The organism is Micromonospora sp. NPDC023644, assembly GCF_040640115.1.
Classification (GTDB): domain Bacteria; phylum Actinomycetota; class Actinomycetes; order Mycobacteriales; family Micromonosporaceae; genus Micromonospora.
Window position 1 is genome coordinate 1 of sequence record NZ_JBFABA010000029.1, and the last position, 55,729, is coordinate 55,729.

Consider the following 55,729-nt stretch of genomic DNA (forward strand, 5'->3'; position numbering starts at 1 on the left):
CCAGCGCCGCGCCGGGGGGGTGGGCCCCCCCCCCCCCCCCCGGCGGCGGGACCCCGGCCACACGGTCCGTTACCGACGGGACGCCATCAGTGATCGTCAGCGGGCGGTCAGTGCGTACTCCCCGTAGTTGGCGACGCGGGTGAAGCCCAGCCGCCCGTAGAGCCGCAACGCCGCCGCGTTGTCGGCCTTCACGTTGAGCGTGACGTGGGTGACGTGCTCGCGCAGCCGCCGGCACAGCGCGGCCACCGTCGCCCCGGCCAGCCCCCGCCCGCGCAGCCGGGGATGGGTGGTCACGTTGCCCAGCGCCGCCACCCGGTACGCCGGGGAGAACACGTGCACCCCGGCGACCGCCACCAGCTCACCGCCGTCGCGCACGCCCACGTACTGACCGGTGTCCAGCATCCGCGGGTCGAACCAGTTGCCCGGGTAGGCGACGTCGTACAGCCGGCGCAGCGCCGGCAGGTCGCCGGCGTGCAGGACCGCGCCCGCCTCGGCCACCGCCGCCAGCCGCGCCGGATCGGTCAGCGCCATCCGGTGGTGCGGGCCGGCCGCGTCCATCCGGAACGCCCCGGCCAGGGCCGGCTCCACGCCGGGGGACAGGTGCGCCCACAGGCGGGCCGGCAGCACCGGCGCCAGCTCGCGCAGCAGCGCCGCCAGCCGGTCCACCCGCGCCGGGGGCGCGAACGCCAGCAGCGTGGGCGGGTCGGCGCCGTGGTAGAGCAGCGCCACCTCCTCGTCGCGGCGGAACCAGGAGGTGTACGGCCAGAAGAAGTCGTCCAGGTCGCCGAGTTGGTACGCGTGCAGCACCGGGTCCCGCCCGAGCAGCGCGGCGAGGACGGCCCGGTCGTGTTCGGCGCGTACCGGCATCCGCCGATGATCACACACCCGGCCCGGCGCGGACCGCGCGCCCTTCGCCACGGCAGGCCGCCGGTGGCCCTCAGCAGCCCGGCGTCGCCGTCGGCTCGGCGGGAAGGTTCTCGTGCGCCCAGCGGCCCAACGCGTCGAGCACCGGCAGCAGCGCGGCACCCGGCCCGGTGAGCTCGTAGCTCACCCCCACCGGGGGACCCTGCCGGACCGTCCGGCTGACCAGCCCGACGCGCACGAGCTCGCCCAGCCGGTCGGAGAGCACCGACTCGCTGATGCCGGGCAGGGCGCGGGTCAGCTCGGCGAAGCCGGCCGGCCCGTCGGCGAGGGTGCTCAGCAGCATGCCGTTCCACCGCTTGCCGAGGAACGCGAAGGCCCGGGCGATGCCCCCGTCACACGTGCGGGGCGTGTCGCCCACCTCCGGCCTGACCGTCATGCTCCCAGGATACGGCGGGCCTCCGCCGAACGAGGGGCTACTAAAAAGCTAGCTGCTACCGTTACCGAAGCAAGTCAGCCGACGACCTGGAGACGACCCGATGACCGACGTCCACCCGCCCCTGATCCACCTGGCCCCCGAGGCCCAGGCGCTGCTGTTCACCGACGCCCGCACCGCCAACACCTTCACCGACGAACCGGTCACCGACGAACAGCTCCGGGCCATCCACGAACTCGCCAAGTTCCCGCCCACCGCCGCCAACACCCAGCCCCTGCGCATCCTCTACGTCCGCCCCGGCGACGCCCGCACCCGCCTGGTCGCCCACATGAGCGAAGGCAACCAGGCCAAGACCGCCAGCGCCCCCATGGTCGCCGTGCTCGCCGCCGACACCGACTTCCACGAGTTCATCCCGCAGGTCTTCCCCATCCGACCCCAGATGCGCGACGACCTCGCCGGCAACCCCGACGCACGCGAGCGCATGGCCCGCTTCAACGCCACTCTCCAGATCGGCTACTACCTGCTCGCCGTGCGCGCAGCCGGCCTCGCCGCCGGCCCCATGGCCGGCTTCGACGCCGCCGCCGTCGACCGCGAGTTCTTCGCCGACAGCACCTGGAAGACCCTGCTCGTGGTCAACATCGGCCGCCCCGGCGAGAACGCCTGGTTCCCGCGCCTGCCCCGCCTCGACTACACCGACGTCGTCCGGCACGCCTGACCCACCGGCACACCCGCGACGACCAGTGGGTGGCGACCGGTCAGGCCGCCACCCACTGGTCGAAGCCCAACTTGCCGACCAACGCCACCACCACCACCAACAGCACCACCCGCACGAAACCCGAACCGCGCCGCAACGCCATCCGCGCCCCCAACGCCGCCCCGGCGACGTTGCACACCGCCATCGCCGCCCCCAGCAGCCACCACACGTGCCCCGTCGCCGCGAACACCGCCAGCGCCCCCAGGTTCGTGCCCACGTTCACGACCTTCGCCATCGCCGAACCGTGCACGAAGTCCGCACCCACCAGCACCGTGAACGCCACCACCAGGAACGTCCCCGTACCCGGACCCACCAACCCGTCGTACAGGGCGATACCCACCCCCGCCACCGCGACCGCCACACCCACCCGCACCCGCGTGCGCCGGTGCGGCTGCGCCACCACCCCCAACCGCGGACGCAACACCACGAACGCCGCCACCGCCACCAACACCACCAGCACCACCGGCCGGTACGCCGACGCCGGCACCGCCCCCGCCAACGCCGCACCCACCCCGGCGCAGCACATCGCCAACCCCGCCGACGGCCCCGCCACCGCCCAGTCGATCTTCGTACGGCGCGCGTACGTCACCGCCGCCGTCGCCGTACCCGCGATCGCCGTCAACTTGTTCGTGCCCAACGCCGACGCCACCGGCATCCCCGGCGCCGCCACCAGCAACGCCGGCAACAACAGCAACCCACCACCACCCACCACCGCGTCGATCCAACCGGCCATCGCGGCCGCGGCGAGCAGAGTCGTCAGCGACAGGGGATCCAGATCCACGGGCAGCCATTCTTCCCACCGCCACCCGCCCCACGACGCCCCCTGTGGGCAGCCTCACCAGCGCCCCCGCTCACCGACCCCGCGCCCGACGCAGCCACACCCCGACCGCCCCCAACGCCACGAACAACAGCACCGAACAGAACAACACCTTCAACACCCGGCAACCCTCCCACGGCCACGTAGGGTGCAAGCGTGCGCCTGGCCACCTTCAACCTGCTGCACGGCCGGTCCCTCGCCGACGGACTCGTCGACCCCGACCGGCTCACCGCCGCCGTCACCGCCCTCGACGCCGACGTCCTCGCCCTGCAGGAGGTCGACCGCGACCAGAGCCGCAGCGGCAAACTCGACCTCACCGCCATCGCCGCCCGCGCCCTCGACGCCGGCGAACACCGCTTCGCCGCCGCCGTCGTCGGCACCCCCGGCGAACAGTTCCGCCCCCTGACCCACGACGACGACGGACACGGCGAACCCTGCTACGGCGTCGGCCTCGTCACCCGCCACCGCGTCCACACCTGGCAGGTCACCCGACTGCGCCCCGCACCCGTACGCTCACCCGTCTACGTGCCCGGCCCCCGCGGCGGACTCATCCTCCTACGCGACGAACCCCGCGTCGTCCTCGCCGCCGTCCTCGACACCCCACACGGCCGGCTCACCGTCGCCGCCACCCACCTGTCCTTCGTCCCCGGCTGGAACGCCCACCAACTCCGCCAGACCGTGCGCGCCCTACGCACCCTGCCCGCCCCGCGCATCCTCCTCGGCGACCTGAACCTGCCCGCCGGCCCCGCCCGACTCCTCACCGGCTGGCGCCCCCTCGGCCGCCGCCCCACCTACCCCGCCGGGCAGCCCCGCGTCCAACTCGACCACATCCTCGCCGACCGCCACGGCCTCGACCAGCTGCCACCCGTCACCGCCGTGCACACCCCCCTGTCCACCATCTCCGACCACCGCCCCCTCCTGGTCGACCTCGGCTGACCACCGGGCGCGCTGCACCCCGCCAGCGGGGGAGAGGACCACCACCCCCACCAGCAGTCGCGTGACGATCACCGTACCCAGCGTTGACACCACCCCGCCACATCGGCGAAGGTCTCTGGCGTGACGGCACCCACCCCCGGCCCGACGAGCCACCGCTACGTGATCATCGGAGCCGGACCAGCCGGCCTCCAACTCAGCTACTACCTCCAACAGGCCGGCTGCGACTACGTCACCCTCGAACGCGCCCCCGCACCCGCCGAGTTCTTCCGCCACTTCCCCCGCCACCGCCGGCTCATCTCCCTCAACAAGGTCCACACCACCAGCACCGACCCCGAGATCCGGCTGCGCTGGGACTGGAACTCCCTGCTGCACGAACCCGCCGACCTGCCCTTCGCCAAGTACAGCAGCGAATACTTCCCCCACGCCGACGACATGGTCCGCTACCTCACCGACTTCCAACACCACCACCAACTCGCCGTACGCTTCGACACCCCCGTCGACCGGATCGAACGCCTCGACGACGACTTCCTCGTCCACACCCCCGAGCACGTCATCCGCGCACGCTGCGTCATCGTCGCCACCGGCTGGGGCCGACCCCACATCCCCGACATCCGCGGCATCGAACACGCCACCGGCTACGAGGACATGCACACCGACCCCGCCGCCTACGCCGGCCAACGCGTCCTCATCCTCGGCAAGGGCAACTCCGCGTTCGAAACCGCCTCCGCGATCCTCGGCCACGCCGCCATGATCCACCTCGCCAGCCCCCGCCCCCTGCGCCTGGCCTGGAACACCAAACACCCCGGAGACGTCCGCGGCCACCACGGCGCCGTCCTCGACAGCTACCAGTTCAAGACCCTGCACTCCGTCCTCGACTGCGTCGTCGACGAGATCCGCCCCCTCGACAACCGCTACCAGGTGCACCTCACCTACACCCACGCCGACGGCGAAACCGCCGTCATGGAGTACGAATCCGTCCTGCGCTGCACCGGCTTCGCCATGGACACCAGCCCGTTCGACCCCACCTGCCGACCCGACATGGTCCCCAGCGGCCGCCTGCCCACCACCACCGGCGACTGGCAGTCCACCAACATCGACGGCCTCTACTTCGCCGGCACCCTCGCCCAGGACCGCGACTTCAAGAAAGCCAGCTCCGCCTTCATCGACGGCTTCCGGTACAACCTGCGCACCCTCACCGCCCTGCTCCTCGAACGCTACGAGGGCGTCGAACTGCCACACCGCCACGTCGACCCCGACGCCGACACCCTCACCACCCTCGTCCTCGACCGGGTCAACTGGAGCTCCGCCCTGTGGACCCAGTTCGAATTCCTCTGCGACGCCCTCGTCGTCGACCCCGACGGGCGGCTACGCCACTACACCGACCTGCCCGAGGACCACGTCCGCGCCCGCTTCCACGACCACCCGCACTACTACACCGTCAGCCTGCGCTGGGGCCGCGACGACTACGGCGACGTCTTCGCCATCGAACGCCACCCCCAACCCGACCGGGCCGCCGAGAGCGCCTTCATCCACCCCGTCATCCGCCGCTACCACGGCGACACCCTCGTCGACGAACTGCACCTGCTCGAAGACCTCCTCGCCGAATGGCGCCGCCCCGACCGCCACGTGACACCCCTGCGCGACTACTTCACCCGGCAACTGCACCGCCACCGCTGACCCCCACCGGGGCACACCGCGCCCGCACGCCCGCCACCCGCACCGGCCCGCCCCCGCACGCCAACCCGCGGCCACCAGGCCAACCCGCGGCCACCACCCGCCTACGCCGGCTGCCGCTCGTCCACCACCGTCTGCGCGACGAGGAAATCCACCACGTCCGCCAGCCGACCCCGACGACCCGCCGCCGCCCGCTGCCGCACCGCACCACTGCCCACCACCAGCAACCGCTCCAACCAGCCCCGCACCAGATCCTCGTCCCCACACGCCCGCAACACCGGCGCCAACCACTCCACCACCTCACCCAGCACCTCACGCGCCGGACGCAACCGCCCCGTACCCGCCTCCAGCAACGCACCCTCCAGCCCATCGCGCGCCGCCCGCCAATACGCCGCCCGCAACCACTCCCCGGCAACCTCCGGACCGTGGTCACCCCGATCCACCGCCTCCAACCCCCGCACCACCAACGCCCGCACCAACGCCGCCACCAACGCCGACTCCTGCGCCGACACCGGCACATCCGCCACCCGCACCTCCAACGTCGGATGCGTCACCGACGGCCGCACATCCCAGAACAACGTCCCCGGATCCACGATCGCCCCCGCCGCCGACAACATCTCCACCACCCGCTCGTAGTGCGCCAGCGACGTGAAACGCGGCGGCGGCCCCGCCACCGGCCACCGCGGCCAGACCATCGACCGCCAACTCGCGTAACCCGAATCCCGCCCCTCCCAGTACGGCGAGTTCGCCGCCAACGCGATCAACAACGGCAGATGCACCCGCAGATGGTTACCGACCAGCAACGCCCGCTCCCGGTCCGGCAACTCCACGTGCACGTGCAACGCGCAGATCGCCAACTCGTCGTGCAACCCCCGAAACGTCGCCGTACCCCGATCCTGCCTCGGCCCCCGAGTCACCGGCGGCGACGTCGCCCCCGCCAGCACCGGCGTACCGGTCGCCACGATCCGCAACCCGTCGACCGCCGCGCACTCCGCCACCACCCGACGCGCCTGCACCAACTGCTCCAACAACAGCCCCACCGACGACGTCGGATCCGTCCTGGTCTCCACGTGCAACGCCGTGATCTCACCCGACACCCGCGAACCCAACCGCGCCGCCGCCCGCTGCACCACCGCGCCCGCCCCCGGCACCACACCCCGACTCACCGGATCGACCAGCAGGAACTCCTCCTCCACCCCCAACCGCGGACCCGCCCCACCATCCCCGCCGACCAGCACCGGCACCATGGCCTCCACTCGCGACACCGCGGGCGAACCGCCCGACCCGACCAGGCCGACAGGGTAGCCCAACCCGTAACGGCCAGGACACCCTCAGTCAACGCCCCACCGCCGGGCCCACCCCGCCCGAACCGCTGTGGCAAGCTGACACCAGACGCGACTGGCGGCCAGAGGATGGACACCAAACCATCGGGGAGCTCCACCGCGCGGAGGTCGACCGCCTGGGCCCCGCCGGCAGAGGAGCAGCATGCCCACCGCCCGACTCCTGCCCGGCACCCCCGTCGCCGAACGCATCCTCACCGACGTCGCCACCGGCGTCACCGCACTGCGCGCCGCCGGCATCACCCCCGGCCTCGCCACCATCCTCGTCGGCGACGACGACGCCAGCGCCGGCTACATCCGCATCAAGCAACGCCAGGCCACCGAACTCGGCTTCACCTCACCCCACGTACACCTGCCCGCCACCGCCACCCAGGCCGACCTGCACCGCGCCATCGCCGACTTCAACACCGCACCCGACGTGCACGGCCTGCTCATCCAGCACCCCATCCCCGCGCACCTCGACTACGACCGGGCCCTGCAGACCATGGACCCCGACCTCGACGTCGACGGCATGCACCCGCTCAACATGGGACGCCTCGCCCTCGGCCTGCCCGGCCCGCTGCCCTGCACCCCCGCCGGCATCGAAGCCCTGCTCGCCTTCCACGACATCCCCGTCGCCGGACGCGACGTCGTCATCCTCGGCCGCGGCGCCACCCTCGGTCGCCCCCTCGCCCTGCTGCTCACCCAGAAACGACCCACCGCCAACGCCGCCGTCACCGTCGTCCACACCGGCGTCCCCGACTGGGCCACCCACACCCGACGCGCCGACATCCTCATCGCCGCCGCCGGCGTCCCCGGCATCATCCAGCCCGAACACGTCCGCCCCGGCGCCGTCGTCATCGGCGGCGGCGTCCGCTACGAGGGCCGACGCCTCCTACCCGACGTCGCCGAAACCTGCGCCGACGTCGCCGGCGCCATCACCCCCCGCGTCGGCGGGGTCGGCCCCACCACCGTCGCCATGCTCTTCCGCAACGCCCTCGACGCAGCCCGCCGCGCCACCGGCCACGCCTGACCCGCCGGTCGGCGGCGACACCCACCCACACCGGTCCGGCGGCGGGGTGTCGCCGCCGGACCGGCCCGACCTACCAGACCCGGCCCGGAACACCGCGACCGCGCGCCGCACCCGCCCTCAGGACCGCGCCTCCCGGTCCACCAACCCCGCCAACGCCCGATTGGTACGGTTGGACCGCACCGCCGCGCGCTGCTGCCCGGCCGTCACCTCGATGTACGTCTGCGACGACGCCAACGACGCGTGACCCAGCAACCGCATGATCTCCGCCGCACTCGCCCCGTCCTCCGCCAACCGCGTCGCGAAGGTGTGCCGCAGCGCGTGCAACCGCGCCCCGCGCGGCACCCGGTCGGTGATGCCCGCCCGCCGGTAGCAGGACTCCACCAGGTACTGCAGCCCACCCCGCCGCAGCGGCTCACCCTGGCGGTCCACCAGCAGCGGCGCGTCCGGCCGCACCGTCCGCGACCCGAACCGGCGGACCCGACTGTCCAGGTAGCCCACCAGCACCCCGTCCAGTTCCGGCTCGATCGGCACCACCCGCGGCCGACCGCCCTTGCCGGCCACGTCGACCCGCCGCTCGCCCGCCCGGCCCGTCAACGACCCCACCCGCAGCGCCAGCAGCTCCGACAGCCGCAGCCCAGCGCAGAGCGCCAACGCCAGCACCGCCAGGTCGCGCTCCGGCCACGGGTCGCGCTGCCGGCCCTCCTGCCGGGCCACCGAGGCGAGCAGCTGCTCGGGGGTGTCGGCGCCGCGTAGCGGCTTGGGCTGGGGGAGAGGCGCCCGGGGGCGACCGACCGCCGGCATCGGGTTGCCGGCGACCACCCCGTCGGCGACCAGGAAGGAGAAGAAGCTGTTCCAGGTGGACCAGGCCCGGTGCACCGACGCGGCGGCGCGGGGAGCGGCGAACCGGGCGAACGCCGCGCGCATGACGCGGGCGGTGAGGGCGGCGACGGGCAGCGCGTCGAGGGGGAGGGGAGGGGTGGTCTCCTCGGCCGCCAGCGCGGCGACGGCGCGCAGGTCCCGCCGGTACGCCTCCAGCGTGTGGGGGGAGGGCTTGCGGGTGGCGCGGGCCGTCAGGAACTCCTCGATCAGCCGCCGTACCGATTCGTCCTGTTTGTCATGCATAAGCAATATTATGCATGATTTTCGGGTTGGCCGACAGCCGAGGGGGAGGGCATGCGGCGGTACGTGCTGACGGGCGCGCCGGGGGCGGGCAAGACGACGCTCGCCGACGCGCTGCGCCGACGCGGATGGGACGTTGTGGCCGAGGCGGCCACCGAGGTCATCGCGGCACAGCAGGAGCGGGGCGTCGCCGAACCGTGGCAGGAGGAGGGCTTCATTGACGCGGTCGCAGGGCTCCAGCGGGAGCGCCGCGAGGCGCCCAGCGCGTACGGGTCGGTGCAGGTCCACGACCGGTCGCCGCTGTGCACGTTGGCCCTCGCGCGGTACCTGGGGCGCCCGCCGGGCCGCGTGCTCACCGAGGAGTTGCGGCGGGTGCTGCGCGACGGCGTCTACCAGCGGCAGGTGTTCCTGGTCGAGCCGCTGGGCTTCGTGACGCCCAGCGCCGCCCGCCGGATCGGCTACGCCGAGTCGCTGGCGTTCGCCCGCGTGCACGAGGAGGTCTACCGGGCGCACGGCCATCGTCTGATCGCGGTGCCGCCCGCGCCGGTACGCGCACGGGTCGCGCTGGTGGAAGCGCACCTGCGGCACCTCGCCGACCTGCCGTCCGAGCGGGCCGAGGGAGTGCCCGATCCGGATTACTTGACATAATGTATATTATCGAATCAGGAGTTACGGCAGGTGGGGCGGCTTCGGGGACGCGCCGTACCGGGTGGAGGGCCCTGCTGGCGACCGCGCCTCGACGACACCCGGTCGGCCGCCTCCTCGCGGATCCGTGCACCGGACCCGACCCGCGCGCCGAAGGCGTCACCTGCGCTGTACGGGCTCGATCGCGGCCGAACCCCGGCCGGCGCCACCGCCCGGGCCGACGATGCGTGTTCACGGCGGACCCACCTGGATCCGCCGTGAGCACAACCCGGCCCCCTTCGGCGCTCGTCGTGACACCGGCCGTCACCCAGCGACGTGATTCGATCCCCCACCGTCATCGCGAAACGCGAGTGCGTCCCGCGAACTCCTCGTGAGCGCGGGCCGCTCCCCCGGCCGTGACCTCGCCGCGCACGCTGCCGCACCTGCTCAGCGGTCCTCGGCGCGGGGCCAGCGCCCGTCAGGGTCCCCGGTCAGGCGCCGACGTAGGCCGCGAGGTGCTCGCCGGTGAGGGTGGAGCGGGCGGCGACCAGGTCGGCGGGGGTCCCCTCGAACACGATCCGGCCGCCGTCGTGGCCGGCGCCGGGGCCGAGGTCGACGATCCAGTCGGCGTGCGCCATGACGGCCTGGTGGTGCTCGATGACGATGACGGACTTGCCGGAGTCGACGAGGCGGTCGAGCAGGGCGAGCAGTTGCGCGACGTCGGCGAGGTGCAGGCCGGTGGTCGGTTCGTCGAGGACGTAGACGCCGCCCTTCTCGGCCATGTGGGTGGCGAGCTTGAGCCGCTGCCGCTCGCCGCCGGAGAGGGTGGTGAGCGGCTGGCCGAGGCTGAGGTAGCCCAGCCCGACGTCGGCGAGTCGGGTCAGGATCGCGTGGGCGGCCGGGATGCGGGCGTCGCCGGCGCCGAAGAACTCCTCGGCCTCGGCGACCGACAGGGCGAGCACCTCGGCGATGTTCCGGCCGCCCAGCGTGTATTCCAGCACGGACGCCTGGAAGCGCTTGCCGCCGCACTCCTCGCAGGTGGTCTCGACGGTCGCCATGACGCCCAGGTCGGTGTAGATGACGCCGGCGCCGTTGCAGGTGGGGCAGGCGCCCTCGGAGTTCGCGCTGAACAGCGCGGGCTTCACGCCGTTGGCCTTGGCGAAGGCCTTGCGGATCGGGTCGAGCAGGCCGGTGTAGGTGGCCGGGTTGCTGCGTCGTGAGCCGCGGATCGCGCCCTGGTCGATCACGACCACGCCGTCGCGGCCGGCGACCGAGCCGTGGACGAGTGAGCTCTTGCCGGAGCCGGCGACGCCGGTGATGACGCAGAGCACGCCGAGTGGGATGTCGACGTCGACGTCGCGCAGGTTGTGCGCGGTGGCGCCCCGGATCTCCAGCGCGCCGGTGGGGGTGCGCACGGTCGCCTTGAGGGTGGCCCGGTCGTCGAGGTGGCGGCCGGTGACGGTGCCGCTCCCCCGCAGGCCCTCCACGGTGCCTTCGAAGCAGACCGTGCCGCCCTGGGTGCCGGCGCCGGGGCCGAGGTCGACGACGTGGTCGGCGATCGTGATGGTCTCGGGCTTGTGCTCGACGACGAGTACGGTGTTGCCCTTGTTGCGCAGTTGCAGCAGCAGGTTGTTCATCCGCTGGATGTCGTGCGGGTGCAGGCCGATGGTGGGCTCGTCGAAGACGTAGGTGACGTCGGTGAGGGATGAGCCGAGGTGGCGGATCATCTTGGTGCGCTGTGCCTCTCCCCCGGACAGGGTGCCGGCCGGGCGGTCGAGCGAGAGGTAGCCCAGGCCGATCTCCTCGAACGAGTCGAGCAGGTGTTGCAGCCCGGTGAGCAGGGGGGCCACGGACGGTTCGTCGAGTTCGCGTACCCATCCGGCGAGGTCGCTGATCTGCATGGCGCAGACGTCGGCGATGCTCTTGCCGTTGATCTTCGAGGAGCGGGCCTCGGGGCTGAGGCGGGTTCCTTCGCAGTCCGGGCAGGTCTGGAAGGTCACGGCCCGCTCGACGAAGGCCCGGATGTGCGGTTGCAGGGCGTCGACGTCCTTGGAGAGGAACGACTTCTGGATCTGCGGGATGATCCCGGCGTACGTCAGGTTGATGCCGTCGACCTTGATCTTGGTGGGCTCCCGGTGGAGCAGGTCGTGCAGTTCCTTCTTGGTGAACTTGCGGATCGGCTTGTCGGGGTCGAAGTAGCCGCAGCCGCGGAAGATGCGGCCGTACCAGCCGTCCATGCTGTAGCCGGGGATCGTGATGGCGCCCTCGTTGAGCGACTTGTCGGCGTCGTACAGGGCGGTGAGGTCGATGTCGTTGACGGTGCCCATGCCCTCGCAGCGTGGGCACATGCCGCCGAGGCGGTGGAAGGTCGCCTTCTCGGCCTTGGTCTTGTTGCCGCGCTCGACGGTGATCGCGCCGCTGGCTCGCACCGTGGGGATGTTGAAGGAGTACGCGTTGGGCGAGCCGATGTGTGGCTGGCCGAGGCGGCTGAACAGGATGCGCAGCATGGCGTTGGCGTCGGTGGCGGTGCCGACGGTGGAGCGCGGGTTGGCGCCCATCCGCTCCTGGTCGACGATGATCGCCGTGGTCAGCCCGTCGAGCAGGTCGACCTCCGGTCGGGTGAGCGACGGCATGAAGCCCTGCAGGAAGGCGCTGTAGGTCTCGTTGATCATCCGCTGCGATTCCGCGGCGATCGTGCCGAACACCAGCGAGCTCTTGCCCGAACCGGAGACGCCGGTGAACACCGTCAGCCGGCGCTTCGGGATCTCGACGCTGACGTCCTTGAGGTTGTTCACGCGTGCGCCCTGCACGCGGATCAGGTCGTGGCTGTCGGCGACGTGCAGCGCGGGTGTCTGCGTGTCCGTCCTCGTGGCCGTGCTCATCGTGTCTCCATCTGTTGCGGGGTCGCGTTCGGCGCCGCGACCGGTCATCCGTGCGGGGTGTGGCGTCGCCGGACGGGTCAGCGCACCTCGTTGATGCGGATGAGGTTGCCGGTGGGGTCGCGGAAGGCGCAGTCGCGGACGCCGTACGGCTGTGCGGTCGGTTCCTGGACGACGTCGGCGCCGCTGGCCTGCAGTCGGTCGAAGAGGCCGTCGAGGTCGTCGGTGGCCAGGGTGATGGCGGTGTAGCTGCCCTTGGCGATCAGTTCGAGGATGGTCTGGCGCTCGTCGTCGGTGATGCCGGGGTCGGCGGCCGGCGGGTGCAGGACGATGGACGTGCCCGGCTGGTTGGGGGGACCGACGGTGATCCAGCGCATCCCGTCGTATCCGACGTCGTTGCGGACCTCGAAGCCGAGGGTGTCGCGGTAGAAGGTGAGGGCGGCGTCCGCGTCGGTGTGCGGGAGGAAGGCGTAGTGGATGGTGATGTCCATGGCGGTCAGGCTAGTTGCGGCCGCGTGGCCCGTGCTTCTCGATTCCTGATCGGTCTGGTCACCTGTTTCGCGAGGCAGGGTGGCATCTCCGCCGTCGCGTGGGCGCTGCGGGCCCGGTAGGTGCTCGGCGGCACGCCGACGAGTTCGGTGAAGCGCGTGCTGAAGGTGCCCAGGGACGAGCAGCCGACCGCGAAACAGACTTCGGTGACGCTGAGGTCGCCGCGGCGCAGCAGCGCCATGGCGCGCTCGATGCGGCGCGTCATGAGGTAGGCGTACGGCGATTCGCCGTAGGCGAGGCGGAACTGGCGGCTGAGGTGTCCGGCCGACATGTTCACGCCGCGGGCGAGCGCCTCGACGTCCAGCGGCTGTGCGTACTCCCGGTCGATCCGGTCGCGGACGCGGCGTAGTCGGGCGAGGTCGCGCAGGTGCTGGGCTGCGGCGTCTCTGCTGGTCACGTGCAAGATCGTGCCACGCCACGGTGGGGTTGCCCAGCAAGGTCGGCGGCCTGCCGCCGCCGTGTCGCCGGGGCGGGTGTATCGGGTGGTGTCGGGGCGGGTCCGTCTGGAAGGCTTTGCAGCCCGGAGGTGTGGGCGTGGGCGCGGATGCCGAGATCTTCGTGTTCGACTACGGGCGCTACCGCGGCGAGGTCGTGCCGGCGCTGGTGGAGCTGCTGCGCACCGGCGCGGTGGTGCCGTGGCTCGGTGAGGTGTTCCGGTCCGCGGCGTCGATGGGCGGGTACGGCTACGGCGTGCGGTGGCCGCGGTTGGCGGCGCAGCTGCGGGAGCGGCCCACGGATCTCGCGCGGTACTGCACGTGGCTCGGTCGCGACCTGCGCTACGTCGGGACGGACCGGGTGGATCGGGCCGCCGGCGAGCAGCTCACCTGCCGGTCGGGCACGTGTCCGGAGCGGGTGCGGTGCCGGTTTCACCGCGATGGTGGCCGGCACGCCGTCGAGGAGTTGAACGCGTTGCACGAGGCGCTGGTGGCGGTGCGTTGTCTCGGGCCGGCGCAGTTCCTCGGGCGCTCGATCACCCCGGCCTACTACCTGCCGTTGCTGGCGCGTCAGGGCGTGCCCGACGACGATCCGTTGCGGGGCCTGCTCGACGCGCTCGCCACGCGCGGGGCGGCGTGGGGTTACCAGTTCGGCCGCACCGAGGGGATCCACGGTTGGCTGACCGGCGCCGAGACCGCCGAGCTGTCGGCGCGCCTGCACCGACTGGACCTGCCGCGGTACGAGCCGACGTTCGCCGCGATGGCGCGGTGCTCGGAGCGTGCCGGGTCGACGGAGTGCGACTGGCAGGCGGTGAGCCTGTCGTTCGTGCGGACCGTGGCCACGGTCGCTGCCGGGGCCGGTCGGGGGTTGTTGTGGGGCAACGACGTGTGTCCGGATGTCTGGCGCGACGTGTGGGGCCTGTCGTCAGGGTGAGGCCCGCCCGACCACGTCGCCGTCGGGGCGGGTGCGGTGGAGGATCCGAGGTACCGGTACGTCGGCACTACACACGTCCGCGGACGGTGGAGGACGCCACCGAGCTGCCACTGCTCGAAGGTGGAGGTGACGGCGTGCACCTGCTGGGGGAAGGTGGCAGCGTCTGCGTGGGGGCGGTGACGGGTCAGAGGCCGCCGGCGACGCGCAGGACGGTGCCGGTGGTGTAGGTGGCGTCGGGGCCGAGCAGCCAGGCGATGGCGCCGGCGACCTCGTCGGGTTCGCCGGGGCGGCCCAGGGGGATGCGGGCGGCGGCCCGGTCGGGGCGGTCGGGTTGGCCGGAGAGGGCGTGGATGTCGGTGCGGATGATGCCGGGGGCGACGGCGTTGACGCGGATGCCGCGGGGGGCGAGTTCCTTGGCGAGGCCGGTGGTGAGGGTGTCGGTGGCGGCCTTGACGGCGGCGTAGTGGACGTACTCGCCGGGGCTGCCGAGGGTGGCGGCGACGGAGGAGACGTTGACGATGGCGCCGCCGCGGCTCATGCGGCGGGCGGCCTGCTGGGCGCAGAGGACGTAGCCGATGAGGTTGACGTCGACGACGTGGCGCAGGTCGGCGGGGTCGAGGTCGACGAACGCGCCGATGGGGCTGGTGACGCCGGCGTTGTTGACCAGGCCGGTGATCGGGCCGAGGGTGGCGGCGGCGTCGAACAGGGCGGTGACCTGGTCGGGGTCGCGGGTGTCGGCGGGGACGGCGAGGCCGCGTACGCCGGTGGCGTCGAGGTCGGCGAGCACGGCGGTGGCGGCGGTGCGGTCGCGGCGGTAGCTGAAGGCGACGTGGTGGCCGGCGTGGGCGAGGCGGCGGGCGGTGGCGGCGCCGATGCCGCGGCTGCCGCCGGTGATGACGGTGACCGGTTTCAATGTGCCTCTCCCCTGTGGTGGCTGCGGGGCCGACGCTACCGGGGCCGGTTCGTCGGTCGGGGCATAGGCTCGGGCGCGTCGGTGGACGGTGACGTGGAGGTGCGCGGTGGCGGGTGTGGGTGTCGGGGACGTGGTGGCGGACTTCGAGTTGCCCGACGAGACGGGTACGCCGCGGCGGCTGTCGGAGCTGCTGGCCGGCGGGCCGGTGGTGCTGTTCTTCTATCCGGCGGCGATGACGCGGGGATGCACGGCGGAGAGCTGCCACTTCCGGGACCTGGCGGCGGAGTTCGCGGCGGTGGGCGCGACCCGGGTGGGGATCAGCCGGGATCCGGTGGCGAAGCAGGCGGAGTTCTCCCGGCGGCACGGGTTCGACTATCCGTTGCTGTCGGATGCCGACGGTGTGGTGGCGGACCTGTTCGGGGTGCGGCGGCGGCTGCCGTTGGGCGCGCTGAGCACGCGGCGGATGACGTTCGTGATCGGCACCGACCGGCGGGTGGTCGAGGTGATCCACAGTGAGCTGAACATGAACGACCACGCGGACGCGGCGTTGCGGGCGCTGGGGGGTTGATCTTCCGCTTGTCGGGGCGGGCTGGTATCAAGGCAGGCATCTGAACAGGTGTACGAGGGAAGAGGTTGCTGATGGGTGCCGCTGGCCAGGGTTTGTCCACTGACGAGGTGCAGAGCATCCGGGAGGCGTTGGCGGCGGGCCGCAAGCCGAAGGTGGTGTTCACCGCCTCGGCCGGTCAGATAGCCGGGCAGGTGGGTCAGGTGGTGGAGCTGACCGACCCGGCGGTCTCGGACGAGTTCGTGGTGGTCCGGTTCGGTCGCGACGAGTTGCCCTTCTCCCCCGCCGACGTGGCGGTGGCGCCGCGGGGCGCGGGGCGCAAGGCTGCGGAGCCGCAGCCGGAGCCGCAGGAGCAGGTGGAGGCGGCGCCGGCGGAGCCGGAGTTCGTGCTGGACCGGGTGCCGCAGCAGCGGCGGGAGGAGCCGAAGGTGGAGACGGTGGAGGCGAAGCCGGCGGCGCGGCGGCCGGTGAAGGCGGTGAAGCCGAAGGGCCCGGCGGGGCTGACGGTGACGCTGGCGTACGCCGACGGTGAGTGGACGGTCGCGGCGCAGCAGGGCAGCAAGTCGCTGGCGAAGCCGTACGTGGTGAAGCCGGCGGAGGCGCTGCGGATGGTGGCGCTGGTCGACGTGCCGGGCGTGCACGAGGCGGTGGAGCAGATCATGGCCGCCGAGCGGGCCGAGGCGGAGCAGCAGGCGGAGAAGCTGCGCGCGGAGCTGGCGGAGATCGAGGCGCGGCTGGCGGAGTTGCGCGAGGCGCGCTGACGCCGGGGCGGGGTGCGGCCACGGGGCCGACGCGGCAGGGATGTCGCGTCGGCCCCGTGGCCGGTGCGGGTGGCGGCGGGGCCCGCGGCCACCCGGCGGGGGCGGGTCAGTGTCGCGGGATGTGGGCCACGCCGATGCGCTTGCGGAACACCCAGTACGTCCAGCCCTGGTAGGCCAGCACGATCGGGGTGAACACCACCGCCACCCACGTCATGATCTTCAGGGTGTAGGGGGTGGAGGCGGCGTTGGTGGCGGTCAGCGTGCCGGCGGCGTCCGCGGTGGAGGGCAGCACGTTCGGGAACAGCGCCGCGAACAGCGTCGCCACGGCCAGCGCGATCGCCACGGCGGTGCCGGTGAACGCCCAGCCCTCCCGGCGGGCGCGGGCGGCGGCGAGGCCGCCGAGCAGCGCCAGGGCCGCGCCGGCGGCGAACACGACGGCGGCGGCGCTGGAGCGGATGCTCAGCGTCCAGGTCAGGAACGCCACCGCGAGGGCGGCGGCGGCCACGCCCAGGCGCACCGCGAGCGCGCCGGCGCGCTCGCGTACCTCGCCGACGGTCTTGAGGGCGATGAAGACGGCGCCGTGGGTGAGGAACAGCGCCGCCGTGGTCGCGCCGCCGAGCAGGGCGTACGGGTTGAGCAGGTCGAGCAGTCCGCCGACGTACTCGTGCTCGGCGTCGAGCGGCACGCCGCGCAGGATGTTGGCGAACGCGACGCCCCACAGCACGGCGGGCACGACGGAGCCGACGAAGATGGCGGTGTCCCAGCGGCGCTTCCAGGACGCCTCGGGGCGCTTGTGGCGGTATTCGAAGGCGACGCCGCGGATGATCAGGGCCAGCAGGATCAGCAGCAGCGGCAGGTAGAAGCCGGAGAAGAGGGTGGCGTACCACTCGGGGAAGGCGGCGAACATGGCGCCGCCGGCGGTGATGAGCCAGACCTCGTTGCCGTCCCAGACGGGCCCGATGGTGTTGATCAGGACGCGGCGTTCCCGGTCGTCGCGGCCGAGTACGGGCAGCAGCATGCCGACGCCGAAGTCGAATCCCTCGAGGATGAAGTACCCGGTGAACAGGACCGCGACGAGCAGGAACCAGATGGTGGTGAGTTCCACGGTTGTCTCCGGTGATCAGTAGGCGAACGCGAGCGGGCGCTCGGCGTCGTCGTGGCTGTCGTCGATCTCGGGGTTCGGGGTGAGGTCGGGCACGCCGGCCTTGGCGTAGCGCAGCAGCAGCTTGACCTCAACGACGGCGAGGGCGGCGTAGATGAGGGTGAAGGCGGTGAACGAGGTGAGCACCTCGGTCAGCGAGACGCTGCGGGAGACGCCGTCGCGGGTGAGCATCTCGCCGAAGACGATCCAGGGCTGGCGGCCCATCTCGGTGAAGATCCAGCCGAAGGAGTTCGCGGCCAGCGGCAGCAGGGGCATGACCAGGCCGGCGCGTAGCAGCCACTTGCTGGTGGGGGTGCGGCCCTTGCGCTGGCTCCAGAGCACGAGCAGGGCGATGGCGGCGGCGGCCATCCCGAAGCCGATCATGAAGCGGAAGCTCCAGTAGGTGACCGGGATGATCGGGGTGTAGCTGCCGGCGCCGTACTGGGCGGCGTACTGGGCCTGCAGGTCGTTGATGCCCTGCACGGTGCCGTTCGGGTCGCCGGTGCCGAGCCAGGACAGCAGGTGCGGGATCTTGAGGGCGAACAGTTCGCGGCTGCCGTCGAGGCTGCCGACGGTGAGTACGGAGAACGAGGCGGGGCTCTCGGTGGTGTAGAGGCCCTCGGCGGCGGCCATCTTCATCGGCTGCACCTGGGTCATGATCTTGCCCTGGATGTCGCCGGTGATGGCGACGGCGGCGGCGGAGACGAGGGTGACCCAGGAGCCGAACTTCGCGGCGAAGCGGTAGGCGGGGGTGTCGGCGGAGTCGCGGTTGCGCACCAGGTGCCACATGGCGACGGCGACCAGCAGCGAGCCGGCCACCAGGAACGCGCCGGCGATGGTGTGCGGGAAGGTGATCATGGCGACCTTGTTGGTCAGCACGGCCACGAAGTCGGTGAGTTCGGCGCGGCCGGTGTCGGGGTTGATGCGGTAGCCGACCGGGTTCTGCATGAACGAGTTCGCCGCGAGGATGAAGTACGCGCTGAGGTTGCTGCCGATCGCGGCGGCCCAGATGGCGGCCAGGTGCAGCCGCTTGGGCAGCCGGTCCCAGCCGAAGATCCACAGGCCGATGAAGGTCGACTCCAGGAAGAACGCGACCAGCGCCTCGATCGCCAGGGGGGCGCCGAAGATGTCGCCGACGAAGCGGGAGTAGTCGCTCCAGTTCATGCCGAACTGGAACTCCTGCACGATGCCGGTCACCACGCCCATGGCGAAGTTGATCAGGAAGAGCTTGCCGTAGAACTTGGTGAGCTTCAGGTACTTCTCGTCGCCGGTGCGGTGCCACAGCGTCTGGAGGATCGCCACCAGCACGGACAGGCCGATGGTCAGCGGTACGAAGAGAAAGTGGTAGACGGTGGTGACACCGAACTGCCAGCGGGCGACGTCCAACGCGTCCACCAGTAACCCCCAGGCTGTGCATACTACGAGACGTAGTAAATACTACTGCGCGTCGTAGAAAATGCGGCAGGGGCGGGGGTCCCGAAGCGGCCCGGGACCAATGACCCTGATCACCTCTGCCGGACGGCCCGGCGACCGGGGCCCGTTCGTGCCCCGCGCCGCGCGCGCCGGCCGCCGCGTGCGACCATTGCGCGCTGATGGACACCACCCGCCCGACCTGGCAGCCGCCGCTGATCTGGCGCGCCGCGCAGGTGTTCGCCCGCGTCGTCGTCGCCCTGCTGGCCCGCCTGGAGGTCAGCGGCGACGTGCCCGAGGCGCTGCGCCGGGGCCCACTGATCCTGGCCGCCAACCACATCAGCCCGTTCGACCCCGTCGTGCTCGCCGCCGCCTGCCGGTCCCGGGGCGTCGCCCCCCGGATCATGGCCACCGGCGGGCTGTTCCGCACCCCCGTCATCGGCGCCGCGATGCGCCGCGCCGGGCACCTGCGCGTCGACCGGGGCACCGCCGCCGTCGGCCGAGCCCTCGACGACGCCGCGGCGGCGGTCTCCGGCGGCTCCGTGATCCTGGTCTACCCGGAGGGCCGCATCGGCCTGGACCCCGGCATGTGGCCCGAACGCGGCAAGACCGGCACCGCCCGCCTCGCCCTCGCCTGCGGCGCCCCGGTGATCCCGGTCGCCCAGTGGGGCTCGCACGAGGTGGTGCCCTACCGCGCCCCGAAGGGGCTGCTGCGCGGCGTGGCCCGCGCGCTGTGGCGCCGCCCGGTGCTGCGCGTGCACTTCGGCGCGCCCGTCGACCTGGCCGACCTCGCCCAGGGCGCGCCCGGCGCCGCGCGGCGGGCCACCGACCGCATCATCGACGCCGTCACCGACGCCCTCGTGCCGCTGCGCGCCGACGAACCGGAGCGCCCCCGGCACGTCGACCCCGGCCGCCCGACCGACACCAGCCGCTCGCACCGCCGCCACCGCCCGCCCGACTGACCGGCGGCGGCCCCTCGGCGCCGTTCGGCCGGAGGCGTGCCCGCCCGGCCCGGACACCTGCCGGGGGCGTGCCCGCCCCGCCCGGACAGCTCCCCCGCACCGCAGCGCAACGCGATCGCCACCGTCCGGCATGCGCCGGTCGGGCGCCACCGGGCGGTCACCGGGCGGCCACCGGGGCCGGGCATACTCCCCGCGTGACCCACGCCTACCTCGACGGCCCCGCACCGCTGGCGTTCGCCCACCGTGGTGGCGCCGCCGAGGGCGACGAGAACACCGCTGCGGCGTTCGCCCGGGCGATCGGGCTCGGCTACCGCTACGTCGAGACCGACGTGCACGGCACCGCCGACGGCGTCGCGGTGGTCTTCCACGACGCCACGCTGGCCCGGGTCACCGGCGAGCCGGGGCGCATCGCCGACCTGCGCTGGGCCGACCTGGCCTCGGTACGCGTCGGCGGCGCCGCCGTGGTCCCCCGCCTCGACGAGGTCCTCGACGCCTGGCCGCAGGTCCGGTTCAACATCGACGTCAAGGCCGACGGCGGCGTCGAGCCGACCGTGGCCACCGTCTCGCGCGTCAAGGCCGGCGACCGGGTGCTGCTGGCCTCGTTCAGCGACGCCCGGCTGGCCTGGCTGCGCGCCCTCACCCAGGGCCGCGTCGCCAGCAGCCTCGGCATGCGCGGGGTGGCCCGGCTGCGGATGGCCTCCCTGACCGGTCGGGCGCTGCGGCTGCCCCCGTCGGTGGTCGCCGCGCAGGTGCCCGTGCGCTATGGGCGGGTACGCGTGGTGGACCGCCGGTTCCTGCGTCACGCCCACCGACTCGGACTGCAGGTGCACGTCTGGACGATCGACGAACCTGCCGAGATGCACGAGTTACTTGATCTTGGAGTGGATGGCATCATGACCGATCACGTCGGCGTGCTGCGCGACGTCTACCGCAGCCGCGGCCACTGGGCCGCCTGACCCGTCCGAAGGACCCCGATGGCCGAGACCGTCACCCCCGCGGTGGACGACACCCCCACCCCGGCGAGCACCCGCCGCGAACGCAGCGGCTGGTACTTCTACGACTGGGCGATGTCCGCCTTCTCCACCACCGTCATCACCGTGTTCCTCGGCCCGTTCCTGACCACCGTCACCGAACTCGCCGCCGGCTGCGAACTCGGCGCCGACACCTGCTCCGGGTACGTGTACCCGCTGGGCGTCAAGGTCGCCGCCGGCTCGTACTTCCCGTACCTGGTGTCGCTGTCGGTGTTCCTCACCGTGTTCGCGCTGCCGGTCGTGGGCGCCATCGCCGACCGCTCGGCGCACAAGAAGCGGCTGCTCGCCGCCGCGGCCTTCATCGGCGCCGGCGCGACCGTCGGCATGCTCTTCGTCACCGGCGACCGGTACCTGCTCGGCGGGGCGCTGTTCATGATCGCCAACATCGCCTTCGGCGCCGGTGTCGTGGTCTACAACTCGTTCCTGCCGCGGCTCGGCGGCCCCGACGACCGCGACGGCATCTCCAGCCGCGGCTGGGCGCTGGGCTACCTCGGCGGCGGCCTGCTGCTGGCGCTCAACCTCGTCGCGGTCAGCATGCTCGGCGAGAAGGACAACCACCAGCGCACCCTCGACCTGGCCCGCTGGTCGATCGTCTCCGCCGGCGTGTGGTGGGCGGTGTTCACCCTGGTCCCGCTGCGCTGGCTGCGCGAGCACCCCACCGCCGCCGCGCTGGCCGGCGGCAACCCGGTCACCGACGGGTTCCGGCAGCTCGGCCGCACCCTGCGCGAGATCAAGGCGTACCCGCTGACGCTGTTCTTCCTGCTCGCGTTCCTGGTCTACAACGACGGCATCCAGACCGTCATCGCCCTGGCCAGCCAGTACGGCACCAAAGAGCTGAAGCTCGAGCAGGGCACCCTGATCGTCACCATCCTGCTGGTGCAGTTCCTCGCCTTCGGCGGCGCGCTGCTGCTCGGCGCCCTCGCCAAGCGCATCGGCGCCTGGAAGACCGTGCTAATCAGCCTGGTGCTGTGGACCGGGGTGATCCTCGGCGCGTTCCGACTGCCCGCCGAGGCGCCGGTGCCGTTCATGGTCCTCGGCGCCGCCATCGGCCTGGTGCTCGGCGGCAGCCAGGCGCTGAGCCGGTCGCTGTTCAGCCAGCTCATCCCCGCCGGTAAGGAGGGCGAGTACTACGGCTTCTACGAGATCAGCGACAAGGGCACCAGCTGGCTCGGCCCGCTGGCCTTCGGCATCGTGTTCCAGCTCACCAACTCCTACCGGGTGGGCCTGGTCTCCCTGCTGATCTTCTTCGTCGTCGGGTTCCTGCTGCTGCTGGCCGTGCCGATCCGCCGGGCGATCGTCGCCGCCGGCAACACCCCGCCCCGGGTGCTCTGAGGCACGCCCCCGTCCGCGCCGCCGACCGGATCAGGCGACGTCGATCGGCTAGGCTGCCCGACCGTGACCGACCACGCCGCCGCCCCGACCTGCCTGGCGCGCCCGCCGCTGGGCCCCGACGACTCCCCCGCCGGGTGCGCCGCGGCGCGGGGCGTGGACGGGCGCCCGCTGCACGCGGCGGCGTTGAAGTTCTTCTGGGGGCCGATGGACTGCGGCAAGTCCACGATGGCGTTGCAGATGAACCACAACCACTCCCGGCAGGGCCGCCGCGGCCTGGTCACCACCCGCATCGACCGCTCGCTCGGCCCGCAGGTCACCACCCGCATCGGCCTCGCGCACGAGGCCGTCGAGGTCACCGACGAGCTGGACCTGCGCGCCCTCGTGCGCGACACCTGGGCCGAGGGCGTCCGCGTCGACTACCTGATCTGCGACGAGGCGTCGTTCTACAACCTGGAGCACATCGAGCAGATGGCCGAGCTGGTCGACAGCTACGACGTCGACGTGTACGCGTTCGGGCTGGCCACCGACTTCCGCTCGTGTCTGTTCCCGGCCGCGCAGCGGCTGTTCGAACTGGCCGACGAGGTCGCCCGCATCCAGGTCGAGGTGCTCTGCTGGTGCGGCCGGGAAGGGCTGCTCAACGCCCGGGTGGTCGACGGCCGGGTGGTCCGCGAGGGCCTACAGGTCGTCATCGGCGACACCGTGGACAGCGCCGACGTGCGCTACCAGGTACTCTGCCGCCGGCACTACCGCGCGGGCGAGCTCGGCCCCCGCCGCTGAGGCGTCAGTACGGGTCGCCGCACACCCGCCAGTCCCCGTCCTCACGCACCACCGACAGCTTGCGCTCCTCGGTGAGGCCGCTGTCGCGGGTCAGCCGCGCCGTGACCGTGCCGCTCGGGCGGCCACCCCGGGTCGCCACCGACACGTCGACGATCTCGTAGCCGTTGACCACCGGCGGGGTGCGCAGCCAGCTGGTGAACCCGATCGGGCTCCACCGGCTGCGCGCGTCGGCGCAGAGCCGGTCGTACGCGCCGTCGGTGTCGCCCGCCGCCACCGACCGCAGGAACCCGTCGGCGGTCTCCCGCACCGGGCCGCTGGCCTGCGTGACCACCTGCACGTTCCAGGCGCCCAGCCCGGCCACCCCGACGCAGCACAGCAGCACGGTCACGCCCGCGAACACCAACCCGGTACGCACCGGACGGCGTCGACGGGCCGGCCGGCTCCACGGCTGCTCAGCGCCCACCCGTCGACCGTAGAGAACCGGCGGGCCCGCCCGCAGGAAAGTCGGCTCCGTCGCTCGTCGCGCGCACGGCCAGGCCGGCTCGGGGGCGGCGCCGACCAGCGCCCGGACCGGTCCCGGTCACGGCTCGATGAGCCCGGCCCGGATGGCGTAGCGGGTCAGTTCCAGCCGGTCTCTGAGGCCGAGCTTCTGCAGCAGGTTCGCCCGGTGCCGCTCGACGGTCTTGACGCTGATGAACAGCAGGCGGGCGATCTCCTTGGAGGAGTGCCCCTCGGCGACGAGCTTGAGGATCTCCTCCTCGCGTTCGGTGATGGCCCTGGCCGGCAGGCTCTCGCCGCGCGCGCTGCGTTCCAGGTAGGTGCGGATGACGGCGTTGATGGCACCGGGATAGAGGAACGGCTCGTCGCGTACGGCGGCGCGGCAGGCCTCCACCAGGTCACGGTCGGCGACGGACTTGAGCACGTAGCCGTTCGCGCCGACCTTCAGGGCCTCGAAGAAGTACTGCTCGTTGTCGTACATCGTCAGGATGAGGATGCGCAGGCCCGGCTGCTGCCGGGACAGCTCCCGGGCCGCCTGCAGGCCGGTCAGTCGCGGCATGGCGATGTCGAGGATGGCCAGGTCGGGGCGCTCGGTCCGGGCCAGGGCGATGGCCTGCGCGCCGTCGCCGGCCTCGGCCACGACGGTCAGGTCCGGCTCGCTGTCGAGGATGAGCCGGACCCCGCGGCGCACCAGGGCGTGGTCGTCGGCGAGCAGGATGCGGGTGGTCACGACCGGCCCTCCCGGTCGCCGACCGGCACCCGCAGCCGCACCTCGGTGCCGCCGCTCGGGCCGGGTCCCACGCTGAGCTGGGCGCCGATGAGCAGGGCCCGCTCGCGCATGCCGCGCACGCCGGCGCCCTCGGCGGCGTCGCCGACGCCCCGGCCGTCGTCGCGGATCCGCAGCTGCACGTAACCAGGCCGACGGGCCAGCGACAGCTCGACGGCGGCGGCCCGGGCGTGCCGGACGGTGTTGGTGAGGGCCTCCTGCGCCACCCGGTAGATCACCAGCTCGGCCTCGCCGTCGAGGGCGGGCAGGTCCGCGTCGAGGTGCTGGCGCACCGACAGGTCCGTGTGCCCGGTGACCTCCGTGACGAGCGCCTTGAGGGCGCTGGTCAGACCGAGTTCCTCCAGGACGCCGGGGCGCAGCCGCCGCGCGATGCGGCGGATCTCGTCGAGGCTGTCGCGGGTGGTCTCCTGCACCTGGGCGAGCTGGGCGCGCACCGGTTCGGGCGCGTGCCGGGCGACCTGCTTGAGTTCGAGCAGCACCGCGGTCAGGGTCTGGCCGACCTCGTCGTGCAGCTCCTGGGCGACGCGGCGGCGCTCGGCCTCCTGCGCCGACAGGGCGCTGGCGGCGCTGGCGGCCCGCTCCGCCTCCAGCCGGTCGATCATGGCGTTGAAGGCGCGGATCAGGTCCGCGATGCCGGCCTGCCCGGCCGGGACCGGGCGGGGTTCGGGCTGGAGCAGGTCGATGGTGGTCATGGCCCGGGTCAGCCGGTGCAGCGGCGCCAGGCCGACCCGCAGCAGCGCGGCGTTGGCGACCAGCATCGCGGCCAGGCCCACGGTCAGGACGACCGCCTCGGTGAGCAGCACCGGGGTGGAGACCGTGACCGGGCCGAGCAGCAGCAGCGTGGCGGCGACGAGCACGGCGGCGTTGAGCAGGAAGATCCGCCAGAACAGCGGCACGACGGTGCCTCCCCTCCCGGTCCGGGTTCGACGCCGCGCGACGCCGGCGCTCGCCCGCGGGTCGGCACGCGGCGGGTCGGTGATCACCCTCATCGTGGCCAGCCTGACGGCCGGGGCGCGGCCTGTAAATGCGTGCCCGCACCCATTATCCGCCGGGCCCCTCGGCGGGCCGGCGGCAAATGGGTGTCAGCCCCGATGTCGGCTCGCACCGCACCGATGACCATGAACGCGAGCCCGGGGCCGGGAGCCGCTCCGGGCTCCGACGCCTCGTGCCCGGCTCCAGCTGCCGCCGCCCGCGGGGCCGTTTCCCCGCCGTGCCGAAACCTCGGAGGATCCCGTGACCCGTCACCTGACGGTGGTCGAACCCACGCCACCGGAAACCGCCACGCTCACCTGCGCGTACCGGCCCACCAACGCGGAGAACGGCCCGCCGGGCGGATGCCCGTGAGCGCGTGGCCCGCGATCGTCGCCACGGTCGCCTTCGTCTTCACGACGGTCATGACCACGGTGAGCGCCCGGGTGTACGCGTGGCCACGCCACGTCGCGGCATAGCCGGGACCCGTGGGCCAGGGGGCCGCCGTGGACCTCGGTGAGCTGTACGTGACGCTGGCCGTCGGCACCGGCGTGGTCCTGGCCAGCGTCGGCGCGGCCCGGCTGGCCACCCGGCTGGGCATGCCGGTGCTGCTGGCGTACCTGGCCGTCGGCCTGCTGCTCGGCCAGGACGTGGCCGGCTTCCCGTTCGACGACGCGGCCCTCGCCCAGGCCCTCGGCCTCGCCGCGCTGGCGGTCATCCTGGTGGAGGGCGGTCTGACCACCAGGTTCAGCGACGTACGCGAGGTGCTGGCGCCCGCGTCGGTGCTGGCCACCGGCGGCGTCTTCGTCAGCGTCGCCGTCACCGCGGCGGCGGCGCACCTGCTGCTGGACATCGGCTGGCAGACGGCGCTGCTGCTGGGAGCCGTCGTGTCGTCCACCGACGCCGCAGCGGTGTTCTCCGTGCTGCGCGCAGTGCCGTTGCCCCGGCGGCTGACGAGCCTGGTGGAGGCCGAGTCCGGGCTCAACGACGCCCCCACGTTGATCCTGGTGCTCGCCTTCAGCGCCACCACCCTCGATGCCATCGCGCCCCTGCCGCTGATCGCCACGATGGGCTACCAGTTGGTCGCCGGCGGCGCGATCGGCGTGCTGACCGGCGCGACGGGCGTGTGGCTGCTGCGGCGGCTGACCCTGCCGACCTCCGGCCTGTACCCCATCGCGACCGTCGCCTGCGGGGTGCTGGCCTTCGCCGTCGCGGGACTGGCCCAGACCAGCGGCTTCCTGGCCGCGTACCTGGCCGGACTGGTGCTCGGCAATGCCGGCCTGCCGCACCGGCGGGCCACCCACTCGGTCGCCGAAGGGCTGGGCTGGATCGCCCAGATCGGCCTGTTCGTCATGCTCGGCCTGCTGGCGACACCCAGCGAGCTGCCCGCCGCGGTCGTCCCCGCGATCGTGGTCGGCACGGCACTGCTGCTGTTCGCCCGACCCGCCTCCGTGCTGGTGGCGCTGGCCGCCTTCCGTGTCCCGTTGCGCGAACAGGCGTTCCTGTCGTGGGCCGGACTGCGCGGCGCCGTGCCGATCGTACTGGCCACCATCCCGGTCGTCGCCGGGGCGCCGGGCAGCGAGCGGGTCTTCAACATCGTCTTCGTGCTCGTCGTGGTGTTCACCCTCATCCAGGCCCCGACCCTGCCCTGGCTGGCGCGGCGGCTACGCCTGCACTCACACGACCTGGGACCCGAACTCCAGATCGAGCTGGCGCCGCTGGACGCCATGGACGCCGACCTCATCCACGTCACCGTCGAACCCGGCTCCCGCCTGCACGGGGTCTACCTGCCCGAGCTGCGGCTGCCGCCGCCAGCGGCGACCACCCTCGTCGTGCGCGGCGACGACACCTTCGTGCCCGACGAGCACACCCGGCTGCGCGTCGGCGACCAGCTGGTCGTGCTCACCACCCCACCCGTACGCGACGCCACGCAACGGCGTCTGCGGGCCGTCGCCCGCGCCGGCCGGCTGGCCACCTGGTTCGGCGAAGCCGGCCAGATCGCCGCACCTGACGACAGGAGGCAATGATGCAGATAGAACGCGTGCCGCTGCCCGGTATCGGCGTCGGCTACACCCTGCACACCGGCGAGGGACAGGTGATCGGGGTCGTCTGCCACCGCGGCGGCCGACGCGACGTCGTCGTCTACGCGCCCGGTGACCCGGACACCGTGGAGCGGTCCGTGACCCTCACCCCGGCCGAGGCGCAGGAGGTGGCCGAACTGCTGCACCCCATCGCCACCATCGACCACGTCGCGCTGCTGCAACGGCACCGGGAGGCGATCAGCGTCGCCGAGCTGCCCGTCCCGGCCGCGTCGCCCTACGACGGCCGGAGCCTGGCCGAGGCCGTCGCGCGTACCCACGGGCTGAGCGTCGTCGCCGTCGTCCGCGACGGACGCACGATCACCGCGCCGGGGCTCGGGCACGTCCTCGCCCACGGCGACGTCCTGGTCGTCGCCGGAGGCCAGCAGAGCATCGGCGCGCTGAGCCGCGCGCTGGTCCACGCGGACCCGTAGGCCGTACGCGGCGTCCCGCACGCCAGGGCGCCGCGCCGGGCGCGGGGGCCCGGGCCTGACGCGGTGGTCAGGGGCGGGCCCGTGCGCCTCAGCCGCGGCGGCGGGCCCGGGCCGCCCAGATGGCGTACGCGGGATCGCGGTCGAGGTTGTGCCGGTCCCGGTCGTAGCGGCGGGTGGTGCGCGGGTCGGCGTGGCCCATCGCGTCCTGCACGTCCTCCAGGGGCACGCCCTCGGCGCGGGCGGTGGTGGCGAACGCGTGCCGCAACGAGTGCGGCGACAGCCTCGCCCAGGCCGGGATGCCGGCCGTACGGGCCAACCGGCGCACCAGCCGGAACATCGCGTGCCGGTCCAGCCGGGCCCCGCTGGCGGTGACCAGCAGCGGACCGGTCAGCTCGTGCACCGCCACGCCCTGCGCGGCGGCCCGCTGGGCCAGGTACGCGTCGACGGCGTACGCGGTGCCGGGGGTCAGGGCGCGGCGGCGTGACTTGCCGCCCTTGCCGACGAACCGCACGCTGCGGTGACCCCGCTCGGCGCCGAGGTCGGCCAGGTCGAGCGAGACCAGCTCCCCCACGCGCAGCCCGAGGTCGGCCAGCAGCGCGATCGCGGCCCGGTTGCGGGCGGCGGTCGGCCCGGTGTCGGCCTCGGCGGCGGCGAGCAGCGCGTCGACCTCCGCGGGGGTGAGGCCCACGGTGGCGGAGTGGTCCCGGTCGATGCGGGGACGGTCGGCGCCGGCGACCGGGTTGACCTCGACCGCGCGCAGCTTGACCAGGAAGTCGTACCAGCTGGACAGGGCGGAGAGCCGGCGGGCGACGGTGGCCGGGGTCAGCGGCTTGCCGGTGCGTACGCCGAGCGTGGCCTCCAGCGCCCGGGCGTACTCGTTGACGTGCAGGAAGTTCGCCTGCAACGGGTCCAGTTCGCGGGCGGCGCACCAGGCCAGCCAGCCGGCGACGTCGCGCCGGTACGCGTCGCGGGTGTGTTCGGACAGCCGCCGGTTGCGCAGCCACGCCTCGGTGAAGTCGACGGGCCCCCCGGGCAGGGCCAGCGGAAGGGGCCGGCTCGGCCGCGCCGGAGCGTTCGGGGAGAGCATGCGGGAAAGGTTCTCAGCTTCGGGTCGGGAACGGGAGGAGGCGCGCCCTACGCGATCGTGGCCACCGCCGGCTCCTCGACGAGCCGCCGGTCGGCCAGGCGCCAGCGCCGGTGCACACCGACCGCCTCGGCGAACCAGGCGTCGTGGCTGACCATCACCAGGGTGCCCCGGAACTGCCGCAGCGCCTCCTCCACCACGTCGAGGGCGTCGAAGTCGAGGTAGTTCGTCGGCTCGTCGAGCAGCAGCACCCGCGCCGGGCTGTTCACCAGCACCGCGAGCAGCAACCGGCGCAGCTCACCGGCGGAGAGCAGGCGCAGCGGCGCGTCCCACTGCTCCGGGCCGAACAGGTGGGCGTCGAGCAGCCGTTCGGCGTCGTCGACGTACACCGGCACTCGGGAGCGGAAGAAGTCGCGGACGGTGACGTGCGTACGCAGCGCGTCGTGGGTCTGTGGCAGCACGGCGACCTGCTCGGCGGCGACGACCTCGCCCCCGGCGGGTGCGTCCTCGGCGGCGAGGGCCCGCAGCAGGGTGGTCTTGCCGGCGCCGTTCGGGCCGGTGAGCAGGATCCGGTCGCCGGCGCGGACGCTGAGGTCGACGCGGTCGAGCAGCACCCGGTCGGCGGCCCGCAGCGTCAGGCCCCGCGCGCCGAGCACCTCCCGCTCGCCGGTGGCCTCCTGCGGGAACGCCAGCGTCAGCGGCGGCCGGGTGCGGGGCTCGGCGAGCCAGCGGACCGAGTCCATCTGCCGGCGCAGCCGCCGCTCGCGGGCCTTGGCCTTCTTCGCCACCTTCTTGGCGTAGCGGCGCTGTCGGTCGGCGCCCAGCCCGCTGCGCACGGACTCCTCGACCCCGCGGGCCTGCTCCTTGGTGCGGTCGATGTCGGCCAGCCAGCGCTGGTGGTCCTTCTGCTGGGCCTCGTGGTCCAGCAGCAGCCGCTGCCAGCGGCGGGTCTTCTCCGCCCGGTAGTCGCGGTAGCCGCCGGGGTAGGTCTGCGGCGCCTCGTGGATGCCGTCCAGCTCGACGATGCGGGTCACCGTGCGGTCCAGGAACGCCCGGTCGTGGCTGACCACCAGCACCGCGCCGGCGAAGGTCGCCAGCCAGTCGCCGAGCCAGGCGATCCCGTCGGCGTCGAGGTGGTTGGTCGGCTCGTCCAGCACCAGCAGGTCGGGGGTGTGCAGCAGCACGCGGGCGAGGGTGAGCCGGGCCTGCTCGCCGCCGCTGACCCGACGCAGCGGGGTGTCGTCGGGCAGGTGGTCGATGTCGAGGCGCTGGCGGACCTCCGTCAGCCGGGCCTGCGCCCGCCAGCCGTCCAGCGCCGCCCACCGCTCCTGCGCGTCGCCGTACTCGGCGAGCACCGTGCCGTCGCCGTCGGCCATCCGCCGTTCGAGCTCGCGCAGTCGCGCGGCCAGGGGATGCAGGTCGCCGAGCCCGGCGGCGAGGAACTGCCCGACGGTGGCGTCCGGGTCCGGCACCTGCTGGGCGAAGTAGCCGATCCGCACGCCGGGGGCCAGGGCGACGTGCCCGCCTGACGGTGCTTCCTCGCCGGTGAGCACCCGCAGCAGGGTGGACTTGCCCACCCCGTTCGGGCCGACGAGGCCGACCCGGTCGCCGGCGTTCAGGACGAGCTCGACGTCGGTGAACAGCGGCTCGGCGTCGTAGTGCTTGCTGACGGACACGACCTTCAACACGGGTGATCCTCCGCGGGACGACGGGCGGGGCCGTCGACGCCCGGGTGGGCGGGACGGCCGGAACCGGCGGCGGCGGGGCGGTGCCCTGCCGCGTCCTGCGGGATCACATCGTCCGGTCGGCTCCTGACGGCTCGGCTGCGCGGATCGCCGTCGAGTCTGGCACGGGCCCGCAGGCTCCACCACCGGTTTACCGGGAGGGCCCCGGCCGCGCTTTCGTCCGGGGACGCGACGGGGGCGGGCGGCCGCACCGGCCGTCCCGCCCCCGTGCGCCGGATCAGGCGTTGATCTCCTTGCGGCCGTTGGTGGTGGCCGTGACGGTGACCCGGCGGGGCTTGGCCCGCTCCGCGACGGGGATCCGCAGGGTCAGCACGCCGTTGTCGTAGCCGGCCTCGAGCTTGTCGGTGTCGAGGGTGTCGCCGAGGAAGAGTCGGCGGGTGAAGGTGCCCATCGGGCGTTCGGCGGCGACGAGCTCGACGTTGTCGCCGGCCGGCCGGCGACGCTCGGCGCGCACCGTCAGCACGTTGCGCTCGACGGTGCAGTCGATGCTGTCCGGGTCGACGCCGGGCAGGTCGAACGCCGCGTAGAACCAGTCGCCGTCGCGGTAGGCGTCCAGGGGCATGACCGCGGGGCGCGCGGCGGTGCCGAAGAACTGCTCGGTGATCCGGTCGATCTCACGGAACGGGTCGGTACGCATCAGCATGGTCCTGCCTCCTCGGTTCTCCTGGCCGAAGGTCCTCAAGTTGAGCCTGTGTGACTCAACTTCCTCTCCTGTATTTAGCGCGTCCCGGCCGCGTCGTCAACTCAGGACCTTCTCGAACCAGTGCTGGGCGTAGGGGCCGGCGTTGTACGCCGGGATCTCCCGGTAGCCGTGCCGGGCGTACAGGGCGCGGGCCTCGACGAGGTCGCTGCGGGTGTCCAGCCGGATCCGGTCGGCTCCGGCGGCGCGGGCCCGCTCCTCGACGGCGGCGAGCAGGGCCGCCCCGCCGCCGTGGCCGCGATGCGCGGGGCGCACGTACACCCGGGTCAGCTCCGCCCAGCCCGGCCGGTACCGCAGCCCGGCGCAGCCGGCCGGACGACCGTCGCGGTGTGCGACCAGGAGGATCCCGGTGGGCGGGGCCAGGTCGTCGCTCGGGTCGTCGGCCATCGCCGCCGCGACCTCGCCCGGCCTGACCGGGCGGTCGTGGTAGCGGCGGACGATCTCCTCGTAGTACGCCTCGAGCAGGGCCGCCGCCTCGGGCCGGTCGGGACCAGTCGGCACCGTCGTCCAGTCTGTCGCGCTCACGCGTCGATCCTCGCGGGCGGGTCAACGGGATATCCGCCGAGGCGAGGGCGGACCCGACGCGGCCGGTCAGTCGCCGATGCGCCAGTAGACGCCCTGCTCCCGGGCCAGCAACTGCTCGTCGACCAGGTACCGGCGCAGCGCTACGTGGTCGGAGCCGCCGCCCTCGCACCAGCGCCGCAACATCTCGTCCACCTGCCGCTCCGGATAGCGCACCCCCGGCTCGAAGGACCTCGCCACGTGCGCCAGCACCACCCGCCGCCGGCCGCGCTGCGCCGGCAGGCCGGTCAGGGTGTCGTCGCGCACGAAGGTGCGCAGCACGCGGTCCGTGGGGTCGTCGGCCGGGCGGGGCGCCGGCGGCGTGCGGGCCGCCTCGCGCAGCCGGTCGGCGTCCACCCGCAGGTCGCCGTCGCCGCCGGTCACCAGGCCCGCGTCGACGAGCCGGCGGATCGCGGTCAGCACCTGCCGCGCCGGCAGGCCCGTCCGCTCGGCCACCGCCGCGGCGTCGGCGTCACCCAGCACGATCGCCGCGAAGACCTGCCGCCGTACGTCGTCGGCGAGCGCCCCCGCCAGAGCCTGCGCTGTCATGCGGCCACCCTGCCAGCCGGCGTACGCGGGCCGCACCCCATTTCCGCCGGAAAGGGCGCACCCCGCGAGCCCCATGGGCCTACTCGCGGGCCGCCTCGGCGCGCAGCACCACCCGGCGCAGCAGGTCGGACAGCTGCCGCCGCTCGTGCGGGGCGAGCGCGGCCAGCAGCCGGTGCTCCTCGGCGCCCCGGACGGCCATGGCCCCGTGCCAGGCGGCCTGTCCCGCCTCGGTCAGCTCCACGTCGACGCGTCGCCGGTCGGTGGAGGACGGGATCCGGTGCACGAAGCCGCGCCGCAGCAGCGCGTCGACCCGGGCGGTGACGGAGGCGGGCGCCATCGCCAGGTCGCGGGCCAGGTCCGAGGGCGCCGCCCGACCCCCTCGCCCGGCCAGGGCGTGCAGGGTGTCGTACTCGTGGCCGTGCAGGTCGAGGCCGACCAGGGTCCGCTCCTTGACCTCGCGCAGGTGGCGGGTGAGGAACTGGATCCTGGTCACCGCCCCTTCGACCTCGGGGTCGAGCGTCGGCAGGATCGGCAGCCAGCGCTCGACGTGCCGGTCGACGTGGTCGCGGTCGCTCATGTCCCCCAGCCTATGCCGGCGTCAAACTATTCGTTGTCGAAAAGTTTGATGTCGAAGTACATTGCCCGGGTGACCCACCCCCTGCGCGTGCCCGCGTTCCGGCTGCTCTTCCTCGGCCGTACCGTCTCCGCCGTCGGCGACGCCGTCGTGCCCGCCGCCCTCGCCCTGGCCGTGCTCCGGGCGACCGGCTCCACCGGCGCCCTCGCCCTCGTGCTGGCCTGCGCGTTGGTGCCCCGCCTGCTCCTGCTGCCCCTCGGCGGCGTGCTCGCCGACCGTCTCGACGCCCGCCGCGTCGCGATCCTCGCCGACCTCGTACGCTGCCTCGCGCAACTCGCCGTCGGCGTCGAACTCCTCGGCGACGCGTCGCTCGGCGTGCTCGCGGTGGCCGCCGCACTCGGCGGCGCCGCCAGCGCGTTCGGCCTGCCCACCGGCTCGCCCCTGGTCGCCGGCACGGTCGAGCCGGCCCAGCGGCAACAGGCCAACGCCCTGATGGGCGTCACCGCCAACGCCAGCCGCCTCGCCGGCCCCGCCCTCGCCGGGGCGCTGATCTGGGCCGCCGGCCCCGGCTGGGCGTTCGTCCTCGACGCGGCGACGTTCGCGCTCAGCGCGCTGCTGCTCGCGGTCGTCCGGGTCCGCCACGTCCCGATGCCCAGACGGAGCATCGTCACCGACCTCGCACACGGCTGGCGGGAGGTCCGCAGCCGCGACTGGTTCTGGGCCAGCCTGATCGGCCACGGCGTGTGGAACGGCGCCGCCGCCGTCCTGATGACCCTCGGCCCGGCGGTCGCCGTGCGTCGCCTCGGCGGCGAGGGCGTGTGGGTGCTGATGCTCCAGGCCGGCGCGGTCGGCATGCTCGCCGGCTCGCTGCTCGCCGCCCGGATCCGCCCCCGCCGGCCGGTGCTGACGGCCAACCTCGGGCTGGCCAGCTACGCCGCGCCGCTGGCCCTGCTCGCCGTCGCCGCCCCCGCCCCGCTGGTCGTCACCGCCTACGGCGTCGCGCTGACCGCCCTCGGCTACCTCAACCCGGTGTGGGAGACCGTCGTGCAGGGGCAGTTCCCGCCGCACGTCCTGGCCCGGGTCACCTCGTACGACTGGCTGGTCTCCCTCGGCGCGATGCCGCTGGGTTACGCCCTCGCGCCGATGGCCGCCCGGGCCTGGGGCGAGTCCGCGCCGCTGCTCACGGCGGGCGCTCTGGTCCTCGTCGCCTGCGCCGGCACCGCCGCCGTGCCCGGCGTGCGGCGGCTGACCTCGCCGCCGGTGCCGCGCGGCGACGAGGCGAGCCGCCGCCCGGCGAGCGCGCCGAGCGCCTGACCGGCCGGCACGGCCCCCGTCACGGGCGGATCAGTCCGCGGGCCCTGGCCGCGGCGACGGCGGCGGTACGGGAATCGACGCCGAGCTTGCCGTAGACGTGCACAAGGTGCGTCTTGACCGTGGCCGGGCTGAGGTGCAGCCGCCGGCTGATCTGCTGGTTGGACAGGCCCTCGGCGACGAGCTGGAGGACCTCGGTCTCGCGACGGCTCAACGCGGTGCCCGGGGTCCGCAACCGGCCCATCAGGCGACGGGCGACGACCGGGGCCAGGGCGGACCGGCCGGCGGCCGCAGCGCGCACCGCCGCGGCGAGTTCCTCGGGCGGGGCGTCCTTGAGCAGGTAACCGATCGCGCCGGCCTCCACGGCGGCGAGGATGTCGGCATCGTTGTCGTAGGTGGTCAGCACCAGCACGACCGGGCCGTCGGGGCGGGCGGTGATGGCGGCGGTGGCGGCGGCGCCGTGCATCCCCGTGCCGAACCGCAGGTCCATGAGCACCACGTCGACCTCGTCCCGTTCGGCCAGCGTGACGGCCCGCTCGGCGGTGGCGGCCTCGGCGACCACCTCGAAGTCGGGCTCGGCGGCGAGGACGGCGCGCAGCCCGGCACGCACGACCGGGTGGTCGTCGGCCAGCAACAACCGGATCCGGCCGCTCACGCGCCCGCCGCCGTCGCCTCGGCGCCCGCAGACGGGAAGCTCACGGCCAGCCTGACGCCGCGACCGGGCGTCGACTCCACGGCCAGGGTGCCGCCGAGCTGCTCGGCCCGGGCCCGCATCGCGGCCAGCCCGAACCCCCCGTCGCCGCCCGGCTGGCTGACGGCCTCGCCCACGTCGAAGCCGGACCCGTCGTCGCTCACGTCGAGGACGACACCCCGGTCGCGATATCGCAGCGTCACGTCGGCGCGGGTCGCCCCGGCGTGGCGCACGGTGTTCGCCAACGCGGACTGGGCGATCCGCAGCAGCGCCACCTCGTGGCCGGTCGGCAGGCGCACCGCCGTCCCGTCGAGATGCAGACGTACGGCCAGCCCGGACGCGGCGGCGGTGGCGGCGCACAGCCGTCGCAGCGCCGCCGGCAGCGAGGCGCCGTCGAGGCCGGGAGGGGTCAGGGCACGGACGAACCGTCGGGCCTCGAGAAGGTTGTCCTGGGCCGTGCGGCGGGCCTGTTCGACGTGGCCGGCCGCCACGTCCGGGTGGTCCGGAAGGGCCCGCTGCGCGGCCCGCAGCAGCAACTGGATGCTCGACAAGCCCTGGGCGAGGGTGTCGTGGATCTCGCGGGCCAGGCGTTCGCGTTCGGCGAGGACACCGGCGGCGTGCTCGGCGGCGGCCAGCTCGGCGCGGGTGGCGGTCAACTGCTCGATCAACCGCTGGCGGCGCTCGCTCTCCCGGTACAACGCCTGGTAGCCGAGCACCGTGCCCACCGCGACCGCCGCGCCGATGCCCGGGCCGATCACCGCGCCCGGCGTGATCGTCTGCTGGTGGCCGGCGACACCGGCGACCGCCACCGCGGTCGTCGCCGCCACCGCGAGGGTCCCCCAGCGGGCGGGCAACAGGTGCAGGTGCAGCAGGAACAGCGGGAACGCGAACCACACGCCGTCCGGGGTCAGGAGCAGCAGCACCAGCCACCCGGCCGTCAGCACCGCCAGCCACGCCACCGCGGCGCGGCGCGACCGGCGCACCAGCGGCAGCGCCGCCCCGACGGCATAGACGACGGCCAGCGTCACCGACGCGGCGAGCACGGCGGCCCGCTGCGGCCCCTGCCCGGTGACGGCACGTACGGCGGCTACCGCGAGGAGGACCGCGACCAGCAGGTGCACGCAGACGCGCAGCACCCGCAGCGGCCGAGCGAGCGATTCCGGGTTCACGATCTCTCCAGGCTAGGACGCCGACGGCCACCGCCATCAACCAAAAGGTTGATCCCGCCGTACGCAGTTCGACGTCCCGAACCCGGTCGGCGGCGCGATGGCCGCGGCCGCGATCCGGACGACGGTTGGTGCCGGGCCGCCACCGCGGCCCGGCACCGCTACCGGAAGGCTGATGCGATCGTGTTCGTCGCGTGGAGAGATCTGCGGTTCGCCAAGGGCCGGTTCGCCCTGATGGGAACGGTCGTCACGCTGATGACGCTGCTGGTGGTCCTGCTGTCCGGGCTGACGGCCGGCCTGGGGCGGGGCAGCACCTCGGCCATCGCCGACCTGCCCGCCGACCACCTGGTGTTCGCCGCCCCGGCCGGCGGGCAGAAGCTCTCGTTCACCGAGTCGACCGTCAGCCGGGAGCAGTGGCGGCGCTGGCGGGCCGTGCCCGGGGTGACCGACGCCGCGCCGCTCGGGATCGCCACCACCAGGGTCGGCGCGGGCGACCGCGGCGCCGCGCTGTCCGTGTTCGGCGTCCCGCCCGGGTCGGGCCTGGCGCCCGACACCGTCGCCGCCGGTCGGGCCGTGTTGTCCCGGGGGGCGGCCGATGCGCTGGACGCCCGGCCCGGGCAGACCGTGTCGGTCGGCGGACGCCGGCTGACCGTCGCCGCGGTGACCGGCGACGCCTCCCACAGCCACACCCCGGTGATCTGGACCGACCTGGACGACTGGCAGGACCTGGCCCCCGGCGCCGACGGCGACGCCGCGACGGTTGTCGCGCTCAGGACCACGCGCGAGGCCTACCTGGCCGCCGCCGACCGGCAGCTGGGCACCCGTACGGTCACCCGATCGGCGGCGCTGTCCGCGATCGGCTCCCACACCGCCGAGAACGGGTCGCTGCAACTCATGCGCGGGATGCTGTTCGCGATCTCCGCCCTGGTCGTCGGCGCGTTCTTCACGGTGTGGACCATCCAGCGCGCGCCCGACGTCGCCGTGCTGAAGGCGCTCGGCGCCACCACCGGCCACCTGCTGCGCGACGCCCTCGGGCAGGCCCTGGTGCTGCTGCTCGCCGGCACGGCCGCCGGCACCGCCCTCGCGGTCGCGGTCGGCGCCGCGGCGGCCGGCGCGGTGCCGTTCGCGCTCACCGCCGGATCCGTGCTGCTCCCGGCCGCCGTGACGATCGCCCTCGGCGCGTCCGGCGCCGCCCTGTCCATCCGCCGCATCACCTCCGTCGACCCGCTGATCGCCCTGGGGAGCGCCCGATGAGCCTCGACCTCGCCGACGTCACGCTGACCTATCCCGACGGCGACACCCGGCTGACCGCGCTCGATCGGGTCAGCCTGCGCGTGCCGGCGGGCACCACCACCGCCGTCATCGGCCCCTCCGGCTCCGGCAAGTCGAGCCTGCTGGCGGTGGCCGCCACCCTGATCACCCCCGATTCGGGCACGGTGGTCGTCGCCGGCACCGACACCGCGGGGCTGGGCCGCCGGCGCGTGACCGCGCTGCGGCGGGAGAAGATCGGAATCGTCTTCCAACAGCCCAACCTCATCGCCTCGCTGACCGCCGCCGAACAGTTGCAGGTGATCGCCCACCTCGCCGGCGGTTCCCGTCGCGCCGGGCGCGCCCGCGCCGCCGAGCTGCTGGCGGTGGTGGGGCTCACCGCGCAGGCCGGCCGTCGCCCGCACCAGCTCTCCGGTGGGCAGCGTCAGCGGGTCAACATCGCCCGCGCCCTGATGAACGACCCGGCGGTCCTGCTGGTCGACGAGCCCACCAGCGCGCTGGACCACGAGCGTGGCGCGGCGATCGTCGAGCTGGTCACCGACCTCACCCGGCAGCGCGGCACCGCGACCGTCCTGGTCACCCACGACCGGGAGCACCTGCACCGCGTCGACGCGGTCGCCGAGATGGTCGACGGCCGGCTGCGCCTGCCGGCCCCGGTCTGAACACGCGTCGGCGGCTGCGCGACATCGCGGCCGCGCAGGCCCCGCGTCGTGCCGAGGGGCCTGCGGCGGTCGCGGCAGCGCGAAGCGGGCCGGGGTGTGATGGGGGCGAGCATCGGGTCCGGCGCTGCGCGGCGCCGCCCGGTGCGGCAGAGTGACACCGTTGGCGGCAGGCGAGCAAGGGCGGTGCGCGTGGAGGGTCCGACGGGGGTGGTCTTCCCGAAGACCGACGCGGGACGCAGCACGTCCGCGCTCGGGCGGGCGGTCGTCGCCGACGCCCTGCGCGCCGTCGACCCGGTCGGCGCGCGCTCGGCCGAACACGAGACGAACTGGCGCCACGGGTACCTCGGGCACTTCCGGCGGCTCGTCGAGGCGGGGCTGCTCTCCCGCGAGGCCGCGGTGACGATCGCCCGCGACGGGCTCGCCTCGCTGCACCGCCGGATGTCCGTGGTCCGCGTCGACGGCACCGAGACCGGCCTCGGCGACGTCTTCGCCACGCCCACCGGGGCAGCCCCGCTCTCGACGGTGACGGTCAGCGGCACCGGCGAGGTCGACCGTGAGTTGTCCCTGCCGTACCGGGGCCGGCGGCTGCGCGGCGACGACCTGCGCCGCCGGCTCGACGCGTGGGTGAACGCCGGCGTCGTCGAGCCGTCCTGCGCCGACGCCGTACGCGCCGTCATGGCCAACCCGGACTGGCTCGACCTGCGCGACCAGCGCATCGTGGTGCTCGGTGCGGGCGCGGAGATGGGCCCGCTGCCGTCGGTGCTGCGCTGGGGCGGCGACGTCGTCGCGGTGGACCTGCCACGCCCGGAGATCTGGCGGCGCCTGCTGCACACGACGCGCCGTTCCGGCGGCCGGCTCCACCTGCCCGTCCCCGCCGGCACCGCCCCCGACGACGGCGCGTTGGCCGCCCGCGCGGGCGCCGACCTGCTGCACAACCTCGCGCAGGTGGCCGACTGGCTGCTCGGCGTGGACGGCCGGCTCGTGCTGGGCAACTACGTCTACGCCGACGGCGCGACCAACGTCCGGGTCGCCACGGCGGTCGACGCGCTCACGTTGCGGTTGCAGGACCGCCGCGACGACGTGGCGCTCGCCTTCCTGGCCACCCCCACCGACGTCTTCGCTGTGCCCGGCGACGCGGTGCGCCACGCCGAACGCGGCTACGCGGCGCGCGGCGTCGTCCGCCGGTCGCTGCGGGTCGCCTCCGGCGGCAGGCTCCTGCACCGCAACTACCCGCCGGGCGTCGACCCGGGCGTCAACGACAGCCTCGTCCCCCAGCAGGGCCCCAACTACGCACTGGCGAAACGCCTGCAGCGGTGGCGGGCGACGGTGGCCCGGGACGCGGGGGCGACCGTGTCGTTCACCGTCGCCCCGCCCACCCGGACCCGCTCGGTGCTGCGCAACCGGGCGCTGGCCGCCGCGTACGCCGGTGCGCACCGCTTCGGCATCGAGGTGTTCGACCCGGCGACCAGCAACACGCTGATGGCCGCGCTCCTGGTGCACGACCTGCGCACGGGCGGCCCGGCGCTGCCGCACCCGTGGCAGGACGAGGCGTACGCGGCGGCGCACGGCGGGCTGTGGCGGGTGCCGTACGCCCCGCGCAGCGCCCTGGGCCTCGCCGTCCTGCTCGGGCTCGGTGGCGCGCGGGCCTGACCCCCGCCCCGGGCCGTCCGCTCCTGTTTTGCTCGTCGGCGACCGCTCAGCTCAGCTGGAGGCGGTCGGCCAGGCCGGCCCGAGTGAAGGCGTCGACCACGTCGTCGCGCCCCTCGGTGAAGTGGGCCCAGCTGTCCACGTGCACGGGGACGACCCGGCGCGCGCCCAGGATGCGGGCGGCCTCGGCGGCCTGGGCGCTGTCGAGGGTGAGCAGCGCGCCGTCGAACATGGGCGTACGGACGGCCCCGGCGAACAGCACGGCGGTGTCGACCGGTCCGAAGCGGTCGGCGATCTGCCGGACCAGCTCCAGCGAGGCGTTGTCGCCGCTGACGTAGACCGTGGGCAGGTCGGCGGCGGTCAGGACGAACCCGACGACCTCGCCGGTGAGTGGCTCGCAGCCCTCCGGACCGTGCCGGGCGGGCACGCCCGTCACGGTCACGGTGCCGCCGCCGGGGCGGTCCACCTCGACGGACTCCCAGGGCGCCAGGCCCCGGGCGGTGCCGCCGAGGCGACCCGCCCCGCTGACAGTCGTGACGGTGAGGGGGACGTCGGCCAGCAGGGCGCGGCCGGCGTGGTCGAGGTTGTCGGGGTGCTCGTCGTGGGAGAGCAGCACCACGTCGACGGGGCCGAGCCCGGCCGCGGTGGCGGAGGCGGGGGCCGTCTTGGTGAGGACCATGCCGGGACCCAGGGGGTAGTCGCCGGGCGCGTCGAAGGTCGGGTCGGTCAGGAACCTGAGCCCGCCGTACTCGATGAGGGCGGTCGGGCCGCCGAAGACGCGGACGGGGACGGTCGTCGTGCTGGTATCGGTCATCGCGGTTTCCTCACGGTCACGGGTCGACTTTTCCGTGAGGAACCGTAATCGACTCTCACGGATAATTGCAAGCTGTACCATGAGAGGCGTGACGGAGTCCGCGACCACCGAGGCCACCGGCCCCGCCCCGCCGCTGCTGGTGCCGGCGCCGGGAGCCGAGCAGCACGTCGCGCTGGACTTCGCCAACAGCGCCCTGACCCTGCCCGGCGGCCAGTCCCTCGACCTCCTCGCCACCCCCGAGGCCACCGCCCGGTGGCTGGCCGAGCGCCACCTCGCCCCGCCCGGGACCGACCTGCGGGAGGTGTGCGCGCAGCGCCTGCGCGCGCTGCGCGAGCAGGTCCGAGCCCTGATCGCCTCCCGCATCGACGGGCGCGCCGCCCCGTCCACCGCGCTGGGCGCGCTCAACGACGCGCTGACCACCGCTCCCGCCGCCAGCCTGCTGCGCTGGGACCAGGGCCGCGGCCTGCACCGCGTCCCCGCGCACCCCGTCACGCAGCTCGTCGACCACGCCATGGCGGTCCTGGCCGCCGACGCCGCCGACCTGCTCACCGGCCCCCACGCCGAACGCCTCGCCGCCTGCGGCTCCGCGCCCTGCACCCGCTACCTGCTGCGCACCCACGCCCGCCGGCACTGGTGCTCGATCCGCTGCGGCGATCGCGCCCGCGCGGCCCGCGCCTACGCCCGGCGCACCCGCAGCCAGGCGCCCTGACCCTCACGGCTCTCCGGGGGGCAGCTGCCGAGAAATGGAAGGCGACGCCGCGCGACGCCGCCTAGCCTCGCGAGGAGCACCAGCAGACCCGACACGAAGAGGAGAACGAGCATGAGGACGTCCGGCGCTTCCCCCGGGTTCCTGTCCGTCTCCATCGCCGGAAAGGCACTTCGTGCTGCGTCTGTTCGAAAACCCTGTTGACCCCTTCCCGACCGGTGACGACCGCACCCCCGCCGCCGGCGTCCGGCGGTTCCTCCTGGAGGAACTTCGGCCGCTGCGACCGGTCGTGGCGGCGGCCGTCGCGACGACGATCCTGTGCGCCGCGATCGAGGTGTGGCTCATCGGGTACGCCGGACGCCTGGTCGACACGCTCGCCTCCGGAAGCCCGGACAGGCTCTGGGCCGACCACGGCGCCGAGCTGCTCGCCGTCGCCGTGTTCGTGCTGGTGTTCAGGCCGCTGATCCACCTGGTCGGTGAGGCGCTGGACGACATCGCGTTCCGTGCCAACGCCCGGCCGCTCGCCCGCTGGCGGGCACACCGGTACGTGTCCCGGCAGTCCGTCGGCTGGTTCCGCGACGACCTCGCCGGGCGTCTCGCCACCCAGGTCCGCGACGGTGGCGACGCCGCCAGCACCGCCGCGTATGCGGTCGTCCACACGCTGGTCTTCGTGACCGCCTACATCGCCGGCTCGGTGTGGCTGATGTCCACGATCGACGTGCGCCTGCTGCTCCCGCTGGGCGCCTGGATCCTGGCGTACGCGATGCTCATGCGGTGGGTGGTGCCGCGCTACCGGCGCGCGGCGGAGCGCCTGCAGGACGCGGAGTCCGCGCTGACCGGCCTGCTCGTCGATTCGTACGGCAACGTCGACACGCTCGCGTTGCTCGGTGGCCGGGACGCCCGCACCGCACACGACCGCCGGGTGTTCGCGCTGTCCCGGCGCGCACACCTGGACCTGCAGCGGGTCGAGGTGACGATCAACGGCACCATGATGGCGCTCAGCAGCGCGTTGCTCGTCGGCCTCGTCGGCTACGGGATCGCGCTCTGGCGTACCGGCGCCGCACCCCTGGGTCTGGTCGCGGCCGCGCTGGCGCTCAGCTTCCGGATCACCGCGATGGCGGAATGGCTGCTGGACGCCGTGTCGTCGCTGTTCGGATCCGTCGGCGTGCTCCGGCGGGCCCTGCGGACCGTCGCGCAACCGCTCGCGGTGGCGGACAAACCACAGGCGACCCAACTGCGGGTACGGGGTGGAGCCATCAGCTTCTCACAGGTCAGCCACCACTACGGCCGGGGCGGCGGCGGGCTCGACCGGCTGAGCCTCGACGTCGCCGCCGGTGAGCGCGTCGGGATCGTCGGGCGGTCCGGTGCGGGCAAGTCCACGCTGGTCGGCCTGCTGCTGCGGTTCCACGACGCGGAGTCCGGCACGATCACGATCGACGGCACCGACATCACGGACGTGACCCAGGAGAGCCTGCGCGGCCAGATCGCCGTGGTCGCCCAGGAGGCCACGCTGCTGCACCGCTCGGTCCGCGAGAACATCGCCGGCCCCGGCGACACCGACGACCCACGGATCGAGACAGCGCTACGCCGGGCCTCCGCCGACCGGTTCGTCGCCGAACTGAGGGACGCCGACGGCCGGACCGGGCTGGACGCACATGTCGGCGAACGCGGTGTGCGCCTCTCCGGTGGCCAGCGGCAGCGGATCGCGCTGGCCCGGGCGTTCCACCGGGACGCGCCGATCCTGGTCCTGGACGAGGCCACCTCTGCGCTCGACTCCGAGGCGGAGGCCGCCATCCACGACACGCTCAGCGAGGTGATGACCGGCCGTACGGTGATCGCGATCGCCCACCGGCTCTCCACCATCGCCCACCTCGACCGGATCGTGGTCCTCGACGCCGGCCGGATCGCCGAACAGGGCACCCATGCGGAGTTGCTGGAACGCGGCGGGCTCTACGCGGACCTGTGGTCGCGGCAGTCCGGCGGATTCCTCGGCACGGCCGCGGAACAGGACGTCGCGCAGGCGCGCGTCCCGGCTCCGGTCGCTGCGAGCGCGGGGGATGCCGATCGCAACTGACGGCACGGTTGTCGGCGCTCATTCATCCTGATTGCCCAGGATGGGTCTCCATGGGCCGGGTGAACTCGTCACCGGTGGCCGGGATCCACCGCCCTACGGCAGGTTTCCGGCGTATTCCGGTCGGTCCCCAACCTCGATCGCCCTTGGTGCCGGATCACGCTTCCGTCGCAGGTCTCGATTCCAGCACGAGTGGTGCGTCCTCCCGTGCGAGGAGGTAGCGGGCGGCCGCCATGAGCGCCTCGGGCGAGTCCTGGAACGCGCCGAGGCCGATGTTGCACTCACCGCAGAGCAGACCGCGTACTTGCCGGGAGTTGTGGCAATGGTCGACGACGAGGCGGAACGGCTCAGAGTTCGATGTCCCGTCAAGTCGTGGCCGGCCTCTGGACCTGACCTTCAATTCGCTCTCGTGTTTACCGCAGATGGCGCACCGGTAGTCCTGAGCCACACGCCGCGCGTCGTACTCCTGCGGCCTGATCCGGTAGAAGGACCAGAGGTTGTCGGCCCGGATCTTGTCCGGATTGGCCCTGCGGTTCTCGTGGATGTTGGCGCGGGCGTACTCGCGGCACGAGGCGCACGAGACCAACTCGCGGCCGGCCTTCATGAAGCTTTCCAGCGGTCGGGTCTTCTCGCATCGACGGCACACCTTGGACACGCAACAACAATACTCCATATTGTCGTTACACAAGAACAGTCATTATGGTGTGTGGGCGATTCGACCATGTTTGTCCGTACCAGTTTCCGGATTGTCATTACCGGTAATTCGTTAATTGGCTGCCGGCTAGGGTCAGCCGCCAGCCGCCTGCCGCGGCCCAAGTGACGTCTCAGCGCCAACCTGGCACTAGCGCCGACAGGTTTGGTGTGGAAACCTATTGGCATGACTACTGAGCCGATATCCGCCGGCGGCGATCCCCGCCGGCTGCTGTCCGAGGTTCGCTCCCTGGCGCACCAGGTGCGTCTCGACCAACGGATGACCTGGGTCGCGCTGCTTGTGCTGGCCGGAGTGACGTTCGTCGGGATCCCGTTCGACTGGCTCGGCATGACGGTGCGCTGTCACCCCGACACCAGCTGCGAATTCGCCCGGCGGGGCGTGCTGTACTACTGGCCGCCGGCGCTCCTGCTCGCCTACGCGGCGATCGCCGTCTCCTATGTGCGGGCTGCCCGGGCACGCGGGCTGGGTGCCCGGGTGTTGCCGTACGTCATCGCCGGCGCCGCGACGACCGTCGTGTTCACCGCCGCGTGGGTAGCCGCGGCCCTGTATTTTCCGAGCCACCCGGAGTCGATGCAGCCACTCTCGTACTGGTGGCTGGTGCTGGACCGGCTGGTCTCACCCTGGAGCATGATCGGTATCGCGCTGGTGGTGCTGGCCCGGATCGAGCGCAACATCGGGCTCCTGCTGTTCACCCTCACCTACCTGGCCCTGGTGCTGCTGGTGCTGCCGATGAACGAGGGCTGGGGACTGGCAGGCTGGGGGCTTCAGGCCCGATTCGCGGTGCCGCAAGCCATCAGCGGCGCGGTGCTGCTGCTCGGCGCGGTCGGGTTCTTCGCGGCGGCCCGCAGGCGGCAGCGGTGACAGCCGCACCCGGCGCCCCGGACCCGGATGCCGGGCACCCGGTCACCGGGCTGGACGAGGTGGTGCACCAGCGGGCACGGCTGGGCATCCTGACTATCGCGCACGAGGCCCACCGGGTCGAGTTCGGCTACCTTCGCACCCACCTCGAGCTGACCGCCGGCAACCTCTCCAAGCACCTCAGCGTGCTGGAATCGGCCGGCCTGATCGAGATCGAGAAGGGCTACGAGGGCCGGCGCGGCCGCACCTGGATCACCCTCACCGCCACCGGCACCACCGCGCTCGCCAACGAGATCGCGCGACTCAAGCAGCTCATCGCCCGCGTCGAGACGACCAACGGGCAGTAGCGACAATCGTCGGTCGTCAGCGGTGGTCGTTCTCCTTCAACTCGATGACCCAGGCGCGCCGCTCGGCGATCTTGCCGTCGCGCATGACGAACACCTCTGCCATCGACATGCGCATCTCCTCGCCGGTGTCGCGCCGCACCGAGCCGACCAGCTCCGCCATGACGGTGTCGCCCTGCTCCACCATGCGGACGACCTCCAGGTGGGGCGGCGGCACGAAACCGGGTCCCTCGATGGCGGCGTCGTAGGCCTCCTTGCCCCTGAGGTGGAAGGCGCCGAACACCGTCCACTCGATGTCGTCGGTGAGGCAGGACAGGATCTGCGCGTGGTCGTTCTTCCGGAAGCCGTCCAGGTAGGTCTCGACCGTCTGCGTGTTGCGCGACATTGGGCGGTGTCTCCTCGTCCTCGGCGGGCCTGCCATCGGGCAGACCCGCCGAAGCTAACCCCGTGGCGTGCCGGCCGGCCCGTGGGACGCGCCGGCCGGCACGAACCTCAGGACGAGGCCCGCCGGGACCGGTGGTTGGCGTGCTTGCGGGCCGCGAAGTCGTACGCCTCGGCCAGCAGGTGCCGCACCGTGTCCAGGGTCGCCTCGCCGGGGTTCACCACGCACACCCAGTGCTGCGGGGCGTAGACCGGGTGCGGCAGCACGGTGTCCGGCACCGTGTGGTCGACGCCGCCGTCCGCCCCGTGCGGCTGCGCGAACAGCGCCCCGTACGCCGAGCGGGTCAGCCCGATGTTGAGCCGCCACGCGCCCGGCCTGCTCAGCGCGGAGGCGTCGTCGTAGTGGTCGCCGGTCACGATCGTCGCGAACGGCAGCTGCCGCTCGGCGGGCAGGTCCCGGCCGGGGTCGTAGATGTAGAAGGTGTCCCCGTTCGCCTCCAGGAAGTTCACCCCGTCGAAGGTCTCGCGGAGGTACCGCTTCATGTCCTCAACGTCCATGCCTCAATTTTTTCATTGAAATGCCTATTGAGGCTTACGCCCGGTTGATGCCGTCTGCGGGCCGCGAACCCTCAAGTCCGGGCACAACCCGGCCGCACGCGCCGGCGGTGCCCCGTCCCGGATCCCCGGCGGCATCGAGCGGCAGCGCGAGCGGTCGGGTTCCGCCCGCGACCGAGCCGGCTCGCACCGGATCCGGTCGCGGGCGCACCCGCTATCCGGTGCCGTCGAGGACGGGGATGAGCTGCTCCTCCTCGTACGTCAGGTGGGCCTCCAACTCGGTGGTGAGACGCGTGACCTCCCGGCGGGCGTCGGCGGGGTCGGCGTCGGGGTCGCCCGCCACCTGCCGCAGGCGCTCGACGAGCGCGGCGATGCGACGGTGCTCCTCGCGCAGCCGCGCCAGCGCCGGGGCGAGGTCCGGACGCTGCCCCTCCAGCCTGGCGAACATGCCGTCGTCCTCGTTGCGATGGTGGTGGTGCAGGCCGTGGCAGAAGGTCAGGCAGTTGACCCGCAGCTGCGCGCCCAGGCCCGGGCCGCTGCGGGTGACCTCGTCGCGGATCAACGTCAGTTCCCGGCGGAACGCGTCGTGGATCAGCTTGAGCGCCGCGCCCAAGGAGGCCGCCTCCGGTGGCCCGCCCGCCACCTGGTGCAACGCCACCACGGGGATCACCCGCGTCGTCTTCGCCTGGTACGCGGCCCAACCCGGGTCGGCCGCCACGGCCCGGGCGAAGATCTCGTCGCGTTCGGCGCCGGCCAGCACGACCGCGCGGGCCTGGTAGGTGAAGACCCCGTCCTCGACGGTGACGAGCGGGTCGGCGAGGAGATTGTGGTACCAGTCCGGGTGCTTCGGGCCGCCCCCGGCCGAGGCGATGACGAGGATGCGTTCCTCGCCGTCGGGCAGGTAGCCGACCGGGGTGGTGTGCGGAGCGCCGGAGCGGGCCCCGGTGGTGGTGAGCAGGATCAGCCGGGCCCCCTCGAAGGGCCCGCCGACCCGGCCGGAGTTGGCGCGGAACTCGTCGATGATCTGCTGGTTGAAGTCGTTGGGCAATGCTCTGCTCTCTGCTCGGGCAGGAGGATGCGGCCACGATGGATCGCCCGCCCGGCGACCGGTGGCAGCGAGGATGCGGATACGCCGGCGTACGACCGGCGTGGACGGTGTAAGACGTGTGAGAGGCGGTGGACGTGGCGTCGACACCGCAGGTGGGGGGCGCCGGCGGGCCGCGGGCCCGCCCCCGGCTCACCTGACGGCCGGGTGCCCTGTCCGCTCGTGGCCCAAGGCCGACCCGGCAGTCACGTGTCCGACCCTAGTGTCGGTGGCGGCGGGCAGGCAAGCGTCATTCGATTGCGGGAGCCGTGGCGCGGTGGCACGGTCGGGAGATGCCCGAGCTGACCGGCGTCGACGTGGACCAGGCGCTCACCGAGATGACCGCCGTTCTCGGCCCGCACACCGGGCGGGACTGGAGCGTGCCCGCCGGCGGGCTGGAGTGGAGCTGCTGGACCACCGCCGCCCACGTCGCACACGACCTGCTGGCGTACGCCGGCCAGGTCAGCGGGCGGCCCGACGACGGCTACCTGCCGTTCGACCTGGCCGTCTCCCCCACCGCCGGCCCGGCCGAGGTGCTGCGGGTCGTCGTCGCCTGCGGTGGCCTGCTGCGGGCGGCCGTCGACGCCGCCGGGCCGGACACGCGGGCCTGGCACTACGGCCCCTGCGACCCGGCCGGCTTCGCGGCGATGGGGGTGGCGGAGACGCTGCTGCACACCGACGACATCACCCGCGGTCTCGGGATGCCCTGGCAGCCGCCGCAGCGGCTCAGCGCCGCCGTGGTGCGACGGCTCTTCCCGGACGCGCCCGCCGGGCCCGCGCCGCAGGTGCTGCGGTGGCTGACCGGCCGCGGCGAGCTGCCCGGCCGCGCCCGGCGCACGTCCTGGTCGTGGCGGGCGGCGGTGGACTGACCGGGGCTACGCCGCCCGGCGGCGCCACGGCGGCCGCCAGCCCCGCCGGCGCGGTGGAGCCGCCGGCGGCGGGGGCGGTGGCGGGGTCGCGGCGGCGGCGGTCTCCCGCTCGGCCCGCCAGCGGCGGACCACGTCGTCGGCGTTGACGGGGCGCACCGCGACCCGGGGACCGGTGGGCGTACGCAGCCAGGCGAGGATCTGGGCGTTGAGGTCGGCGACGAACGCGCGCACGGACTGCTCGGTCGGCAGGTCCCGCACCTCGTCGGGCACCTGCTCGATGCGGCGGCGCAGTTGCAGCGGCGTCGGCAGCAGCAGATCGGTGGGCAGCTTCTCCCGCTCGAGGAAGCTCTTGATCCACCACGACTCGTCGTACGGCTGGCCGCGGCCCGGGATGGGCTTGCCCATGCCGGGCAGGTTGTCGAACTCGCCCTGCTCCTGTGCCGCGCGGATGCGCGCCTCGACCGTCGCTTCCCAGCTGTCCACCTGCCGGCACCTCCCCCGGGCCCCACGGTAACGCGGCCACCGCATCGTGGCCGCCGGGGTGAAGTCAGCGCCCCGACCGGGCCGGGCATTCCCGCGCGTGCCGGTGGCCGTCGCGGGGGAACGGCGGCCGGGCCGGCAGCACCTCCTGGAAGCGGTAGCCGGCCTTCTCCGCGACGCGGCAGGACGCCGGGTTGTCGATCTGGTGCAGCAGGTCCAACCGGCGCAGGCCGGCGAAGCGTGCGAACGCCCACTCGGTCACGGCAGTCAGGGCGTGCGGCGCGACGCCCCTGCCCCGGGCGGGCGCGGCGGTCCAGTAGCCGACCTCGGCGTCCCCGCCGCCCTCGGTGACGTTCTTGAGGACCACCTGCGCCACCAGGGTCTCGCCGGCCGGGTGCGGCTCCAGCACCGCGAAGCAGAACCGGTTGCCGTCGTCCCAGTCCCGGTGCGCCGCGGCCAGGAACCGGCGCGCCTCGGCGGCCGTGGTCACCGGCGCCCGGGTCCAGCGCCGCAGCACCGGGTCGCGGTACGCGGCGATCAGGGCGTCGGCGTCGTCGTCGCGCCACGGGCGCAGCAGGAGTTCCGGCAGGGTTCCGGTGGCCGGGGCGTGCAGCATCGGCATAGTGTGCCCGGCGCCGCGTCGGCGGTGGGGGCGGGCGGTCGGCGCGCGGCACGCCGGAACGGGTCGGCGGCGCGGTGGCGTACGGCGTAGGGTCGGCGCGAGTCGGGTGCAACGGGGGGACGCGGCATGGTCGGTACGGGTGCGTTGGTGGGCATCGCGCTGGTGGCGCTGGGGATGGTGCTGACCCCCGGCCCGAACATGGTCTATCTGGTGTCCCGGTCGGTGACCCAGGGCCGGCGGGCGGGGCTGGTGTCGCTGCTCGGCGTCGCCGCCGGGTTCGGCGTCTACCTGGCCGCCGCGGTCGCCGGCATCGCCACGGTGTTCGTGCTGGTGCCCGCCCTCTACACGGCGGTCAAGCTGGCCGGCGCGGCGTACCTGCTGTGGCTGGCGTGGCAGGCGCTGCGGCCGGGCGGGCAGTCGCCGTTCGCCCCGGCGCCGCTGCCGCCGGACCGGGCCCGGCGACTGTTCACCATGGGCCTGGTCACCAACCTGCTGAACCCCAAGATCGCGATTCTCTACGTGTCGCTGCTGCCGCAGTTCATCGACCCGGCCCGCGGTCACGTGGCCGCGCAGAGCCTGCTGCTGGGGCTGACCCAGATCGCGGTGGCGCTGACGGTGAACGCGCTGATCGTGCTCAGCGCCGGCGCGCTCGCCGGCTTCTTCGCCCGCCGGCCGCTGTGGCTGCGGGTGCAGCGGCTGGTGATGGGCACGGTGCTGGCGGGGCTGGCGGTGCGCATCGCCGCCGACCGGTCGCGCGCCGCCGTCGCCATGCCCTGACCGCGAGCCCGACCCCCGGACAGCCGAGCCCGTCCCGGCGACGCGACGGGCGCCTGCGCGACGGCGAACGGGCCGCCCGCGGTGTCAGGCCCCGCGGTCGGGGGCGGCCTCCCGGAGCACGGCCACGCCCCCGGCGGGCAGGTGCACCTGCGTGGCGGCCGTCGCGCCGGTGAGCAGGTCGACCCCGGCCGCCGGCACCCGCTGCGGCCGGTCGGTGTGGTTGAGCAGGAACAACCAGCTCGCCCCGGCGCCGCGCCGGCGGACCGCCTCGACCCCGTCCGGCGCGGCCGGGCAGACGGGTGCCGCGCCGGCCGCCCGAGCCGCGTCCGTCATCAGCCGGCGGTACGTGGCGTCGTCGGGCCGGGTGGACAGGTACCAGGCGGTGCCGGCGCCGAAGCGGTGGCGGCTCACCGCCGGCAGTCCGGCGAGCACGCCACCGGCGTACGAGGCCACCGTCCCCGCGCCGACGAGGCGCACCGTCTCGGCCCAGAGGCGGCCGGTCCCGCCGCCGGACAGCGGCACCGTCTCGTCGTCGGCGAGCGGGTGGAACTCCTCCACGCGTACGCCCAGCACGTCGCGCAGCGCCCCGGGGTGCCCGCCGAGACGGACGCGGGCGTGCTCGTCGGCGACCCCGCTGAGCCACGTCACCACCAGGTGGCCGCCGCCGTGGACGTACGCACGCACCCAGTCGGCGGTGGCGTCGGAGGCCAGGTAGAGGGCGGGCAGCACCAGCAGCCGGTACCCGTCCAGGGCATCGCCGGGCAGCACCACGTCGCAGCCGAACCCGGCCCGCCACAGCGCCCGGTGCGCCGCCGACACCTCGTCGCGGTGGTTCAGTCGCGGCGACGGCATCCCCGGGTGGCCCAGGGCCCAGCCGCTGGCGGCGTCCCAGGCGATCGCGACGGCGGCGTCGACCGTGCCGCCGTCGACCTCGCCGAGGCGCTCCAGCGTCGCGCCGAGGTCGACGGCCTCGGAGAACACGCGGGTGTCGGGACCGGCGTGCGGCACCAGGGCGGAGTGGAAGCGTTCCGCCCCGCCCGCCGGGGCCCGCCACTGGAAGAACATGACCCCGCGCGAGCCGCGGGCGACGTGGGACAGGCTGTGCCGGGCCATCCGGCCGGGTTCCTTGGCGTGCATCCGTCCGCCGCTGTGGATCTGGTTGGGGGCGCTCTCCATCAGCAGCCACCGCGCCGACCGGTCGACGCCGCCGGTGCGCCGCCCGGCGCCGTGGCGGGCCCAGCCCCGGGCCAGGTCGGCGGCGAGGGCGGTCTGCTCCTCGGCGCCGCCGTCGACCGCGTCCGGGTAGTGGTCGATCGCCACCACGTCGACCTCGGCGGCCCAGCGGGCGTGGTCGACGGGCACCCAGTCGCCGAGGACGTAGTTGGTGGTGACCGGGACCGCCGGGTTGGCCGTGCGCAGCAGATCGCGCTGCTCGACGTACGCGGCGAGCAGGGTGTCGGACCAGAAGCGGCGGAAGTCCAGCAGGTGCCCCGGGTTGGCCAGGTACCGCGTGGCGCGGGGCGGGTCGATCTGCGCCCAGTCGGTGTAGTGCTGGCTCCAGAAGCTGGTGGCCCACGCGGCGTTGAGCGCGTCGAGGTCGCCGTGCCGCTCGGCCAGCCAGTGCCGGAACGCCCGCGCGGCGTGCGCGCAGTGGCAGGTGGTGCCGTACTCGTTGTGCACGTGCCACAGCGCGAGGGCCGGGTGGTGGGCGTAGCGCTCGGCGAGGGCGGCGGCGATGCGCCAGGCGGCCGCCCGGTAGGCGGGCGCGGCGGCGCAGTACGTGTCCCGGCTGCCGTGGTGCAGGCGCACGCCGTCGGCGGTCACGGGCAGCGCGTCGGGGTGCGCCAGCGAGAACCAGGGCGGGGGCGAGGCCGTCGGGGTGGCCAGGGCGACGCCGACGCCGCCGTCGTGCAGCAGGTCCAGCACCTCGTCCAGCCAGTCGAAGGTGTACCGGCCGGGCTCCGGTTCGAGTCGCGACCAGGCGAACACGCCGACGGTGACCAGGTTGACCCGGGCGCGGCGCATGAGGGCGACGTCCGCACGCCACACCTCGGCCGGCCACTGCTCGGGGTTGTAGTCGCCGCCGTAGCGGAGCCCGCCGTCGCCCCACATCGCCCACCGCCAGTTTGTTGAAGAGGCGTCCAAAATATTGAGCGCGTTTTTGCCTGTCAACGCCAAGCTTCCATCGATCGAGCAGAGCTTGTCGTTGACAGTTAGTTGGGAAGACAAAGAAACTGGCGGGACCGTCGGACCCATCCCGGAGGAGACGCCGATGCCCTACCGACCGCCGTTGGTCCCGTACGAGACCTTCGTGGCCGACCCACCCGACCTGCCGGTGCGGGCCCCCGGCGAGGACGGGGCCGCCGTCGTCGGCCGGGCCGAGGTCGTCGCGACCGACCCGCACGGGGTGACCCTCAAGGCCGCCCTCTCCGACGGCGCGAGCATGGTGGTACGCGTCGACGCCGCCGGCGAGGGGGTGATCCGGGTGCGCCTGTCCGACGACCCGCAGGCCCGCAGCCGCTCCGCCCGGGCGCTGCCGCTGGTGCACCCCGGCACCCACCCGGTAACCGTCATCGCCGACGACGCCCACGTCCGGGTCGACGCCGGCGCCGTGGTCGCCGAGATCCGGCTCGACCCGTGGCACCTGCGCTTCCTCGGCCCCGACGGGCGGCTGCTGCTCGAGCAGGACCCCGGCACCCGCGACATCAGCGGCCGGCGGCGCACCCTGCCCTTCGGCCGCTCCACCGTCGACGGCGCGCCCGTCGCCTGGCACGAGAGCTTCGCCGCGCCCGGCGACGAACGCTTCGTCGGCTTCGGCGAGAAGTTCACCCCGCTGGACAAGCGGGGGCAGCGGCCGCTGATGTGGAACTTCGACGCCTTCGGCGGCGAGTCGGACCGCTCCCACAAGAACGTGCCGTTCTACCTGTCGGACCGGGGCTACGGCGTGCTGGTCGACAGCGGGCTGCCGGTGCAGTTCGACGTCTGCCAGTCCACCCACAGCAGCGTGCAGATCCTCGTCCCCGACGACCTGCTCGACTACTACGTGCTGGCCGGCCCGACGCCGGCCGAGGTGCTGAGGCGCTTCGACCGGCTCACCGGCCGGCCGTACCTGCCGCCGAAGTGGGCGTTCGGCGCCTGGGTCTCCTCCGGCTTCTTCCCCGACTCGCAGGAGCGGGTGCTCGAGCGGGGGCGCCTGCTGCGCGAGCGCGGCATCCCCTGCGACGTGCTGCACCTGGACTGCTACTGGCAGGTCGCCGGCCGCTGGTCGGACCTGCGGTGGGACGACGAGGCGTTCCCCGATCCCGCCGCGATGCTGCGCACCCTCGCCGGGCAGGGCTTCCGGGTCTGCCTCTGGATGAACCCGTACCTGATGACCGGCAGCCCGCTCTACGCCGCAGCGGCCGAGGCCGGGTACTTCCTGCGCCGCGCCGACGGCAGCCCGTACGTCGCCGACGTCTGGCACGGCAGCCACCCGGCCAGCGCCATCGTGGACTTCACCAACCCGGCCGCCGTCGATTGGTTCACCGGGCTGCTGCGGCCCCTGCTGGAGCAGGGGGTCGCGGTGTTCAAGACCGACTTCGCCGAGGGCGTGCCCGTCGACGCCGTCGCCCACAACGGGATGACCGGCGTCGAGCTGCACAACGTGTACGCGCTGCTGTTCAACGACGTGGTCGCCCAGGTGACCGAGGAGGTGACCGGGCACCGCACCGTGTGGGCCCGCTCGTCGTACCTGGGCGGGCAGCGGCACAGCGCGCAGTGGAGCGGCGACGTCAACGCCACCTGGCCGGGGCTGGCCAGCACCCTGCGCGGCGGGCTGTCGCACGGGCTCTCCGGCGTGCCGTTCTGGAGCCACGACACCGGCGGCTTCCACGGCACCCCGACGCCGCAGCTCTACGTGCGCTGGACCCAGTTCGGCGCGCTGTCGCCCCTGGTCCGCCTGCACGGCACCACCAGCCGGCTGCCGTGGGACTTCCCCGCCGAGACCGAACGCGACGCCGTGGCCGCCCTGCGGCTGCGCTACCGGCTGATGCCGTACCTGTGGTCGGCGGCGGTGCGCTCGGCCGCCGGCGGGGCGCCGATGATGCGCGCGCTGCTGGTGGACACCCCCGACGACCCGACGGCCTGGACCACGGACCTGCAGTACCGCCTCGGCACCGACCTGCTGGTCGCCCCCGTCACGGACCCGTCCGGGCGGCGCGACGTCTACCTGCCGGTGGGCGACGACTGGGTCGACGCCGCCACCGGCGAGCGGCACCCCGGCGGGCGGCACCTGCGGGTGGACGTACCGCCGCACCGGCTGCCGCTCTACGTCCGGCACGGCGCGCTCGTCCCGGTGGTCGCGCCGGGCGACACGGTGGGCGACGGGCCGTTCCGCGACGTCACCCTGGTCAGCTGGGGCGGCGTCGACGGCCGCACGGTGCTGCACGACGTCGACGGCGACACGGTCGTGACGGCCGTCCGCGACGGCGACACCCTTCGGGTGGACACCGACGGGCCGCTGCGGGTGACGCGCGTCAGCGTCGTCGGCGCGGACGCCCCCGCCCGGCTGCTGCTCAACGGCGCACCGGTGACCCCGGCGCCCTTCGACCCGTGGTGGCCCGACCCGGCCTGACGCGCCGCGGCGCCCGACCCGCGACGGGTCGGGCGCCGCCCGGGTCCACTCAGCCCTTCACCGCGCCGGTGATGACGCCCTTGGTGAAGTGCCGCTGCACGAACGGATAGACGATCACCGCGGGGACCACGGTCACCACCACCACCGCCATCTTCACCGCCAGCGTCGGCGGGTACGCGGTGACGCCGGGCAGGCTGACCGCCGCCCCGGAGACGTTCGGCGACTGCCCGGCGAGGATGTAGCTCTGCAACACCCGCTGGATCGGGAACTTGTCGTTGTCGTCGATGTAGAGCACCGCGTTGAAGTAGGCGTTCCAGTAGCCGACGGCGTAGAAGAGGCCGACGACGGCGATCACCGCCCTGGACAGCGGCAGCACGATGCGCAGCAGGATGTGCAACTCCCCGGCGCCGTCGATGCGGGCGCTGTCGAGCAGCTCACCGGGGACGTTCATGAAGAACGCCCGGATCACCACCAGGTTGAACACGCTGATCGCGCTGGGCAGGATCAGCGACCAGATGCTGTCCTTGAGCCCGAGGCCGGTGACCACGAGGTAGCTGGGCACCAGCCCGGGGAAGATCAGGAAGGTCAGCAGGAAGAAGAAGAGCAGCCCCCGGTGCCCCACCGATCCGGGCCGGGACAGCCCGTACGCGGCGAGGACGGTCAGCACCAGGCTCACCGTGGTGCCGAGCACCGTGACGAGGGTGCTGATCCACACCGCCTGGCTGATCTGGCCGCCGCTGAAGATGGTGACGTACGCCGACGGGTCGATCTCGCGGGGCACCATCACCATCCCGCCGGCGGCGTCGATCGTGTCCCGCGAGGCGAGGCTGGTCACCAGCACCGCCCACAGCGGCACGA

General features: G+C 73.7%; 56 protein-coding genes (1 of these 56 cut by a window edge). 25 read left to right on the forward strand and 31 right to left on the reverse strand.

Annotated elements, in window-relative coordinates; all coding sequences use genetic code 11:
* Positions 1–96: 96 nt before the first annotated feature.
* Together AB0G08_RS19915 and AB0G08_RS19920 are read right to left on the reverse strand one after the other, a co-directional pair.
* On the reverse strand, positions 97–867 hold the full coding sequence (locus AB0G08_RS19915; RefSeq protein ID WP_358089869.1) for a GNAT family N-acetyltransferase: 771 nt from the start codon (positions 865–867) through the stop codon (positions 97–99).
* Between the two features lie 70 nt (positions 868–937).
* Entirely contained in the window at positions 938–1,300 is a 363-nt protein-coding gene (locus AB0G08_RS19920; RefSeq protein WP_358089872.1) for a helix-turn-helix domain-containing protein, read from the reverse strand.
* A 100-nt stretch (positions 1,301–1,400) separates the two neighbouring features.
* On the opposite strand from AB0G08_RS19920, the gene AB0G08_RS19925 reads away from it, so the two are divergent.
* The gene (locus AB0G08_RS19925; RefSeq protein ID WP_358089875.1) at positions 1,401–2,012 is read left to right on the forward strand and encodes a malonic semialdehyde reductase; all 612 of its coding nucleotides are present in this window, start codon (positions 1,401–1,403) and stop codon (positions 2,010–2,012) included.
* A gap of 40 nt (positions 2,013–2,052) precedes the next feature.
* Here AB0G08_RS19925 and AB0G08_RS19930 read toward each other — a convergent pair whose 3' ends face one another.
* Positions 2,053–2,832 (reverse strand): TSUP family transporter, encoded by a 780-nt coding sequence (locus AB0G08_RS19930; protein WP_358089878.1) that lies wholly within the window; start codon positions 2,830–2,832, stop codon positions 2,053–2,055.
* Between the two features lie 192 nt (positions 2,833–3,024).
* On the opposite strand from AB0G08_RS19930, the gene AB0G08_RS19935 reads away from it, so the two are divergent.
* Both AB0G08_RS19935 and AB0G08_RS19940 read left to right on the forward strand, forming a co-directional pair.
* Positions 3,025–3,804, forward strand: coding sequence for an endonuclease/exonuclease/phosphatase family protein (locus tag AB0G08_RS19935; RefSeq protein WP_358089881.1), 780 nt, complete (start codon positions 3,025–3,027; stop codon positions 3,802–3,804).
* 120 nt (positions 3,805–3,924) lie between these two features.
* A complete protein-coding gene (locus AB0G08_RS19940; protein ID WP_358089884.1) occupies positions 3,925–5,481 on the forward strand; it encodes an NAD(P)-binding domain-containing protein in 1,557 nt (518 codons plus the stop codon).
* A 101-nt stretch (positions 5,482–5,582) separates the two neighbouring features.
* Here the strand turns inward: AB0G08_RS19940 and AB0G08_RS19945 are convergent, their stop codons facing one another.
* Positions 5,583–6,725 (reverse strand): glutamate--cysteine ligase, encoded by a 1,143-nt coding sequence (locus tag AB0G08_RS19945; protein WP_358090048.1) that lies wholly within the window; start codon positions 6,723–6,725, stop codon positions 5,583–5,585.
* Positions 6,726–6,963: 238 nt separating this feature from the next.
* Between AB0G08_RS19945 and AB0G08_RS19950 the strand changes: the two genes are divergently transcribed.
* Positions 6,964–7,830, forward strand: a complete 867-nt coding sequence (locus tag AB0G08_RS19950; RefSeq protein ID WP_358089887.1) for a tetrahydrofolate dehydrogenase/cyclohydrolase catalytic domain-containing protein — start codon at positions 6,964–6,966, stop codon at positions 7,828–7,830.
* A gap of 117 nt (positions 7,831–7,947) precedes the next feature.
* On the opposite strand, the gene AB0G08_RS19955 is transcribed toward AB0G08_RS19950, so the two are convergent.
* Positions 7,948–8,952 carry a tyrosine-type recombinase/integrase gene (locus tag AB0G08_RS19955; RefSeq protein ID WP_358089889.1) on the reverse strand — a complete coding sequence of 335 codons (1,005 nt, stop codon included), beginning with the start codon at positions 8,950–8,952 and terminating at the stop codon, positions 7,948–7,950.
* Positions 8,953–9,003: 51 nt separating this feature from the next.
* Here AB0G08_RS19955 and AB0G08_RS19960 point away from each other — a divergent pair, with 51 nt between their 5' ends.
* The gene (locus AB0G08_RS19960; RefSeq protein WP_358089892.1) at positions 9,004–9,597 is read left to right on the forward strand and encodes an AAA family ATPase; all 594 of its coding nucleotides are present in this window, start codon (positions 9,004–9,006) and stop codon (positions 9,595–9,597) included.
* A gap of 467 nt (positions 9,598–10,064) precedes the next feature.
* Here the strand turns inward: AB0G08_RS19960 and AB0G08_RS19965 are convergent, their stop codons facing one another.
* The 3 genes from AB0G08_RS19965 to AB0G08_RS19975 form a co-directional block, all read right to left on the reverse strand.
* Positions 10,065–12,455, reverse strand: coding sequence for an excinuclease ABC subunit UvrA (locus tag AB0G08_RS19965; RefSeq protein WP_358089895.1), 2,391 nt, complete (start codon positions 12,453–12,455; stop codon positions 10,065–10,067).
* A 77-nt stretch (positions 12,456–12,532) separates the two neighbouring features.
* A complete protein-coding gene (locus AB0G08_RS19970; protein ID WP_358089897.1) occupies positions 12,533–12,943 on the reverse strand; it encodes a VOC family protein in 411 nt (136 codons plus the stop codon).
* A gap of 5 nt (positions 12,944–12,948) precedes the next feature.
* Entirely contained in the window at positions 12,949–13,398 is a 450-nt protein-coding gene (locus tag AB0G08_RS19975; protein WP_358089900.1) for a helix-turn-helix transcriptional regulator, read from the reverse strand.
* A 137-nt stretch (positions 13,399–13,535) separates the two neighbouring features.
* Here AB0G08_RS19975 and AB0G08_RS19980 point away from each other — a divergent pair, with 137 nt between their 5' ends.
* Complete coding sequence (locus AB0G08_RS19980) at positions 13,536–14,369, forward strand: hypothetical protein (protein ID WP_358089903.1); 834 nt, start codon at positions 13,536–13,538, stop codon at positions 14,367–14,369.
* Positions 14,370–14,553: 184 nt separating this feature from the next.
* Here the strand turns inward: AB0G08_RS19980 and AB0G08_RS19985 are convergent, their stop codons facing one another.
* Positions 14,554–15,282 carry an SDR family oxidoreductase gene (locus AB0G08_RS19985; RefSeq protein WP_358089906.1) on the reverse strand — a complete coding sequence of 243 codons (729 nt, stop codon included), beginning with the start codon at positions 15,280–15,282 and terminating at the stop codon, positions 14,554–14,556.
* 106 nt (positions 15,283–15,388) lie between these two features.
* Between AB0G08_RS19985 and AB0G08_RS19990 the strand changes: the two genes are divergently transcribed.
* Both AB0G08_RS19990 and AB0G08_RS19995 read left to right on the forward strand, forming a co-directional pair.
* Positions 15,389–15,850 carry a peroxiredoxin gene (locus AB0G08_RS19990; RefSeq protein ID WP_358089909.1) on the forward strand — a complete coding sequence of 154 codons (462 nt, stop codon included), beginning with the start codon at positions 15,389–15,391 and terminating at the stop codon, positions 15,848–15,850.
* A 71-nt stretch (positions 15,851–15,921) separates the two neighbouring features.
* Positions 15,922–16,608, forward strand: a complete 687-nt coding sequence (locus tag AB0G08_RS19995; protein WP_358089912.1) for a hypothetical protein — start codon at positions 15,922–15,924, stop codon at positions 16,606–16,608.
* 106 nt (positions 16,609–16,714) lie between these two features.
* Here AB0G08_RS19995 and cydB read toward each other — a convergent pair whose 3' ends face one another.
* Together cydB and AB0G08_RS20005 are read right to left on the reverse strand one after the other, a co-directional pair.
* Positions 16,715–17,713 (reverse strand): cytochrome d ubiquinol oxidase subunit II, encoded by a 999-nt coding sequence (gene cydB, locus AB0G08_RS20000; protein WP_358089915.1) that lies wholly within the window; start codon positions 17,711–17,713, stop codon positions 16,715–16,717.
* Between the two features lie 15 nt (positions 17,714–17,728).
* Positions 17,729–19,144, reverse strand: a complete 1,416-nt coding sequence (locus tag AB0G08_RS20005) for a cytochrome ubiquinol oxidase subunit I (protein ID WP_358089918.1) — start codon at positions 19,142–19,144, stop codon at positions 17,729–17,731.
* Positions 19,145–19,341: 197 nt separating this feature from the next.
* Here AB0G08_RS20005 and AB0G08_RS20010 point away from each other — a divergent pair, with 197 nt between their 5' ends.
* From AB0G08_RS20010 to AB0G08_RS20025, 4 genes are all read left to right on the forward strand, one after another.
* Positions 19,342–20,121: a lysophospholipid acyltransferase family protein gene (locus AB0G08_RS20010; protein ID WP_358089921.1), complete on the forward strand. Its 780-nt coding sequence runs from the start codon at positions 19,342–19,344 to the stop codon at positions 20,119–20,121.
* A 194-nt stretch (positions 20,122–20,315) separates the two neighbouring features.
* On the forward strand, positions 20,316–21,077 hold the full coding sequence (locus AB0G08_RS20015) for a glycerophosphodiester phosphodiesterase (protein WP_358089924.1): 762 nt from the start codon (positions 20,316–20,318) through the stop codon (positions 21,075–21,077).
* Positions 21,078–21,095: 18 nt separating this feature from the next.
* Complete coding sequence (locus tag AB0G08_RS20020; RefSeq protein ID WP_358089927.1) at positions 21,096–22,484, forward strand: MFS transporter; 1,389 nt, start codon at positions 21,096–21,098, stop codon at positions 22,482–22,484.
* 63 nt (positions 22,485–22,547) lie between these two features.
* Complete coding sequence (locus AB0G08_RS20025) at positions 22,548–23,261, forward strand: thymidine kinase (RefSeq protein ID WP_358089930.1); 714 nt, start codon at positions 22,548–22,550, stop codon at positions 23,259–23,261.
* Between the two features lie 4 nt (positions 23,262–23,265).
* Here the strand turns inward: AB0G08_RS20025 and AB0G08_RS20030 are convergent, their stop codons facing one another.
* The 3 genes from AB0G08_RS20030 to AB0G08_RS20040 form a co-directional block, all read right to left on the reverse strand.
* Entirely contained in the window at positions 23,266–23,724 is a 459-nt protein-coding gene (locus AB0G08_RS20030) for a hypothetical protein (protein ID WP_358089933.1), read from the reverse strand.
* 117 nt (positions 23,725–23,841) lie between these two features.
* On the reverse strand, positions 23,842–24,489 hold the full coding sequence (locus AB0G08_RS20035) for a response regulator transcription factor (protein WP_358089936.1): 648 nt from the start codon (positions 24,487–24,489) through the stop codon (positions 23,842–23,844).
* Positions 24,486–25,442, reverse strand: a complete 957-nt coding sequence (locus AB0G08_RS20040; protein ID WP_358089939.1) for a HAMP domain-containing sensor histidine kinase — start codon at positions 25,440–25,442, stop codon at positions 24,486–24,488. The genes AB0G08_RS20035 and AB0G08_RS20040 overlap by 4 nt, the downstream gene beginning before the upstream one ends.
* Before the next feature lie 579 nt (positions 25,443–26,021).
* Between AB0G08_RS20040 and AB0G08_RS20045 the strand changes: the two genes are divergently transcribed.
* Both AB0G08_RS20045 and AB0G08_RS20050 read left to right on the forward strand, forming a co-directional pair.
* Positions 26,022–27,542 carry a potassium/proton antiporter gene (locus tag AB0G08_RS20045; RefSeq protein WP_358089942.1) on the forward strand — a complete coding sequence of 507 codons (1,521 nt, stop codon included), beginning with the start codon at positions 26,022–26,024 and terminating at the stop codon, positions 27,540–27,542.
* Positions 27,542–28,027, forward strand: a complete 486-nt coding sequence (locus tag AB0G08_RS20050; RefSeq protein WP_358089945.1) for a TrkA C-terminal domain-containing protein — start codon at positions 27,542–27,544, stop codon at positions 28,025–28,027. The genes AB0G08_RS20045 and AB0G08_RS20050 overlap by 1 nt, the downstream gene beginning before the upstream one ends.
* Before the next feature lie 88 nt (positions 28,028–28,115).
* Here the strand turns inward: AB0G08_RS20050 and AB0G08_RS20055 are convergent, their stop codons facing one another.
* From AB0G08_RS20055 to AB0G08_RS20080, 6 genes are all read right to left on the reverse strand, one after another.
* Positions 28,116–29,114, reverse strand: a complete 999-nt coding sequence (locus tag AB0G08_RS20055) for a tyrosine-type recombinase/integrase (protein ID WP_358089948.1) — start codon at positions 29,112–29,114, stop codon at positions 28,116–28,118.
* 47 nt (positions 29,115–29,161) lie between these two features.
* Positions 29,162–30,799 (reverse strand): ribosomal protection-like ABC-F family protein, encoded by a 1,638-nt coding sequence (gene abc-f, locus AB0G08_RS20060; RefSeq protein WP_358089951.1) that lies wholly within the window; start codon positions 30,797–30,799, stop codon positions 29,162–29,164.
* A gap of 274 nt (positions 30,800–31,073) precedes the next feature.
* Entirely contained in the window at positions 31,074–31,499 is a 426-nt protein-coding gene (locus AB0G08_RS20065) for an Hsp20/alpha crystallin family protein (RefSeq protein ID WP_358089954.1), read from the reverse strand.
* A 96-nt stretch (positions 31,500–31,595) separates the two neighbouring features.
* A complete protein-coding gene (locus AB0G08_RS20070; RefSeq protein ID WP_358089957.1) occupies positions 31,596–32,081 on the reverse strand; it encodes a GNAT family N-acetyltransferase in 486 nt (161 codons plus the stop codon).
* Between the two features lie 66 nt (positions 32,082–32,147).
* A complete protein-coding gene (locus AB0G08_RS20075; RefSeq protein WP_358089960.1) occupies positions 32,148–32,666 on the reverse strand; it encodes a DUF2087 domain-containing protein in 519 nt (172 codons plus the stop codon).
* A 79-nt stretch (positions 32,667–32,745) separates the two neighbouring features.
* Entirely contained in the window at positions 32,746–33,243 is a 498-nt protein-coding gene (locus AB0G08_RS20080; protein ID WP_358089963.1) for a MarR family transcriptional regulator, read from the reverse strand.
* Between the two features lie 69 nt (positions 33,244–33,312).
* Between AB0G08_RS20080 and AB0G08_RS20085 the strand changes: the two genes are divergently transcribed.
* A complete protein-coding gene (locus AB0G08_RS20085) occupies positions 33,313–34,554 on the forward strand; it encodes an MFS transporter (protein ID WP_358089966.1) in 1,242 nt (413 codons plus the stop codon).
* A gap of 19 nt (positions 34,555–34,573) precedes the next feature.
* On the opposite strand, the gene AB0G08_RS20090 is transcribed toward AB0G08_RS20085, so the two are convergent.
* Entirely contained in the window at positions 34,574–35,206 is a 633-nt protein-coding gene (locus AB0G08_RS20090; protein ID WP_358089969.1) for a response regulator transcription factor, read from the reverse strand.
* Positions 35,203–36,411: a sensor histidine kinase gene (locus AB0G08_RS20095; protein ID WP_358089972.1), complete on the reverse strand. Its 1,209-nt coding sequence runs from the start codon at positions 36,409–36,411 to the stop codon at positions 35,203–35,205. Before AB0G08_RS20095 ends, AB0G08_RS20090 begins: the two co-directional genes overlap by 4 nt.
* A gap of 180 nt (positions 36,412–36,591) precedes the next feature.
* Between AB0G08_RS20095 and AB0G08_RS20100 the strand changes: the two genes are divergently transcribed.
* The 3 genes from AB0G08_RS20100 (at position 36,592) to AB0G08_RS20110 (ending at position 39,989) form a co-directional block, all read left to right on the forward strand.
* Complete coding sequence (locus AB0G08_RS20100; protein ID WP_358089975.1) at positions 36,592–37,662, forward strand: ABC transporter permease; 1,071 nt, start codon at positions 36,592–36,594, stop codon at positions 37,660–37,662.
* On the forward strand, positions 37,659–38,339 hold the full coding sequence (locus AB0G08_RS20105) for an ABC transporter ATP-binding protein (RefSeq protein ID WP_358089978.1): 681 nt from the start codon (positions 37,659–37,661) through the stop codon (positions 38,337–38,339). Before AB0G08_RS20100 ends, AB0G08_RS20105 begins: the two co-directional genes overlap by 4 nt.
* Before the next feature lie 189 nt (positions 38,340–38,528).
* Positions 38,529–39,989 carry a hypothetical protein gene (locus AB0G08_RS20110; protein WP_358089981.1) on the forward strand — a complete coding sequence of 487 codons (1,461 nt, stop codon included), beginning with the start codon at positions 38,529–38,531 and terminating at the stop codon, positions 39,987–39,989.
* A gap of 46 nt (positions 39,990–40,035) precedes the next feature.
* Here AB0G08_RS20110 and AB0G08_RS20115 read toward each other — a convergent pair whose 3' ends face one another.
* A complete protein-coding gene (locus AB0G08_RS20115; protein ID WP_358089984.1) occupies positions 40,036–40,800 on the reverse strand; it encodes an MBL fold metallo-hydrolase in 765 nt (254 codons plus the stop codon).
* Positions 40,801–40,879: 79 nt separating this feature from the next.
* Here AB0G08_RS20115 and AB0G08_RS20120 point away from each other — a divergent pair, with 79 nt between their 5' ends.
* Positions 40,880–41,509 carry an ABATE domain-containing protein gene (locus AB0G08_RS20120; protein WP_358089986.1) on the forward strand — a complete coding sequence of 210 codons (630 nt, stop codon included), beginning with the start codon at positions 40,880–40,882 and terminating at the stop codon, positions 41,507–41,509.
* 172 nt (positions 41,510–41,681) lie between these two features.
* Positions 41,682–43,580: an ABC transporter ATP-binding protein gene (locus AB0G08_RS20125; RefSeq protein ID WP_358089989.1), complete on the forward strand. Its 1,899-nt coding sequence runs from the start codon at positions 41,682–41,684 to the stop codon at positions 43,578–43,580.
* 154 nt (positions 43,581–43,734) lie between these two features.
* Here AB0G08_RS20125 and AB0G08_RS20130 read toward each other — a convergent pair whose 3' ends face one another.
* Positions 43,735–44,232, reverse strand: a complete 498-nt coding sequence (locus tag AB0G08_RS20130; RefSeq protein ID WP_358089992.1) for an endonuclease domain-containing protein — start codon at positions 44,230–44,232, stop codon at positions 43,735–43,737.
* A gap of 222 nt (positions 44,233–44,454) precedes the next feature.
* Here AB0G08_RS20130 and AB0G08_RS20135 point away from each other — a divergent pair, with 222 nt between their 5' ends.
* Positions 44,455–45,150 carry a hypothetical protein gene (locus AB0G08_RS20135; RefSeq protein WP_358089994.1) on the forward strand — a complete coding sequence of 232 codons (696 nt, stop codon included), beginning with the start codon at positions 44,455–44,457 and terminating at the stop codon, positions 45,148–45,150.
* The gene (locus AB0G08_RS20140) at positions 45,147–45,494 is read left to right on the forward strand and encodes a transcriptional regulator (RefSeq protein WP_358089997.1); all 348 of its coding nucleotides are present in this window, start codon (positions 45,147–45,149) and stop codon (positions 45,492–45,494) included. The genes AB0G08_RS20135 and AB0G08_RS20140 overlap by 4 nt, the downstream gene beginning before the upstream one ends.
* Before the next feature lie 16 nt (positions 45,495–45,510).
* Here AB0G08_RS20140 and AB0G08_RS20145 read toward each other — a convergent pair whose 3' ends face one another.
* From AB0G08_RS20145 to AB0G08_RS20155, 3 genes are all read right to left on the reverse strand, one after another.
* A complete protein-coding gene (locus tag AB0G08_RS20145) occupies positions 45,511–45,876 on the reverse strand; it encodes a nuclear transport factor 2 family protein (RefSeq protein ID WP_358090000.1) in 366 nt (121 codons plus the stop codon).
* Between the two features lie 107 nt (positions 45,877–45,983).
* The gene (locus tag AB0G08_RS20150) at positions 45,984–46,430 is read right to left on the reverse strand and encodes a DUF6194 family protein (RefSeq protein WP_358090003.1); all 447 of its coding nucleotides are present in this window, start codon (positions 46,428–46,430) and stop codon (positions 45,984–45,986) included.
* Positions 46,431–46,641: 211 nt separating this feature from the next.
* The gene (locus AB0G08_RS20155) at positions 46,642–47,475 is read right to left on the reverse strand and encodes a nitroreductase/quinone reductase family protein (RefSeq protein ID WP_358090006.1); all 834 of its coding nucleotides are present in this window, start codon (positions 47,473–47,475) and stop codon (positions 46,642–46,644) included.
* A gap of 329 nt (positions 47,476–47,804) precedes the next feature.
* Here AB0G08_RS20155 and AB0G08_RS20160 point away from each other — a divergent pair, with 329 nt between their 5' ends.
* Complete coding sequence (locus tag AB0G08_RS20160) at positions 47,805–48,380, forward strand: maleylpyruvate isomerase N-terminal domain-containing protein (RefSeq protein WP_358090009.1); 576 nt, start codon at positions 47,805–47,807, stop codon at positions 48,378–48,380.
* Between the two features lie 6 nt (positions 48,381–48,386).
* On the opposite strand, the gene AB0G08_RS20165 is transcribed toward AB0G08_RS20160, so the two are convergent.
* Both AB0G08_RS20165 and AB0G08_RS20170 read right to left on the reverse strand, forming a co-directional pair.
* Complete coding sequence (locus AB0G08_RS20165) at positions 48,387–48,863, reverse strand: DUF1992 domain-containing protein (protein ID WP_358090012.1); 477 nt, start codon at positions 48,861–48,863, stop codon at positions 48,387–48,389.
* A 64-nt stretch (positions 48,864–48,927) separates the two neighbouring features.
* Positions 48,928–49,476, reverse strand: a complete 549-nt coding sequence (locus tag AB0G08_RS20170; RefSeq protein WP_358090015.1) for a GNAT family N-acetyltransferase — start codon at positions 49,474–49,476, stop codon at positions 48,928–48,930.
* A gap of 132 nt (positions 49,477–49,608) precedes the next feature.
* Between AB0G08_RS20170 and AB0G08_RS20175 the strand changes: the two genes are divergently transcribed.
* Positions 49,609–50,259 carry a LysE family translocator gene (locus AB0G08_RS20175; RefSeq protein WP_357882976.1) on the forward strand — a complete coding sequence of 217 codons (651 nt, stop codon included), beginning with the start codon at positions 49,609–49,611 and terminating at the stop codon, positions 50,257–50,259.
* Positions 50,260–50,343: 84 nt separating this feature from the next.
* On the opposite strand, the gene AB0G08_RS20180 is transcribed toward AB0G08_RS20175, so the two are convergent.
* The gene (locus tag AB0G08_RS20180; protein ID WP_358090051.1) at positions 50,344–52,371 is read right to left on the reverse strand and encodes a beta-galactosidase; all 2,028 of its coding nucleotides are present in this window, start codon (positions 52,369–52,371) and stop codon (positions 50,344–50,346) included.
* Positions 52,372–52,531: 160 nt separating this feature from the next.
* Between AB0G08_RS20180 and AB0G08_RS20185 the strand changes: the two genes are divergently transcribed.
* The gene (locus AB0G08_RS20185) at positions 52,532–54,871 is read left to right on the forward strand and encodes a TIM-barrel domain-containing protein (RefSeq protein ID WP_358090018.1); all 2,340 of its coding nucleotides are present in this window, start codon (positions 52,532–52,534) and stop codon (positions 54,869–54,871) included.
* Between the two features lie 49 nt (positions 54,872–54,920).
* Here the strand turns inward: AB0G08_RS20185 and AB0G08_RS20190 are convergent, their stop codons facing one another.
* On the reverse strand, positions 54,921–55,729 hold the 3' portion of the coding sequence (locus AB0G08_RS20190) for a carbohydrate ABC transporter permease (RefSeq protein ID WP_358090021.1). The gene runs 166 nt beyond the window's last position; 809 of the gene's 975 nt are visible here — the last part of the coding sequence; the start codon falls outside the window, past its right edge — the gene reads right to left on this strand; the stop codon is at positions 54,921–54,923.

Excerpts from the sequence above, each read along its gene's own strand:
- AB0G08_RS19915 (WP_358089869.1), bottom strand. The coding sequence starts at position 867 with ATGCCGGTACGCGCCGAACACGACCGGGCCGTCCTCGCCGCGCTGCTC.
- AB0G08_RS19920 (WP_358089872.1), bottom strand. The coding sequence starts at position 1,300 with ATGACGGTCAGGCCGGAGGTGGGCGACACGCCCCGCACGTGTGACGGG.
- AB0G08_RS19925 (WP_358089875.1), top strand. The coding sequence starts at position 1,401 with ATGACCGACGTCCACCCGCCCCTGATCCACCTGGCCCCCGAGGCCCAG.
- AB0G08_RS19945 (WP_358090048.1), bottom strand. The coding sequence starts at position 6,725 with ATGGTGCCGGTGCTGGTCGGCGGGGATGGTGGGGCGGGTCCGCGGTTG.
- AB0G08_RS19950 (WP_358089887.1), top strand. The coding sequence starts at position 6,964 with ATGCCCACCGCCCGACTCCTGCCCGGCACCCCCGTCGCCGAACGCATC.
- AB0G08_RS19955 (WP_358089889.1), bottom strand. The coding sequence starts at position 8,952 with ATGCATGACAAACAGGACGAATCGGTACGGCGGCTGATCGAGGAGTTC.
- AB0G08_RS19960 (WP_358089892.1), top strand. The coding sequence starts at position 9,004 with ATGCGGCGGTACGTGCTGACGGGCGCGCCGGGGGCGGGCAAGACGACG.
- AB0G08_RS19965 (WP_358089895.1), bottom strand. The coding sequence starts at position 12,455 with ATGAGCACGGCCACGAGGACGGACACGCAGACACCCGCGCTGCACGTC.
- AB0G08_RS19970 (WP_358089897.1), bottom strand. The coding sequence starts at position 12,943 with ATGGACATCACCATCCACTACGCCTTCCTCCCGCACACCGACGCGGAC.
- AB0G08_RS19995 (WP_358089912.1), top strand. The coding sequence starts at position 15,922 with ATGGGTGCCGCTGGCCAGGGTTTGTCCACTGACGAGGTGCAGAGCATC.
- AB0G08_RS20010 (WP_358089921.1), top strand. The coding sequence starts at position 19,342 with ATGGACACCACCCGCCCGACCTGGCAGCCGCCGCTGATCTGGCGCGCC.
- AB0G08_RS20020 (WP_358089927.1), top strand. The coding sequence starts at position 21,096 with ATGGCCGAGACCGTCACCCCCGCGGTGGACGACACCCCCACCCCGGCG.
- AB0G08_RS20050 (WP_358089945.1), top strand. The coding sequence starts at position 27,542 with ATGCAGATAGAACGCGTGCCGCTGCCCGGTATCGGCGTCGGCTACACC.
- AB0G08_RS20055 (WP_358089948.1), bottom strand. The coding sequence starts at position 29,114 with ATGCTCTCCCCGAACGCTCCGGCGCGGCCGAGCCGGCCCCTTCCGCTG.
- AB0G08_RS20065 (WP_358089954.1), bottom strand. The coding sequence starts at position 31,499 with ATGCTGATGCGTACCGACCCGTTCCGTGAGATCGACCGGATCACCGAG.
- AB0G08_RS20075 (WP_358089960.1), bottom strand. The coding sequence starts at position 32,666 with ATGACAGCGCAGGCTCTGGCGGGGGCGCTCGCCGACGACGTACGGCGG.
- AB0G08_RS20080 (WP_358089963.1), bottom strand. The coding sequence starts at position 33,243 with ATGAGCGACCGCGACCACGTCGACCGGCACGTCGAGCGCTGGCTGCCG.
- AB0G08_RS20105 (WP_358089978.1), top strand. The coding sequence starts at position 37,659 with ATGAGCCTCGACCTCGCCGACGTCACGCTGACCTATCCCGACGGCGAC.
- AB0G08_RS20115 (WP_358089984.1), bottom strand. The coding sequence starts at position 40,800 with ATGACCGATACCAGCACGACGACCGTCCCCGTCCGCGTCTTCGGCGGC.
- AB0G08_RS20120 (WP_358089986.1), top strand. The coding sequence starts at position 40,880 with ATGAGAGGCGTGACGGAGTCCGCGACCACCGAGGCCACCGGCCCCGCC.
- AB0G08_RS20135 (WP_358089994.1), top strand. The coding sequence starts at position 44,455 with ATGACTACTGAGCCGATATCCGCCGGCGGCGATCCCCGCCGGCTGCTG.
- AB0G08_RS20145 (WP_358090000.1), bottom strand. The coding sequence starts at position 45,876 with ATGTCGCGCAACACGCAGACGGTCGAGACCTACCTGGACGGCTTCCGG.
- AB0G08_RS20150 (WP_358090003.1), bottom strand. The coding sequence starts at position 46,430 with ATGGACGTTGAGGACATGAAGCGGTACCTCCGCGAGACCTTCGACGGG.
- AB0G08_RS20160 (WP_358090009.1), top strand. The coding sequence starts at position 47,805 with ATGCCCGAGCTGACCGGCGTCGACGTGGACCAGGCGCTCACCGAGATG.
- AB0G08_RS20170 (WP_358090015.1), bottom strand. The coding sequence starts at position 49,476 with ATGCTGCACGCCCCGGCCACCGGAACCCTGCCGGAACTCCTGCTGCGC.
- AB0G08_RS20175 (WP_357882976.1), top strand. The coding sequence starts at position 49,609 with ATGGTCGGTACGGGTGCGTTGGTGGGCATCGCGCTGGTGGCGCTGGGG.
- AB0G08_RS20180 (WP_358090051.1), bottom strand. The coding sequence starts at position 52,371 with ATGTGGGGCGACGGCGGGCTCCGCTACGGCGGCGACTACAACCCCGAG.
- AB0G08_RS20185 (WP_358090018.1), top strand. The coding sequence starts at position 52,532 with ATGCCCTACCGACCGCCGTTGGTCCCGTACGAGACCTTCGTGGCCGAC.